The organism is Calothrix sp. UHCC 0171 (genome assembly GCF_034931845.1).
Taxonomy (GTDB): domain Bacteria; phylum Cyanobacteriota; class Cyanobacteriia; order Cyanobacteriales; family Nostocaceae; genus Brunnivagina.
The window spans coordinates 132,090-188,810 of the sequence record NZ_JAYGHN010000008.1; the positions used below are offsets into that span (position 1 = coordinate 132,090).

Annotated in this window: 43 protein-coding genes and 1 pseudogene; 23 read left to right on the forward strand and 21 right to left on the reverse strand. The window is 38.8% G+C overall.

Annotated elements, in window-relative coordinates; genetic code table 11:
* Nucleotides 1-40: 40 nt before the first annotated feature.
* On the reverse strand, nt 41-796 hold the full coding sequence (locus VB733_RS08945; RefSeq protein ID WP_323339727.1) for a PEP-CTERM sorting domain-containing protein: 756 nt from the start codon (nt 794-796) through the stop codon (nt 41-43).
* A 472-nt stretch (nt 797-1,268) separates the two neighbouring features.
* Here VB733_RS08945 and VB733_RS08950 point away from each other — a divergent pair, with 472 nt between their 5' ends.
* The gene (locus VB733_RS08950; RefSeq protein ID WP_416336305.1) at nt 1,269-1,961 is read left to right on the forward strand and encodes a glycoside hydrolase; all 693 of its coding nucleotides are present in this window, start codon (nt 1,269-1,271) and stop codon (nt 1,959-1,961) included.
* A 251-nt stretch (nt 1,962-2,212) separates the two neighbouring features.
* On the opposite strand, the gene menH is transcribed toward VB733_RS08950, so the two are convergent.
* From menH to VB733_RS08970, 4 genes are all read right to left on the reverse strand, one after another.
* The gene (gene menH, locus VB733_RS08955) at nt 2,213-3,106 is read right to left on the reverse strand and encodes a 2-succinyl-6-hydroxy-2,4-cyclohexadiene-1-carboxylate synthase (RefSeq protein ID WP_416336304.1); all 894 of its coding nucleotides are present in this window, start codon (nt 3,104-3,106) and stop codon (nt 2,213-2,215) included.
* A gap of 68 nt (nt 3,107-3,174) precedes the next feature.
* Nucleotides 3,175-4,662 (reverse strand): serine hydrolase, encoded by a 1,488-nt coding sequence (locus tag VB733_RS08960; protein WP_323339729.1) that lies wholly within the window; start codon nt 4,660-4,662, stop codon nt 3,175-3,177.
* 80 nt (nt 4,663-4,742) lie between these two features.
* Complete coding sequence (locus VB733_RS08965) at nt 4,743-6,428, reverse strand: protein kinase domain-containing protein (RefSeq protein ID WP_323339730.1); 1,686 nt, start codon at nt 6,426-6,428, stop codon at nt 4,743-4,745.
* Between the two features lie 146 nt (nt 6,429-6,574).
* The gene (locus tag VB733_RS08970) at nt 6,575-6,970 is read right to left on the reverse strand and encodes a metal-sensitive transcriptional regulator (RefSeq protein WP_323339731.1); all 396 of its coding nucleotides are present in this window, start codon (nt 6,968-6,970) and stop codon (nt 6,575-6,577) included.
* Between the two features lie 482 nt (nt 6,971-7,452).
* On the opposite strand from VB733_RS08970, the gene VB733_RS08975 reads away from it, so the two are divergent.
* The 6 genes from VB733_RS08975 (at nt 7,453) to VB733_RS09000 (ending at nt 15,693) form a co-directional block, all read left to right on the forward strand.
* Nucleotides 7,453-8,691 carry an HhoA/HhoB/HtrA family serine endopeptidase gene (locus VB733_RS08975; RefSeq protein WP_323339732.1) on the forward strand — a complete coding sequence of 413 codons (1,239 nt, stop codon included), beginning with the start codon at nt 7,453-7,455 and terminating at the stop codon, nt 8,689-8,691.
* Nucleotides 8,692-9,092: 401 nt separating this feature from the next.
* On the forward strand, nt 9,093-10,343 hold the full coding sequence (locus tag VB733_RS08980) for a hypothetical protein (protein ID WP_323339733.1): 1,251 nt from the start codon (nt 9,093-9,095) through the stop codon (nt 10,341-10,343).
* 344 nt (nt 10,344-10,687) lie between these two features.
* A complete protein-coding gene (locus VB733_RS08985; protein WP_323339772.1) occupies nt 10,688-11,194 on the forward strand; it encodes a pentapeptide repeat-containing protein in 507 nt (168 codons plus the stop codon).
* 211 nt (nt 11,195-11,405) lie between these two features.
* On the forward strand, nt 11,406-13,163 hold the full coding sequence (locus VB733_RS08990; RefSeq protein WP_323339734.1) for a HEAT repeat domain-containing protein: 1,758 nt from the start codon (nt 11,406-11,408) through the stop codon (nt 13,161-13,163).
* A gap of 196 nt (nt 13,164-13,359) precedes the next feature.
* Nucleotides 13,360-14,982: a murein biosynthesis integral membrane protein MurJ gene (murJ, locus tag VB733_RS08995; RefSeq protein WP_323339735.1), complete on the forward strand. Its 1,623-nt coding sequence runs from the start codon at nt 13,360-13,362 to the stop codon at nt 14,980-14,982.
* A gap of 186 nt (nt 14,983-15,168) precedes the next feature.
* The gene (locus VB733_RS09000) at nt 15,169-15,693 is read left to right on the forward strand and encodes an outer membrane beta-barrel protein (protein ID WP_323339736.1); all 525 of its coding nucleotides are present in this window, start codon (nt 15,169-15,171) and stop codon (nt 15,691-15,693) included.
* A gap of 92 nt (nt 15,694-15,785) precedes the next feature.
* On the opposite strand, the gene VB733_RS09005 is transcribed toward VB733_RS09000, so the two are convergent.
* The gene (locus tag VB733_RS09005) at nt 15,786-16,562 is read right to left on the reverse strand and encodes an ABC transporter ATP-binding protein (protein WP_323339773.1); all 777 of its coding nucleotides are present in this window, start codon (nt 16,560-16,562) and stop codon (nt 15,786-15,788) included.
* Between the two features lie 286 nt (nt 16,563-16,848).
* Between VB733_RS09005 and VB733_RS09010 the strand changes: the two genes are divergently transcribed.
* Both VB733_RS09010 and VB733_RS09015 read left to right on the forward strand, forming a co-directional pair.
* Complete coding sequence (locus tag VB733_RS09010; protein WP_323339737.1) at nt 16,849-22,314, forward strand: AAA family ATPase; 5,466 nt, start codon at nt 16,849-16,851, stop codon at nt 22,312-22,314.
* A 389-nt stretch (nt 22,315-22,703) separates the two neighbouring features.
* Nucleotides 22,704-24,458 (forward strand): thiamine pyrophosphate-dependent enzyme, encoded by a 1,755-nt coding sequence (locus VB733_RS09015; protein WP_323339738.1) that lies wholly within the window; start codon nt 22,704-22,706, stop codon nt 24,456-24,458.
* A gap of 136 nt (nt 24,459-24,594) precedes the next feature.
* Here VB733_RS09015 and VB733_RS09020 read toward each other — a convergent pair whose 3' ends face one another.
* From VB733_RS09020 to VB733_RS09035, 4 genes are all read right to left on the reverse strand, one after another.
* Nucleotides 24,595-25,680 carry a 3-oxoacyl-ACP synthase III family protein gene (locus VB733_RS09020; protein ID WP_323339739.1) on the reverse strand — a complete coding sequence of 362 codons (1,086 nt, stop codon included), beginning with the start codon at nt 25,678-25,680 and terminating at the stop codon, nt 24,595-24,597.
* Between the two features lie 581 nt (nt 25,681-26,261).
* The gene (locus VB733_RS09025; RefSeq protein WP_323339740.1) at nt 26,262-26,723 is read right to left on the reverse strand and encodes an ABA4-like family protein; all 462 of its coding nucleotides are present in this window, start codon (nt 26,721-26,723) and stop codon (nt 26,262-26,264) included.
* Between the two features lie 83 nt (nt 26,724-26,806).
* A complete protein-coding gene (gene cobW / locus VB733_RS09030; protein ID WP_323339741.1) occupies nt 26,807-27,862 on the reverse strand; it encodes a cobalamin biosynthesis protein CobW in 1,056 nt (351 codons plus the stop codon).
* Nucleotides 27,863-28,070: 208 nt separating this feature from the next.
* Nucleotides 28,071-28,784, reverse strand: a complete 714-nt coding sequence (locus VB733_RS09035; RefSeq protein ID WP_323339742.1) for a heme oxygenase (biliverdin-producing) — start codon at nt 28,782-28,784, stop codon at nt 28,071-28,073.
* 578 nt (nt 28,785-29,362) lie between these two features.
* Between VB733_RS09035 and VB733_RS09040 the strand changes: the two genes are divergently transcribed.
* On the forward strand, nt 29,363-29,518 hold the full coding sequence (locus VB733_RS09040; RefSeq protein WP_323339743.1) for a hypothetical protein: 156 nt from the start codon (nt 29,363-29,365) through the stop codon (nt 29,516-29,518).
* A gap of 79 nt (nt 29,519-29,597) precedes the next feature.
* Here VB733_RS09040 and VB733_RS09045 read toward each other — a convergent pair whose 3' ends face one another.
* On the reverse strand, nt 29,598-30,728 hold the full coding sequence (locus tag VB733_RS09045; protein WP_323339744.1) for a hypothetical protein: 1,131 nt from the start codon (nt 30,726-30,728) through the stop codon (nt 29,598-29,600).
* A gap of 805 nt (nt 30,729-31,533) precedes the next feature.
* Here VB733_RS09045 and VB733_RS09050 point away from each other — a divergent pair.
* The 4 genes from VB733_RS09050 to VB733_RS09065 all read left to right on the forward strand — a co-directional run bounded on the left by VB733_RS09050 (nt 31,534) and on the right by VB733_RS09065 (nt 35,955).
* A complete protein-coding gene (locus VB733_RS09050) occupies nt 31,534-31,746 on the forward strand; it encodes a hypothetical protein (RefSeq protein ID WP_323339745.1) in 213 nt (70 codons plus the stop codon).
* Between the two features lie 62 nt (nt 31,747-31,808).
* Entirely contained in the window at nt 31,809-34,175 is a 2,367-nt protein-coding gene (locus tag VB733_RS09055; protein WP_323339746.1) for a ribonuclease R family protein, read from the forward strand.
* 162 nt (nt 34,176-34,337) lie between these two features.
* Nucleotides 34,338-34,961 (forward strand): flavin prenyltransferase UbiX, encoded by a 624-nt coding sequence (locus VB733_RS09060; protein ID WP_416336306.1) that lies wholly within the window; start codon nt 34,338-34,340, stop codon nt 34,959-34,961.
* Nucleotides 34,962-35,178: 217 nt separating this feature from the next.
* Nucleotides 35,179-35,955 (forward strand): LapA family protein, encoded by a 777-nt coding sequence (locus tag VB733_RS09065; RefSeq protein WP_323339748.1) that lies wholly within the window; start codon nt 35,179-35,181, stop codon nt 35,953-35,955.
* A 41-nt stretch (nt 35,956-35,996) separates the two neighbouring features.
* Here the strand turns inward: VB733_RS09065 and VB733_RS09070 are convergent, their stop codons facing one another.
* Nucleotides 35,997-36,191, reverse strand: a complete 195-nt coding sequence (locus tag VB733_RS09070) for a hypothetical protein (RefSeq protein WP_096613434.1) — start codon at nt 36,189-36,191, stop codon at nt 35,997-35,999.
* A gap of 474 nt (nt 36,192-36,665) precedes the next feature.
* On the opposite strand from VB733_RS09070, the gene VB733_RS09075 reads away from it, so the two are divergent.
* The 3 genes from VB733_RS09075 to VB733_RS09085 all read left to right on the forward strand — a co-directional run bounded on the left by VB733_RS09075 (nt 36,666) and on the right by VB733_RS09085 (nt 40,218).
* Nucleotides 36,666-38,240, forward strand: a complete 1,575-nt coding sequence (locus VB733_RS09075; RefSeq protein WP_323339749.1) for an NB-ARC domain-containing protein — start codon at nt 36,666-36,668, stop codon at nt 38,238-38,240.
* A 47-nt stretch (nt 38,241-38,287) separates the two neighbouring features.
* A complete protein-coding gene (locus VB733_RS09080) occupies nt 38,288-38,836 on the forward strand; it encodes a shikimate kinase (protein ID WP_323339750.1) in 549 nt (182 codons plus the stop codon).
* Nucleotides 38,837-39,192: 356 nt separating this feature from the next.
* Nucleotides 39,193-40,218 carry a site-specific DNA-methyltransferase gene (locus VB733_RS09085; protein WP_323339751.1) on the forward strand — a complete coding sequence of 342 codons (1,026 nt, stop codon included), beginning with the start codon at nt 39,193-39,195 and terminating at the stop codon, nt 40,216-40,218.
* 62 nt (nt 40,219-40,280) lie between these two features.
* On the opposite strand, the gene VB733_RS09090 is transcribed toward VB733_RS09085, so the two are convergent.
* The 4 genes and pseudogenes from VB733_RS09090 to VB733_RS09105 form a co-directional block, all read right to left on the reverse strand.
* A complete protein-coding gene (locus VB733_RS09090; protein WP_323339752.1) occupies nt 40,281-41,027 on the reverse strand; it encodes a ScaI family restriction endonuclease in 747 nt (248 codons plus the stop codon).
* A complete protein-coding gene (locus tag VB733_RS09095; protein WP_323339753.1) occupies nt 41,028-41,249 on the reverse strand; it encodes a helix-turn-helix transcriptional regulator in 222 nt (73 codons plus the stop codon).
* A 388-nt stretch (nt 41,250-41,637) separates the two neighbouring features.
* Nucleotides 41,638-42,975, reverse strand: a pseudogene (locus VB733_RS09100) (serine/threonine protein kinase).
* 46 nt (nt 42,976-43,021) lie between these two features.
* The gene (locus VB733_RS09105) at nt 43,022-44,344 is read right to left on the reverse strand and encodes a serine/threonine-protein kinase (protein ID WP_323339754.1); all 1,323 of its coding nucleotides are present in this window, start codon (nt 44,342-44,344) and stop codon (nt 43,022-43,024) included.
* Nucleotides 44,345-44,515: 171 nt separating this feature from the next.
* Between VB733_RS09105 and argB the strand changes: the two genes are divergently transcribed.
* Nucleotides 44,516-45,412 (forward strand): acetylglutamate kinase, encoded by an 897-nt coding sequence (gene argB / locus VB733_RS09110; protein WP_323339774.1) that lies wholly within the window; start codon nt 44,516-44,518, stop codon nt 45,410-45,412.
* A gap of 302 nt (nt 45,413-45,714) precedes the next feature.
* On the opposite strand, the gene VB733_RS09115 is transcribed toward argB, so the two are convergent.
* Both VB733_RS09115 and eno read right to left on the reverse strand, forming a co-directional pair.
* On the reverse strand, nt 45,715-46,227 hold the full coding sequence (locus VB733_RS09115; RefSeq protein ID WP_323339755.1) for a hypothetical protein: 513 nt from the start codon (nt 46,225-46,227) through the stop codon (nt 45,715-45,717).
* 285 nt (nt 46,228-46,512) lie between these two features.
* On the reverse strand, nt 46,513-47,799 hold the full coding sequence (gene eno / locus VB733_RS09120) for a phosphopyruvate hydratase (protein ID WP_323339775.1): 1,287 nt from the start codon (nt 47,797-47,799) through the stop codon (nt 46,513-46,515).
* Between the two features lie 275 nt (nt 47,800-48,074).
* Here eno and VB733_RS09125 point away from each other — a divergent pair, with 275 nt between their 5' ends.
* Entirely contained in the window at nt 48,075-48,707 is a 633-nt protein-coding gene (locus VB733_RS09125; protein WP_323339756.1) for a 4Fe-4S single cluster domain-containing protein, read from the forward strand.
* Nucleotides 48,708-48,822: 115 nt separating this feature from the next.
* On the opposite strand, the gene VB733_RS09130 is transcribed toward VB733_RS09125, so the two are convergent.
* The 3 genes from VB733_RS09130 to VB733_RS09140 all read right to left on the reverse strand — a co-directional run bounded on the left by VB733_RS09130 (nt 48,823) and on the right by VB733_RS09140 (nt 52,537).
* Nucleotides 48,823-49,581, reverse strand: a complete 759-nt coding sequence (locus tag VB733_RS09130; protein WP_323339757.1) for an ABC transporter ATP-binding protein — start codon at nt 49,579-49,581, stop codon at nt 48,823-48,825.
* Nucleotides 49,582-49,722: 141 nt separating this feature from the next.
* A complete protein-coding gene (locus tag VB733_RS09135; protein WP_323339758.1) occupies nt 49,723-50,940 on the reverse strand; it encodes an ABC transporter permease in 1,218 nt (405 codons plus the stop codon).
* A 124-nt stretch (nt 50,941-51,064) separates the two neighbouring features.
* Nucleotides 51,065-52,537, reverse strand: coding sequence for an efflux RND transporter periplasmic adaptor subunit (locus tag VB733_RS09140; RefSeq protein WP_323339759.1), 1,473 nt, complete (start codon nt 52,535-52,537; stop codon nt 51,065-51,067).
* A gap of 300 nt (nt 52,538-52,837) precedes the next feature.
* Here VB733_RS09140 and VB733_RS09145 point away from each other — a divergent pair, with 300 nt between their 5' ends.
* From VB733_RS09145 to VB733_RS09160, 4 genes are all read left to right on the forward strand, one after another.
* Nucleotides 52,838-53,701, forward strand: coding sequence for a Tab2/Atab2 family RNA-binding protein (locus VB733_RS09145; protein WP_323339760.1), 864 nt, complete (start codon nt 52,838-52,840; stop codon nt 53,699-53,701).
* Between the two features lie 226 nt (nt 53,702-53,927).
* On the forward strand, nt 53,928-55,238 hold the full coding sequence (locus VB733_RS09150; protein ID WP_323339761.1) for a TldD/PmbA family protein: 1,311 nt from the start codon (nt 53,928-53,930) through the stop codon (nt 55,236-55,238).
* A 130-nt stretch (nt 55,239-55,368) separates the two neighbouring features.
* Nucleotides 55,369-55,503: a hypothetical protein gene (locus VB733_RS09155; RefSeq protein ID WP_323339762.1), complete on the forward strand. Its 135-nt coding sequence runs from the start codon at nt 55,369-55,371 to the stop codon at nt 55,501-55,503.
* Nucleotides 55,504-55,764: 261 nt separating this feature from the next.
* On the forward strand, nt 55,765-56,721 hold a 957-nt coding region (locus VB733_RS09160), incomplete at its 3' end, for a chloride channel protein (RefSeq protein WP_323339763.1).

Below are 56,721 nucleotides of genomic sequence, written 5' to 3' on the forward strand. Positions count from 1 at the left end.
TTTGCATAAATAATAATCAAAATTAAACACCACTTAGATATTAATCGCTATCTTTTTCATGTTTTTTCATCTGACGACGGAGTATTGTACCCGCAACAATTACAGTGCCCAAAATCATTGATGGTTCGGGAATTGAGCGACTATCACCATGGGATTTCGTCATTAATACAAATGCACGTTCCACTGGTTCACTATATTCTCTCGACCAATTATGAGTATCTCCTTCATAAGCGCTGATGCCAGGAAGCCCAAAACCGCCGCTTGTAGTCTCCCAATAAATCCCATCTAGCTCAAAATTTGAGGATAAATGTAAACCTAACCAATATTTATTATTTGCAAGTAAATTAACCGGAGTTGCTAAATCAAAAGTATAAGCAAACTCATTGTAATAACCATATAAAGCCCGACCTGTAGATTTTTTGAAAATATCAACACCATAACCAGAAATAAAAGGTTGAGTATCTGGTGTGCCATCGCGATCGTAAAATAATGAATATTCAATAGTTCCATCCCAAATAGATTCGGGTGATTCTACTGTCCAAAATTTAATACTATTTAAAATAGTATTTTCCTTAATGACAAAATCTTCCGCTTGTATCCATACAGTGGCTTCTCTCCCAGAGATTAAATCAGGAGAACCATTATTAAAAATTTCTTTGTCTTGAACTGGTTGTGAAGAACTTACAGAAGTAGCTTGCATTGCATTTACCACTCTGGGATAAACAACTTCCACCACAGTAAATAATATTCCCAAGCTAATTGGGAGTAAAAAACGTAAGCTAGTAAACAAAGTCATAAACTTTCTCAATAAATAGTAAATTTTGTAACTATTACTTTCTTGCACTCTGACGAGAATGCCCTTTAATACATACGTTAATTACTCAAACTGACAGTAAAATTACGCAATATAATAGTTACATATAAGTAATTCATAATTCTGTTTTTCCTCTAATAAACTTCTTTTAATTATGTAAAATCACTTATCTTAATGTCAGAAAAATAGAACTAGTGAAGTTACTGTAATTGTCGCAGCAAGAAGCATTTAATACCGTGCCCAATACTGGTATAGATTGTTAATGCGTAAATTAAATGAGTATATAATCACACTCCAATTTATTAAAAACACTGATATTCATTTAATGGAATTTGAGTAGTAGAAATTGTTGCTATTAGTTAGGATGAAACTTGAGCAAGAATCTCTTGGTATCTCTTAGTTGTCGCTTTGCGAAAACTGAAGAGTATCAAGTTTTTGATGGTTAGAGTGTTAGATATTAAGGAGCCGGACTCTGAAAAAGCTTGAAACAAAAGGGGTTGAAAAACTCATTGCGCCGCTAATCGCTCTACTTGGGTTTGTGTGCTTAATCCAGTGGCTAATAACAGGTGATTTGCGATGGTCTCAAACTAGGGAACCCATATATAGTCAAAAACAACCACCTTTGGTGATGAAAGGGGGAGACCCTTATGTACGTGCATTGATGCGAACTATTTCCGCCAGCGAAGCCAATACTAACCGTCCCTATTCGGTTTTATATGGTGGAAAACATGTCAATGATTTGAGTCGCCATCCTGAAGTTTGCGTCACTATTGTTAATGGTCCAAATAAAGGAAATTGTTCAACGGCAGCTGGAAGATATCAAGTTATTAATACGACTTGGAAGCAGATTGCGTCTCGCTATCACCCCAAACCCTCACAATTTATGCTGTGGTCTTCTTATAGCTTTGAGGCTGAGTATCAAGATGTCGTAGTTTATCGGTGGTTGAGTGACTCGCAAGTTTGGGGAACTGATATTACTCAATTACTGCGTCAAGGTAAGTTAAATAATGTTTTAAAGTTACTTTCTCCGACTTGGACAAGTTTGGGATACGGAATTGAAACTAATTCGATGAGTCGTTATCTACCAAGTATTTATCAGAAAATGTTGCAAGATGAGTTGAAAGCGACAAATAAGGTTAATAGTTAATGAGAAAGTCGATGGGGAGACGCGGAGATGACGAGAAGAATTGATGATAACTGATTAGTTGCAGTTAATATGAGACCATTTATAACATAAATATTAAAGATAGCCACGCAAGGGGAAACCCGGTTTCTCATCGAAAAGTCAGATGATGCTCGATACTTAAATCCAAGAAACCGGGTTTCTTTGGTCTTAAGCTTTGCTTTATATATAACCTCGATCAGGGATATAAATTAGGTTTAATAAAGTCAATGAATTTAAACGAAGGAAATAATAGCTTGCATAAATTCGTCTGTATTTTCTAAATGAGTATTATGGGCTGCCTTGGGAATGATTGTGAGTTGGCAAAATCTACAAATATTCTGCATCTTTTGGTTAATACCTATAAATTTTGGATCGTCTTCACCAGCTAATAAAAGTGTAGGTATTTGATTTTGTCTCAGCTTTTCCCAAAGTGAAGGCTGACATCCGGTTCCCATGAAGCGTAAAGATTTTGCTAATTCTTGAGGATTGTTTCGTAGACGGTTACTGATTAATTGCTCAAATCCAGGATGGTTTTTGATGTTTCCAAAAATTGCTTGACTGTACCAGGTGACTAAAAAATTGGTAAAATCTTCCTGTGTATTGATTCGTTCTAATTTTCTGGCAATTCCAGTATCTTTTTTGATTCTTTCGTTTCTTTCCATTTGACTTTCTAATCCAGGAGAAGCTGATTCCAAAATAAGTTTAGAAAATCTTTCAGGATAATATATGGCAAGATATAAAGCTAATCTTCCACCCATTGAATAGCCGAATAAGCCACATTTATTTATGTGTAATTCATCCAATAAATTGATGATTCCTGCTGCTATATTCGACATATTATAATATTCTTCACCACCTAAAACTTGAGTCTTACCATGTCCCGGTATATCTATTGTCAGGTAGGAATAATCTTGATTTAGCGACGCAATAATAGGGTTGAATTCGTGGCGATCGCCCAAAAACCCATGTAAAAATAAAATTAATTTTTGGTCTTTTTTTTTATTTAAATGGTAACTAAATGCATGTTTATTTAATCGCATCTGAGAATAATCAAGATAAAATCGAGACGATATCTGAAATTTAGATTTATATGCGATCGCAAATGTGATGATTTCATTACGCTTCATGATTTATTATAGCGATCGCACACTCTACAAATCTACAACTTAAGAATTAAGTTAGGCTTAGGCTCAATTTATTGTTTAGTCATTTTTTGAAACACTGCATATGACAACTTAGGGAAAATATCCCGACTTTTTGCATAACCTGAATCATCTCCAAATACTGCAATTACATATTTAGCCTTACCATCATGTGTCTCTATATAAGCAACTTCTCCTCTTGAATTTGTCGTCCAACCTGCCTTAGAAATAAACCTAACTTTATTTGCAGGTAAATACTCACCAAGAAAATTCTTAACTGGGTGAAACTCTTCAGGATTTAATGGCTGCTTTTGCCAAAGTTGTAAATCTCTGGCTAACAAAGTCTTCATTACCTTACTAGATTCGGGTGAAACTGCTTGTTCGCTAGCTATTTCATACATCAATCTACTAGCAGCAAATGATGTTAGTTTATTACGTATCGGTTTCTTAGGATTATCGCCACGAATTTGTAAATCACTTCCTTGAGGTTCGGAAATATTTTTACTGTAATGATGTGGTATGGGAAAAGTTTTTTGGTTGATATTAATATTTTTATATCCTGCTTTAGTGAAAAAAGTATTTAATGAATCTCGTTTGGCTTTCCAATCTTGATATTCTATTTTTGCTAATTTTTCTCGTGTTGGTGCATTTGTAATGCGGTCAATAATTTTACTTGTAGCATCATTATCTGATTGAGTAATCATTTGATCGATCTCTGAATTTATGGCTGAATCTGGAACAATAGAACCGCTTTGAATTTTAGCTTGTAAAATAACTAACCAAAATAATTTAGCGACACTAGCAGGAAAGCGAGGAGTTTCTTGTTGATAACCAGCAATTGTATTTTGATTTAAATCGATGAGTGTAATTGATAAATTTTCAGTTGAAAGATTATAAGATTTTACTAGTTGAACTAAATCATCAACAATTACTTGTAATTTTGAATTTTTTTGAAGTGGAGGTTCAACAAGATTATAGATAAAGTCTGAATTAATAGTTGGTAATACAGCTATAGGTTGGGAAAATAGGGGGGGATGTGCTGAAATTTCTACCGGAGTATTTGTAACTTTTAATCCTGAATTGGGAGATACTTGTGGTGGAGGTGGTGATATTTTAATTGATCTAGTTTGGGCAAAAATATTATTTATTTTTGATGATTTAGAAGATTTTTTATATGTCATTAAATGACTAACAGTAAATATACCAACTATCAGAATGACAACTAAAGTAACTAATCCATAAAAGTGTAGATGTTGTAGTTTATTTTTCTGTTTAGGAATTTTCTTTTGGTTAGTTATAATTCTGGGTTCTAAATAATTTGTTCGAGATTTTTTTTGTTTTGTTGGACTAACACCTACAGATAACTGTGAATTTTGAATTATCTCTTGTTCTGATTCCTGATTTTGAAATTGTTTTTTCAAAGCTAAGTTCTGTTGTTGTAAATTAGCTATAACTTGATTTGCTTGTGTTAATCTACGTTCAAGCTCTGCAAGCTTTTGGTCACGACTATCTGATGATTGTTGTTGCGATCGCTGGTCCACTGTTTTATCCTTGCTAGCAGTAAGTAAAATATTAAAAAGCAAAACTTAAATTGGTGTGCAATATCTACTTAAAACCGAATTTAATTCAGAGTTTTGTAGTCAGATATTTTCACCAATCCATTTTCATATACCAAAGAATAACGTACTCTTGAAGTTTTAAATGCTGTATTATCTCGGTCAATTTTGCCATTTTTATATAGTGTTCTCTCTTCAGTTACATCAACTTCAATGGTGGCATTATCACCACTAGCAGAGAAATTTCTAATTTGTTCTATTTTCTGCACTCCATAGCTGTAATAAGCATTATTCCTAATCAACCAATCAACTGAACTCAGGCAGTTATCTTCGTGAATTCCCTGCGCTATACAAGCGTCAGGATTATCTGTTTTTCGGATATTATCTCGGAACGCTTTTCCTGTTAGTAATTGCACTCCTAATTCTGCATGATGTTCAGAACCAAATATATCTCTTTTTGCTGTTAACCAATTTCTGATTGTTTGTTCTGCGGAATTTTGAGAAATACTAGCCGGGTTAGAGGTAGTAGGGGTAATAGGATTGGCTGCTCTTTGAGGGGGAATACTTGTAACGGGGGGAACAGGTGGCGGTGGTGAAGTAATTATCGGAGTAGTGGGGGTTTGCGATGCAGTTGGTGTGAGATTGGGGTTGGGAGGATTAGGATTTATCTCAAGAGAATTACGAGCAAGTAATTGCATTACCCATAATCCTGAAACAACGAAAATTCCAATGACACCACCAATAATAATTGCTTGTTGCCAAGTACCTAAACCTCTGGGCTGTAATCCTTGATGTGCTTCTGCGGTTGGTGCATATTGGGGGGTTGGTGGAGAAATTAGAGTTGGAGTCTGAACCTGCGGTGGTGGTGAAGATGGAACAGTCGGCGCTGCGACTGGATATATTGGCGCAGTAGGTGGTGGAGGTGTTTGCGGTGCTTGTAATGCCGATAGCATTTCCCGTGCATTCCAATAGCGATCGCGTCCAATTGGCTGTATACTTTTATCTAAAATTCCGGCAAATGTGGGTGTCACTCCCAAGGCGAAATTCCGCCATACGATTTCACCTGTTACCGGATTTGTTGTAAATTCCTGGGGGATTTTACCTGTTAGCAAATAAATTGCAGTTAGCCCCAAACTATATATATCACTAGCAAATACTGGTCTACCTACCGACTGTTCCATCGGCATAAAACCAGGTGTTCCAATCACAATTGATTGTGCAGAATTGCCAGAAGCTGTAACCGTTGTTCCCATCGTCTCTTTGACAGCACCAAAATCAATTAGAACTGGTTTCCGGTCACTATTACGAATTAAAATATTATCTGGCTTAATATCCCGATGTACTATGCCCTTACTGTGGACATAATCTAGCACTGGCAAAATATTGATTAAAATTTCTTTTACACTACTTTCACTCAACAAACCCTGTTGCAATATTTGCGTGAGAGTTTGCCCCTCAATATATTCTTGTACTAAATAAAATTCCCCATTTTCAACAAAATAAGCATATAAAGTCGGGATTTGATTGCAGCCATTCCCCAACTCTTCTAAAATTGCAGCTTCTCGCCGAAAGCGTTCTTGTACCAACTGGTAAACTTGAGGATTGTTCGCCACTGGTTTAAGTTGCTTGATGACACACCTTCTACCCGATGGCATTTGCGTATCTTCAGCCAAAAAAGTTTCCCCAAATCCACCATCACCAAGTACACGCAAAACGCGATAGCGATTGTTCAACAGTGTTGGCGTTAGCATACTTAATTACCCGGAGATTCTATTTTTTACTAATACAATGCTCCCCAGGGTAATTCATGATACTTAGTAAATTATTTACATTTTTGTATTGAAACATCATGAATATTTGTAAATAATACTGACTTTATTGTTTTTGATTTTATTTTCTAAGGCAAAAATCTATCTAAAGCTGCCTTCAGTTGTTCAATTTCCGCTTCAATATTTCCTTCTTTTGATGCTCTAGCAATACACTCGGTTAAATGTTCATCCAGGACAATTCGCGCCACTCGATCTAAAGCCCCACGTACCGCAGCAATCTGTAATAGCACATCAGGACAAGGACTATTTTGCTGTACCATCGTTTTGATTCCCCGTACATGTCCTTCAATCCGGGATAGTCGATTCACAATCCGCCGCAAAGACTCTTCACTATGAATGTGACCATGAGCCGAATTATGATTCTGATGTGTGTGGTCTGCATGGTCATTGATTATACCATCATTTAGTTCATTTTCCTCAGATTGAGGTGATGCTTGCTTTTTTAATTGGTTTGTTCCATTCATAAATGATGATTCACACTTCTAACTACCTTAAATCGTAGCCTAGAGTCGCAGATCTAGTTGGCGCGATCGCATCTACATTCTCATTTTCTAGTCATGTCGCTAGGGCTAATCAGCAGAATTCAGGTCATTAAACCAGTAAAGTTATAAAAAAATATAAAAATTCTGTATCTTAAGCAACAAATTAGTTAAGATAAATAAAAATTTTGCAAAAAATTAACATTGTGCAGCTACATTTGTCATGGAATCATGACAAAATGGGATTTTGAGGATTCTCTAGGAAAGAATTAGTCCCAGGCACTAAATACCTGGGGCTTTATTTTTGATTGGAGTGGTTCTTGGGCGAAACATAAAGTAAAGTTTAAGCGTCTATATTTTTGAGAATTTTTAGCAATTTCTGAGGTTTTCTTGCAAACCTGTAAAAATAAAAGTAGAAATACATATCGATTTCACTAACAATCAACTAAAAATTAATGGTTGCCGTTATGCGATTTTCCAAACTACCTCGGTCAATGCGACAATTTGGTACGCATGTGTTAGCTATTATTCTGGGCGTTGTTTTCACAGTCGGTACATTGCAAGTATCGCCATCCCAGGCAGAACCAGCACCCAGCCCTATTGTCAATTCTGTCACCAATCAGGATTCCAGACAATTAGTGGCTCAACGGCAGTCTCCCGCAACTACAGCAATTGGGAACAGCAGCTTTGTGACTGCGGCAGTCAATCGTGTTGGGAATGCAGTTGTCAGAATAGATACAGAAAGAACAGTAGTGTCCCGTCGCATACCTGATCCATTTTTCGATGATCCATTTTTCCGGAGATTTTTTGGCGATAGTTTGCCGCAACAGATGCCATCTCAGCAACAACAACGCGGTTTAGGTTCCGGATTTATTATTGATAAAAGTGGGCTGATTTTAACGAATGCTCACGTTGTTGACAAAGCCGACAGAGTAACGGTTCGTCTCAAAGATGGACGCACAATTGAAGGCAAAGTCCAAGGAGTTGATGAAGTAACCGATTTAGCTGTAGTTAAAATCAATGCAGGTGGTGATTTACCTGTAGCAACTTTAGGTTCCTCATCAAATGTACAAGTTGGAGATTGGGCGATCGCTGTTGGTAATCCTTTAGGATTGGATAATACAGTTACTTTGGGTATTGTTAGCACTTTGCGCCGCACCAGTCGAGATGTGGGTATTGGTAACAAGCGCTTGGAGTTTATTCAAACCGACGCAGCGATAAACCCTGGCAACTCTGGAGGACCACTTTTAAATGCCCAAGGTGAAGTGATTGGTATCAATACAGCCATTCGTGGTGATGCAATGGGCATTGGCTTTGCAATTCCCATCGATAGGGCAAAATCAATTGCATCTCAACTTCAAAGAGGTGAAAAAGTTGCCCACCCTTTCATTGGTATTGGGATGGAAGATTTAACACCCGAACTGGCTAAACAAATTAATGCCAACCCCAATAATCCCATTCGCATACCTGAAATCAATGGTATTTTGGTAGCGCGAGTTGTCCCGAATTCTCCTGCTGCAAATGCAGGTATCCGTGTTGGTGATGTGGTTGTACAAGTCGATGGGCAACGTATCAATAATGGCGAACAATTGTTGAATATCGTCGAACAAAGCCGCATTGGTCAAACTTTACAACTAAAAGTCCAGCGTGGGAATCAAACACAGCAATTATCGATTCGCACTGCCCAGCTACAAGATGCTTCGTAACTAGCAAAAACTTCACCTATCCAGTATTGGATTTTCCTTGGTTTCGAGTAATGGCGAAAATAGTGTAGTTAATATCCCTGGCTTTTGGAAAAGTCGGGGATATTAATTTTTCACCGCATCCCCCTGTCTTTGTATAGTATGTATTAAGTACAAATAGTATTATATATTGCAATTAAGAATGGAGATATCTATGTAAATATGCCAATAAAGATACTCAACTTAAAGTTGAGATTATTATTTTTTACTACCTAATGACTGATAACTATGTCTAAGGCTAGGATAAGCTTAGAACCCAAAAACTTGAAAATTTGTAATCACGCAGGAAAATAGCGAAATATTGAATTATTCCATTTCATTAATTATTTATTTAAATTAATTTCCTCTCTACCCTACCCAAACCTATGAAAAATCGTCGTTATGCATCTCCATACTTTCGCTATCTCAAAGCCAGACTGTGGAATTTAACGCGCCCAGGTTTTTGGGGTACTGCTATTTTTCTATCTGTGGTTGGCTTGGTAATCAGAGAATTCTGGGCACGCCCAGATATGCTAACTCGGCAAAATTCTAATTCAACAGGACAACAGTCAGAATCAAGTTCAACACTTTCTGATGAAGAAAGGGCAGTTGCTGCTGATATAGATAATTTACCTGTCTTGGCTTATGACTTTGAGCGAGGCTTAGAGTCAATACCTAGCCCAGAAGTCATTGCCACGCCCAAAAAAGCTAATAAGAACCCTTTGGAAGAAGCATTTAGCAAGCAAAATACTGTAAAAGAAACGAAATTAAATTCCTCGGCAACAAATTCTAATTCCTTACCAAAATTCAATAATCCTTTTTTAAGTGAAGCCAATAGTTTATTACAATTTACAAATACTCAAAGTAATAGTAGATTTGCCAGCTTAAATCCCCTCAATAAGTCATCTAGTCGAGAGGATGAGACAGAATATGCAGCAAATCAAAGACTCGGATATACGAGAAGAAATAGTTTATTGCCAAGCAATAATGAAAGAAACTCTGAAAGTAATATTGGTCTATATTCTCTTCAACCTGTAATTAACCAATCCTTCAATAGTCAAAATTCTGTAGTTTTAAATAATAGCAACCAAAACTTAAATTCATTGCCAATATCTGGGAATCAATCATTTAATGCGTATAGCTCCTATAATTCTTCCCAAAGTAACTTGACAAATTCGAGTTATAACAATGGCAACTATAATTATGGTAATAATTATCTGAATAATTCTGTTAATACTTTTGGACAACAAATAACAAATACTTTACCAAGTAGCTTGCAAAATGTACCAAATGCTCTGCCAAATCCAGTGTATACACAGCCTTCGGCATTAACTAATAATTTCAGCAACAACAGCATTAGCACAGGTATTGGACAACCAATAGTTACAACTCAACCATTACAAACATATACTGATTACACAAACTATAACAGTAATAACTTTAACAATAATACTGCCCCATTAACTAATACCAATCAATCAATACAGGTAATACCACCAGTGGCGACACCGACACAAAGCTACACTACACCTTATTCAAATTTACCTAGCAATTCAAATATTAATAATGATGCAGTGAAGCGAGGTTTGCAAAAGTTTGATCCTTCTCTCTTTCCCAATCAAGTCCCAAATCAATAATTTGATTTTTATCCGTCATGCGATCGCGCTTTTTGCACACTTTTATTAGACATTTTCAAATATTTCTATGATTTTTTTAGTGACACTAATTTCTCTTAACATCTCCAAATAAGCAGACTTAAGAATGAGAATTTAATAACCTGGATTTTGGATTTAATTGGGGATGGTGCGTTACGCGACTCTAGCTCAACCTACTTTTGCGCCTTATTCAATCCATAATCCTTACAGCATAAAAGTTTTACTCTAACTTTATGTAAAACTTAAACTAGAGGAGAAAAGTTAACTATTCGCGAGAATACTTGACTTCCATTCTCTGGAAACATCTGCATTGAGATTAAGAGATGATGATAATCTTTTCGCGTCGAATTCTCCGCCTAATTGTAGTTTTAAGTATATTTTTCTTGTTCTCAGCATTTAATACTACATCTGCTTTAGCTCAAATTAATACAATCAATTACAACAACGCCAGTTTAGAAGGTCGAGATTTTTCTAACACTGATTTGAAAGGGGTTAATTTTGTTGCCGCCGAAATGCGCGGTACTAACTTCAAAAACGCAAATTTAACAAACGCGATGTTTACTAAAGGCGTAATGTTAAAAGCCAACTTAGAAGGAGCAAACCTAACAGGTGCTTTAGTCGATCGCGTAACATTAGATGAAGCCAACCTGAGAAATACCAATTTTACCGGTGCGACATTAACCCGGAGTCGTTTCTTTAATGCCGATATTAGCGGAGCCGATTTTACCGATGCAATTATTGATAGATATCAGGTATCCTTAATGTGCGATCGCGCGGATGGTGTGAATCCAGTGACAGGAGTATCAACTCGCGATAGTTTGGGGTGTAGGTAGGCATCTAAAACTAATATCATAACCGTCCCGCGCTTCGGAGAGGGTTAGGGTTTTATGGGCATGTAGAGACGCGATATATCGTGTCTCTGGGGGATAAACGGGAAGAAGATATCTAGAGATTTTTTACGGAAAAATCCTTAAGTGAAATGTATCCTTTCTCTGAATCTTTACAAATCACCTTAGTATAATTTTGTAGCATTCCTTCCCCGCTATGCCCCAAAAACACCGCAAATACCACCGCTTTGTAGTTTTCGCATTGACTTTTATCCTGGTTATTTCCTTTTCCCTACCTTGGGCAAGTGCGAAGGAATCAGAAAAACCCAAACCGCAAGATTGGCAGATAAATGGGATTATTGCAGCGCTGGGCGATGGTTATCCGGAGGTTCAAATTCTGGGATTTAAGGAAATTGCAGAATACGAACTCAAAGATTTAGATCAGCAGAAACCTGATAATCTCGCCAAGAAAGCAATTAATCTCCTTCAAGACAAAAATATTGATTTCGACAACTTTAACACTGGCTATAATATTTTGACCGCATTGAATAATTTAGGCGATGCTGTCAAACCATACGTCAAAGATATTGTCGATATTCTTAAAGATAAAAGTTTTCACCCTAGTGTTCGTGCTAATGCTGCGTCTGCGTTGGGTTATTTAGGGGATGCAGCTAAACCATACGCCAAAGATATTGTTGATATCCTCAAGGATAAAAATGCTGATTCTAATCTTCGTGCTAATGCTGTGTATACATTGAGTAAATTAGGAGATGTAGCTAAACCATACATCAAAGATATTGCTGATATCCTCAAAGATAAAAATGTTGATCCTAGTGTTCGTTCTAGTGCTGCGTCTGCGTTGGGAAATTTAGGGGATGCAGCTAAACCTTATATTAGGGATATCGTTGATATCCTCAAGGATAAAACTGTTAATAACGAAATTCGCATTAGTGCTGCTAGTGCGTTGGGAAATTTAGGGGATGCAGCTAAACCATACATCAAAGATATTGCTGATATCCTGAATGAGAAAAATGTTGATAGTAATCTGCGTATTAATGCTGTGTATGCATTGAGTAAATTAGGGGATGCAGCTAAACCTTATATTAGGGATATTCCTGATTTCATAAAAGAGGATAACATTGATAGTAATACTCGCACTAGCGTTGCTGAAATCATAGCAATTATTAAAGATCGAAATATTGATTATCAAATCCGCATTAGTGCTGCGTATGAATTGGGAAAATTAGGTGATGCAGTTAAACCCTACGTCAAAGATATTGTCGATATTATTAAAGATAAAAATATTGACCTTGATATTCGCCGTAGTGCTGCTGATACATTTGGACAATTTGGGGATGTAACCAAACCCTACATTAAAGATATTCTCGATATTAGCAAGGATAAAACTGAAGACATTAATCTTAACTCTAGTGCTGCCCAAGCATTAGCAAATTTAGGCAAGTTAGCCAAACCATACGTTAAAGATATCCTCAATGTAATTAAGGACAGAAGTTTTCATTCTCATGTTCGCAATAGTTTTGCTTATGCATTAGGGAAAATCGAACAATTACAAGTTAATAATCTTGGTATAGTCCTCGACAATATCTACTATGCCGGAGAATCAGAATTTCATCAATGGCGTTTTCTTAGCTACTTACTTGGTGGTGGTAGTGATGACAGCAAAACCCTGTTGAAATGGGTTGGTTTACCCGAACTAAAATCTATCCCTAGCAAACTTAACCGTGATGAAGCCATCAAAACCCTAGATGTATTTACCAAAGCTTGGCAACCCAGCCAAGATTTAGAGCGATTGCGAGAAGATTTAGCCGAGAAAATTTCCCTCGTGGTTTCCCAAAAACAAGTAACTTGGCAACCCCAGGATATATTACTCCTAGAAAAGCTGAAAAATAACCTGAATAAAGCTGGTTACGGGAATAAAGCCTGTGCCATTGAATCGACAATTAGTAGCCTCTAATTTTGGAGAGAAATTTACCGTCGTGCTAGGGATTCTGAAAAAATATCGGGATAAATTATTCGTCATACAACCTTGACAAAACCAAGAGGCAAAAAATCTGCGAATTATTTGTCACAATTAGCCTGACAGCGAGCCATTTTTCAGGTTAAATGTTCAGAAGATACTCCCTGTCAGTAATTGTCGGATTACATACATTGTGACCAAAGAAGAATCAAAAGTAACTCGTTCCCTGGTAGGTATTGCCGGGATTGTCGCAGCAGCGACTTTAATTAGTAAAGTGATGGGATTAGTGCGGCAATCAGCGATGGGGGCTGCATTTAGTACCGGTGCTGTTGCCGAAGCTTATAATTTTGCCTACGTCATTCCGGGATTTTTGCTGATTTTACTTGGCGGAGTTAACGGTCCATTTTATAGTGCGATCGTTAGTGTTTTGTCGAAGCGGAAGAAGGAAGAAGCTGCACCTTTGGTGGAGACAATGACAACCCTTGTTGGGGGAGTGTTGTTAATTGTTTCCATATTGCTCATATTTTTTGCGCCAACACTATTGGATTTAACCACACCAGGCTTAAACCAACGTGCTGATGGTGCAGTAATTCGCCAAATTGCAGTGCAACAGTTGCAAATCATGGCTCCAATGGCTCTGTTTTCGGGGCTGATTGGGATTGGATTTGGGACTCTCAACGTCGCTAATCAATTTTGGCTACCTTCCATTAGTCCATTACTTTCGAGTATTACTGTTGTTATTGCTTTGGGAGTCCTTTGGGTACAACTTGGTAGCAATATTTTTGCAGCTAATAACGCCATGTATTGTGGCGCTGTGTTGGCAGCAGGTACGCTGGCTGGTGCATTACTGCAATGGATTGTGCAGGTAATTGCCCAATCTCGCATTGGTATGGGTTCGTTTCGCTTACGCTTCAATTTTAACGACCCTGGAGTGCGGGAAATTATGAATATAATGCTGCCAGCGACTTTCTCTTCGGGAATGCTTTATATCAATTGGCAAGTGAACTCGATATTTGCTTCCTATATTGAAGGTGCAGCTCCAGCATTAAATTATGCGAATTTGCTTGTCCAAACTCCCTTGGGAGTAATTTCCAATATTGTTTTAGTTCCCCTGCTACCAATATTTTCCCAGCTTACCGAACCTGATAATTGGGGACAATTAAAGCAACGTATCCGCCAAGGGTTAATTCTTTCCGCCTTTACGATGTTGCCACTAGGTGCATTTATGAGTGCTTTATCCCAACCTGTTGTGCAGATGGTGTATAAGCGGGGAGCATTCGATCAAAAAGCCTCTGATTTAGTCGCCTCACTGCTAGTTGCCTACGGTGTGGGGATGTTCGTTTACCTCGCCCGCGATGTTCTGGTTCGGGTATTTTATGCTTTGGGTGATGGGGATACACCTTTCCGTGTCAGCTTGTTTAATATTTTCTTAAATATTCTTCTCGATTGGATTTTTATCAAGTCTTTTGGCGCTCCCGGTTTAGTGTTAGCAACTGTGGGAGTTAATTTAAGTTCGACATTAATGTTAGTCTTTATACTCAACAAACGGTTGAATGGGCTACCAATGCTGGAGTGGAGTGTTCCGATTATGGGATTAACTGCGGCAAGTATTGCTGGGGGAATTTCTAGCTTTGCAGCCTTGCAAGTAGTCCAGGGATTTTTAGGAGAAGCAAAAAATCTCTTAACTTTGTTGTTACAATTTTCAGTCGCGGCATTCGTTGGCTTAGTCGTGTTTGGAGCGATCGCATCTGTAATGAAGTTGCCGGAAGTTAATAGTTTTGTGATCAAAATGCGGCAGAAGTTTTTGAAGAAGTAGTTATTTGTTATGAATAATTATAAGTTTTGTCAAATAATAGTAACTAAAACAAGAATAAATTCCTTCCTCCAACTGGGTGAAGTAATTTTCACCTGTTTGCATGACCTCAATGTGTGAGGTGGAATATGGGGAAAAAAGCGATTCTAGAAATATACAAATGAATCGCAATAATCCTTTGAGGGTGCTATGAAAATCTTTAAATTAATTGCTTCTGCGGCACTTGCTATTACTCCTATTTTTCTTGCTCCTAGCATTGCATCAGCCCAAACATTAGAAGAACGAGGGATGACTAGTAGTTATGTAGGTGCTGGTGTTGCTGCTGGTGTTACTAATGGTGGTCAACAAAATGATGCAGCAACATTTGGAGGAAACGTCCAAGGACGTTATGCAATTCCGAATTCCCAGGTATCAGTTCGTGGTGCAGCATTATTTGGTGGTGATTCAACAGCATTAATCCCAACTGTCACCTTCGATGCCCCAATTGCCAAGAATACTAATGTTTATGTTGGTGGTGGTTATGCTTTCCAAACAAATGAAGGATATGCAAGCCAATTAGGCAACAAAAATTCTCCAGTTGTCACCTTAGGTGCAGAATCTCAAGTCACTCAAAATGTAGTGGTTTACGGTGATGCTAAGTGGGGTATTAATGCCTATAAAAATAGCTCTGCTGATGCGATCAGCTTGCAAACTGGTGTCGGTTACAGCTTCTAATTTCCTCACTCAATAATCTCCTCACCCAATAGTGTCAGCCAGAGACGCAATATATCAGAGACGTGATATGTCGCGTCTCTATATTTGTATTTTCAGACTGAAGAAATGGCACAAACTTGTAAACCCACAGGTGTTTCAATAATAACTGATTCCACACCAAAAACTTGTGCGATCGCCTCATTTGTTAAAACTTGTTTGGGTGTACCAACATCCCATAATTGACCTTGTTTTAATAGTGCTATTCGCGAACTATATCTTGCTGCTAAATTTAATTCATGTAATACAGTGACAATCGTTAAATTTTGTTGTTGATTCAATTCTCGCAGTAATTCTAACAATTGTAATTGATAATTTATATCTAGATAAGTTGTTGGTTCATCCAACAATAAAACCTTTGGTTCCTGTGCCAATGCTAGTGCTAAAAATGCACGCTGGCGCTCTCCTCCAGACAGATTTTCCACATTGCGATCGCCTAATTTCTCTAATCTAGTTTGCCTAATTGCTGCTTCTACTTTTTCCCGATCTTGACTATTCAATTCCCATTGCCACCAAGGTTGATGGGGTGTACGTCCTAAACTGACTAATTGACGTACTGTTAAGCCTGATGGAATAGTTTGTTGTTGGGGTAGTAGTGCCAATTTTTGCGCGATTAGTTGTGCTGGTTGTGTGTGGATAGCTTTACCATCAAGTAGCACAGTTCCCTGTTGGGGTGTTAGAATGCGACTGAGCAATTTCAGTAATGTTGATTTACCAGAACCATTTGCCCCAACTAAACTTAACCATTCCCCCGTTTCCAGCGAAAGGTTAATATTTTCAATAATGGGTGTAATGCTGTATCCACCCGTAAGGTTTTGTAAATCTAAGGGCATATAGGAATACTTGTTGATGGTAGCTAAATTTAAATTTTTCTGGGATAAAAATCTTTCAGATATAGATTGATAGATATACATCTATACTCATAGTTAGTAAAGCTCGCCAGTGAATTTAATTATGTTCTCATAATTAATCCTGGAGAACAGATTTAATCTGATTTAATCGCCCTCATCTTCATAAGTTGTGCGAATTTTCCCATATTTTTGTCCAATATCTAAATGTTGAGGCTTGTATTGGGAATAATACCTCTAGGTGCAAAACTAATCACTGGGAGTGAACATAATGGAGCTAATCGGTTATCAATTCCTCGAAGAAATTTACGCTGGCGCAAAAACACTTGTATATCGAGGAATTCAGGAAAAAAGTAACAAGCCAGTAATAATTAAATTGCTGCGAAGTGAATATCCCACTTTCCAAGAATTACTTTTATTCCGTAACCAATATACCATTGCCAAAAATCTCAATTTTCCTGGTGTCATCAAAACCTATAGCTTGGAACCCTACCAAAATGGCTATGCATTAGTGATGGAAGATTTTGGGGGAATTTCATTACAGGAATATACCCACAGAGAAAATTTCAATTTCCTCAGTGATTTTTTCCCCATAGCGTTACAAATCGTAACAACTCTAGATGGATTATATCGCGATCGCGTCATTCACAAAGATATTAAACCTGCCAATATTCTCATTAACCCCACTACAAAAGAGATTAAACTAATTGACTTTAGTATTGCTTCTTTACTACCAAGAGAAACGCAAACACCCAAGTCGCTGAATATATTAGAAGGTACTTTAGCTTATATTTCCCCTGAACAAACCGGACGAATGAACCGATTGGTTGATTGGCGAAGTGATTTTTATTGTTTGGGTGTGACATTCTTTGAATTACTTACCGGAGAATTACCTTTTACAAGTAATGATCCGATGGAATTAGTGTATTGTCACTTGGCAAAACAACCTCCTTCGGCTAGAAGTATTAATCCAGCAATTCCAGAAGTTCTTGCCAATATAGTTACCAAACTAATGGCAAAAAATGCCGAAGAGCGCTATCAGAGTGCTTTAGGATTAAAATACGACCTCAAAAAAGCTTGGCAAAGTTATCAAGAGACTGGAGAAATTGTCAAATTTAATTTAGGACAAAGAGATATTTGCGATCGCTTTGCCATCCCGGAAAAACTCTACGGTCGCGAAACTGAAGTAAAATCACTTTTATCGGCTTTTGAACGCATTGCTAACCCCAATAACAAGACAAATAAAGGGGTGGAAATGATGTTAGTGGCTGGTTTTTCTGGTATTGGTAAAACAGCCGTTGTTAACGAAATCCATAAACCAATAGTGCGACAACGGGGTTACTTTATTAAAGGGAAATACGACCAATTCCAGCGTAACATTCCTTTCTCAGCATTTTTAGAAGCTTTCCGTGACTTAATTGAGCAAATACTCTGCGAAAGTGGCAACCAACTCCAGCAATGGAAAAGCAAGATATTGGCAGCATTGGGGGAACAGGGGAGAGTCATTACCGAGGTAATACCCGAACTGGAAAAAATTATTGGTGTACAACCAGCAGTTGCAGAACTTACAGGTAGTGCAGCCACAAATCGCTTCAACTTGCTATTCCAAAAATTCATCCAAGTTTTCACAGCTAAAGAACATCCCTTAGTCATTTTTATTGATGATTTACAATGGGCAGATTCTGCATCTTTGAATTTGATGCAAATGCTAGTTTGCGAAAAAGAAAGCCAACATTTGCTGATCATTGGAGCTTATCGAGATAATGAAGTCTCAGCAGTACATCCATTAATGCTGACATTAGATGCGATTTCTAAAGAAAATGTTGAAGTCAATACTATTACACTCAAACCTTTATCCGAACATCAACTCACAAATTTAGTCGCAGATACATTGAAATGTTCCCCAGAAATTGCCCAACCAGTTACAAAATCTATTTACCGGAAAACACAGGGAAATCCTTTCTTTAGCGCCCAATTTCTCAAATCATTATACCAAGAAGAACTAATTTACTATAACTTTGATGAAGGATATTGGCAGTGCAATTTATCTCAAATTCAAGAGTTATCACTTTCAGATAACGTTGTCGATTTTATTGCAATTCAGATGCAAAAGCTAAAAGCAGTAACTCAGAAAACACTTAAATTAGCTGCTTGTATAGGTCATCAATTTGACTTAGGTACGCTAGCAGTTGTTAATAATAAGTCACAAGAAGAAACAGCAATTGATTTATGGGAGGCATTACAGGAAGGACTCATTATTCCCACTAACGAAGTCTATAAGTTTTTTAAAGGAGATGCTGATGATTTATTATTCGCAAAAGAGCAAGAAAGTATTGCGAAAATAGCAATTAATCATCATCAGCTACCAACTTATAAATTTATTCACGATCGCATTCAACAAGCTGCATATTCTTTAATTCCCGAAGCCGAAAAGAAAGCTACACATTTCAACATTGGTCAACTGCTATTGAATAATATTCAGGAAGCAGAAAGGGAAGAAAAAATATTCAATATTGTTAATCAGTTAAATTATGGTGCGGAGTTAATTAACAGCCAAGAAGAACTAAATAAACTAGCAGGATTAAATTTAATTGCTGGACGTAAAGCAAAAACTGCGACAGCTTATACAGCAGCAATGAACTATTTGAATATAGGGTTGAAAATAATCAGCGCAGATAGCTGGCAAAATAACTATTCATTCTGTTTAGAATTACATGAAGAAGCTTGTGAAGCAGCTTATCTCAGTGGTGATTTTGAAAGGATGGAGGAATTAGCAACAATAGTTATTGATTCTGCTAAAAGTCTTTTAGAAAAAGTTAGAGTATATGAAATTAAAATTCAAGCAGATATCGTACAAAATAGACTTACAGAAGCCTTAAAAATAGCTTTAGATATTCTCAAACTTCTGAATATTGAATTTCCAGAAACTCCATCACCAGCAGACATTCAACAAGCATTCCAAACAACAGCAGAAAAATTAGGCGATCGGGAAATTGCAGATTTAATTAATCTGCCAGAAATGACTAATCTGAAAATATTAGCAGCAATGCCTATTCTATCTACTATTTTCGCTGCTGTCTATCTTGGATGTCCCGAATTTGTGCCTTTAGTCAGTTTAAAAATGGTTGACTTATCCATTACATATGGTAATACAGGAATCTCTGCATTTGGTTATTGTACTTACGGTTTACTTTTGTGTGGTGTCATAGGTGACATTGAATCAGGCTATAAATTTGGACAATTATCTTTAAATGTATTATTAAAAACCAACGCTAATTCACTACAACCAAAGATTTTAATGCCATATAATAGCTTTATTGGACTATGGAAAAATCATGCTCGTCAGTTTTTAAAACCATTACAGAAAACCTATCTAATTGCTTTAGATGCAGGAGATTTAGAATTTGCAGCATATAGTTTATATAACTATTCTTCTATTGCTTATTTAACAGGTCAGGAGTTAACAGGAATAGAACTTAGTATGGCTGCTTATTGTGATAACCTTGCACGGCTTCAACGAACAACAAGTCTTTATTCTATTCAAATTTGGCGACAGACTGTTTTAAATTTAATGAATAAAAGTAAGGATACTTGTTCTTTAGTTGGTGAAAGCTACGATGAAACAGTGATGATGCCAATACACAAAGAAACAAACTTTATTATGGCAATAGCTATAGTAAATTTTAATAAGCTAGTTCTCAATTATTTATTTGATAATCTAACATCAGCTTTAGAATATTCAGTAGAGACAGAACAATATCTACCTAGCGTTACTGGTTCTCTCACTGTACCAGCTTTTTATCTCTATGATTCACTTACTAGATTAGCTATATATTCTGATATAACATCGCTAGAAAAAAATCAATTTTTAGAAAAGGTAAATGCGAATCAAGAGAAAATGCAACATTGGGCAAATCATGCTCCCATGAATTTCTTACATAAGTATTACCTTGTAGAAGCAGAACGATATCGAGTTCTAGATGAGAAAATAACAGCAATGGACTATTATGATAAAGCTGTTTATTTTGCCAAAGAGAATGAATATATTCAAGAAGAGGCGCTCGCAAACGAACTTGCTGCAAAATTCTACTTGGCTTGGGGAAAACAAACGATCGCCCAAACATATTTAATCAATGCTTATTATTGCTATGCACGTTGGGGAGCATTAGCCAAAGTAAGACATCTCGAAAAAAACTATCCTGATTTATTAAGTACAACAAAACAAAAAGAAATTAGCATTTTAAATGTTAAAGAAACTATTTCGATTAATAATAGTTATGGAAAAACAATTACTGGGAATAGTACAAAAATTATTGAAGCATTAGATTTTGTGAGTTTAATCAAAGCTTCTCATGCAATTAGTGGTGAAATTGAACTAGATAAATTGCTAGTTAATCTCATGCAAGTCTTGATTGAAAATGCGGCTGCGTCGAAAGCTGTACTGATTTTACCCAACTCTGACAAATTGCTTATTGAGGCGATCGCATTATCAAATAACAAAGTTATTAATGTTTTACAATCAATTCCTATTGAAGACAGTCAAGATGTTCCTCTAAATTTAATAAACTATGTATTACGCAAGCGAGAACATGTGATTTTCAATGGTTCTAAACTCAAAATTGATGATTCCAAATCTCAAAATCAAAACCTCACTGATCCTTATATTATTCTCAATCAACCTCAGAGTCTGTTGTGTAATCCAATTCTCAAACAAGGTAGATTAATTGCTATTTTGTATCTAGAAAATAATCTTACTACTGGAGCATTTACAAACGATAGATTACAGGTGATTAATCTACTTTGTTCCCAAGCTGCAATTTCCTTAGAAAATGCTCGTTTATATCAGCAATCTCAAGATAATGCTCAACAGCTAAAAATTTCGCTTGAAGAACTCAAACAAGCACAATTACAACTAGTACAAAGTGAGAAAATGTCTACCTTGGGTAATTTGGTATCAGGAATAGGACATGAAATCAACAATCCAATTAACTTCCTTTCTGGTAATTTACAACCTGCACGCGACTACGTACAAGATTTATTAACCTTTATTGAGCTTTATCAAAAACATTATCCTCATCCAGTTGCTGAAATTACGCAGGAAATAGAAGCTAGAGACTTCAATTATGTAAAAGAAGACTTACCTAAAGTAATTTCTTCCATGCAACAAGCTGTTGAGCGTATTTACGATATTAGTATTAGTTTGCGGACTTTTTCGAGAGCAGATACACAGAAGCAAATTCCTTTTAATATTCATGAGGGTATCAACAGCACTCTCATGATTCTCCAGCACCGTTTAAAAGCATCTGAATCTCGTCCCCAGATTAAAATCATCAAAAACTATGGTGCTTTGCCCGAAATTAAGTGTTTCCCCGGACAATTAAATCAAGTATTTATGAATCTCCTGGCAAATGCTATTGATGCCTTGGAAGAATCTAATATAGGAAGTAGTTTTCAGGAAATTGAACTAAATCCTAATTGCATTACTATTACCACCAGCTTGAGTGATAATAAAAAAATGGTTACGATTAGAATTCAAGATAATGGTCCAGGCATGACGGAGGAGATAAAAACTAGAATATTCGACCATTTATTTACTACCAAACCTGTAGGTAAAGGAACAGGTTTAGGACTGGCGATCGCACATCAAATTATAGTAGAAAAACATGGTGGAATTTTAGATGTTGATTCCACACCAGGAGAAGGAGCCGCTTTTATAATATCTATTCCAATTGAATAATCAGCTTCCAGCAAAAACATTTTAGCTTTATTTTCTTTATTCTCTTATCCCTCCCTTCATAGGGGAGGGACGGTTTTTGCTTTGCAAAAACCAGGGAGAGGTTCCGTCAAACTCACGTTAAAATAGACAAAAATTTAAAATATCTGTATTTACTCTGATATATGATGTAAATGACGATCTGTTATATTTATAGTTAAAAATTAAGTTAAAACACGTAGAAAAAATAAATTATCTTTGTAAATATTTAGATTACTTTTATTGTATACGCTTAATTATTTAAAGTTAATTCACAAACTTGATATTAATTTTTAATATGATGTAAAGAGTTTAGATTTGTTGTACAAAAAAACTAATTTTTTCAAAAAACAAAAATATAAGAAGGTATCCTGATGCTACTTACCGATAAAAATCTTTTAAATAAAACATCTAATCAAAAAAAATCTCTAACAAAAACTACAAATAAACAATTAATAGAAACGACAGTAGCCGATAGTATTGTTCAAATGCTGACAGAATTAGGGGTGCGTCATGCTTTTGGAGTGGGAGGAGGCGCGATCGCACCAATGTGGGAAGCCTTAGAAAAAAGCTCAATAGACGTGCTGCACTTTCGCCACGAAGCGGGAGCAGCTTTTGCCGCAATAGAAGCATATTTCGCTAATAACTCTCCCGTGGCAGTATTCACGACAACAGGACCAGGTATTATCAATGCATTAACAGGAATGGCTGCTGCACGGTATGATGGGGCTAAAGTAATTTTGATATCGGCTTGTACCTCAGAAACAAATGAGGGGAAGTGGGCATTCCAGGAAACAAGTCTCAACACTATGCCAGAAGAGCTTTTTAGCAATGGTAAATTGTTCCACTATGCACATTGCATTAAGTCAAGCAATGAATTACCAGAAATTGCTGAACAGCTTGCCGTTGGATTTTCTCAACCAGGCGGATTTGTCGCTCATCTCAGTATTCCTACTGATGTTCAAACCCGTAATGCTTATAATATTTTTCCAGATAAATCAAAATTGCCATTGTTCATCCCAGATAACAAAGTCATTAATCAAGTTAGCGAATTATTATCTGCTGAATCCTTTGCTATATGGGTTGGTTTTGGTGCCCGCAAGGCTACCAAAGAAATACTCCAATTAGCAGAAAGAACAGGAGCGGCAGTCATGAGTTCTCCTCGCGGTAAGGGGATATTTCCCGAAAAGCATCCTCAATATCTTGGTGTAACTGGATTTGCGGGGCATGAATCAGTTCTGGAATATATGGAATCAACACCGCCTCAACGTATTCTAGTCTTAGGTACTCGTTTGGGAGAATTTACCTCATTCTGGAATCCTGCGATGATACCCCCAAAGGGATTTATTCATGTAGACATTGACTCACAAGTTCCAGGGGCATCTTATCCCAATGCAAACACATTTCCAGTAATTGCAGATGTCAAAAGATTCCTAAGTCTATTGCTGGGAAAATTATCAATTAAACAAACTAACTCCCTAGTGCAATTACCACCCAAGTTTAATACTTTTACACTTCAAGAAGAGAATGGTAATTCTGAAACAGATTTAATCAGACCTCAAGTATTAATGAGCGCAATTCAAAAAGTAATAGTTGAAGGCAGCAATGCCATAGTTATTGCTGAAGCTGGTAATTCTTTTGCTTGGACAACACACCATTTAAAATTTCACACATCAAAATGCTGGCGGGTAAGTACTGGTTTTGCTGCAATGGGACATGCCACCACAGGAGTTATTGGTGCTGCGATCGCAAATGGGGGTAAAGCAGTAGCAGTAGTTGGGGATGGTGCAATGCTGATGAATAACGAAATTAATACTGCTGTCCAATACAATATTCCTGCTGTTTGGATTGTCTTGAATGATTCTAGCTATAACATGTGTTCTCAAGGAATGAAAAAACTAGGTTATGGTAGTGCAAATACACAAATCTCACCAACAGATTTTGTCATGCTTGCCCGTAGTATGGGTGCAGATGGTATTTGCGTAGAGAGTGAATCTCAGATCGAAACAGCATTGCGAACAGCAATTAATTCTAAAGTTCCATTTGTCGTTGACGTTAAAATTGATATTAGCAAATTTGCACCAATTGGTAGAAGACTTAATAATCTCATCAAGGAAACAGCTAATTAATATAATTCAAAAGTTTTCTTGCTCTTAGCACCAATAATAAAGACGTTATGTACTCAAAGATAACGTCTCTACAAAAATTTTGAAGTTGATAAATGAAGATAGTGATTGTAAATAATAACTACCTTCTTTTTTTCATTTAAATATAACTTTTTGCTCCTATTGCAACATCTCCCCAGCGCATCACAGTTGCAGAGGCACTACTAGCAGCGCCAAAGCCGTACATTAAAATCAGATCATTCTCACGAATTTTACCCATCTCTTGAGCATAGTAGAGGTTACTGAGAGTCAGTGCGGGACCAATATTAGCGTAGCTAGGATAACAGTCGATTGTACGTTCTGGGTTGATACCCAATACTCGTATACAAAAATTGGAAAACCAGGCAGTTGGTGTATTAAAAATGAAAAAGTTAATATCACTTAAGGTTACACCAGCTGATGCGACAGCACCTTCGCAACATGTGCGAAGCATCTCTGCCCCTGCGTTCCCAACTACTCTGTTCATATTTCTGGACATTTGCATTCTCAGGCGTTGATTACCATGCTCATCTTCATTACCTTTTACACGGAGTTGGTCACATAAAATACTAGTATTTATTGTCTTTGAGCCTAATATTCCTTGATTTAATTCTAATGAACTAACAACAAAAGCTCCTGCCCCGTCACCAAAAAACCATGAAAGAGGATCACTTTCCTCAACAAGACGAGAGTATGTACAAGAAGTAGTTACGAGTATATTCCGGTATCTTCCTGATTGGATCAGAGAACAAGCAGTTTCCAGAGCAACAGGTGGACTACCACAAGCAGCATCAAGATTCCAAGCACCGCATTCCAAGCCTAATTCGCGGGCAACAAAGGCAGCATTACCAGAAGCTATATACTCAGATGGAAATGAACTAGATATTACTAGGTCAAGCTGACTTGGAGAAATATTTGCTGCTGCTAAAGCATCCTTGGCTGCGCGATATTCCAAGGTTAGGGATGACTCATCTGGGGCAAGCGCTCTTCTTTCTACTGTTCCGCGAAATGGGTCTGACAGAAATGGTATCATTTCTAATTCATACTCATTAGTTGGCTGGGATTGAGATAATGAAATCATTCTTCCTAAACTATTTTCTTCCGATTTTGCGACTAAATCGGGGTATTTTTCTTTGAAATAATCGTTTGTACGAATAACGCTAGGAAAACTAACAGCAAGTGATTTAATACCTACGGGAATATGCATCTCAAAAAATCTCCATAAATTTTGTATAGCTTTACAGGTACTATTCCCCTATATAGATATCGATATCTCTAAGCCTTATCCAGAAATAGAAATGTTTGAAAAGATGCATTTTATAATTATTGTTTTAATAACCGAAAACCCTGAATAGAAGAAATTTCCAGACACAAACTCAAAGAGGATATCTGAGGAATAAATATGCGATTCAAAACAAAGAAAACTAAGCTAGCTAATGCAGACAATAGCAAACAGAGCAGTTGATATGTGGTGGGTAGGCTGCACTTTAGTTGACGCGATCGCTTATTGTTTGATGTACCTGATTTTGATTTCGCTCTTGCAATTATTGCCTAATCGAATATAACTCTAGTCTAATTACTAAAGCCTTACGGTATTTGCGGTAAATTGCAAATTGACTGTTAAAAGATTTAAGTATAAATATCTAAATACAAATTCAATATTGAGCAGAAAAAGTCAGTAATATATACTACATATAGTTGTTGATAATTTTTACATAAAATAGCCCCCGCAGGCATCTCATTTTGATGCAGAACGACTACAGGGAGGTTGCTAATTTTCAGCAAAGCCTATTGAGGATTAGTAATAATCGATTCTTCAGTATTTCCAATTCCCAAAATTTTCTTACTAATCCAGTAAGTAAAAATATGAGAAAGTAAACCCATTGGACCAGCAAATAAACATAAAGCGAGAGAATGGAAAGTCCAAATTCCTGTTTTCACTCCTTCTAAATAAATATATCTACCGACAAATAAATCCATTACCAAGAAATGAATCCATCCAGTGGCAGCAGCTTTTTCATCAGCAAAAAACTTAGCGATATCTGTTAATTGGGGATTTGATAAAGCTTGAGCATTTTCTGGTGTAATGCTAATCACAAATAAATATATATAAGTTAAAGTAAGTGGGACAAAAGGCAAGTATGATTCCATTACTTTTTGTGTAATTTTCCATTTAGGCAGAAAAATCATTAACAGCCAAAAGGGAATCACAACAATATTGGCAAGATTAAATATTTGGGAAATAGTCATTGTTTGATTAATGATTAATGGTTAATGGTTAATTGGGTGTCTGAGAATAAAGAAAGACAGAATTTATCAGTCTCTACTCTCTATTATCTACTCAGTGCTAATTCTATTTTCGATGCATCTAAATCGCGACCAATAAAAACTAGTTTAGTCTGTCTTTCTTCTTGGGTATTCCAGGGGCGATCGTAAAATTTTTCAAAGCGGTTTCCCACTCCTTGCATCACTAAACGCATCGCTTTATTGGGCACAGACACAAATCCTTTAATCCGATAAATATCTTGCTGCTGTACCAACTCTTGCAATTGATTTTGTAGCCTTTCTGGGTCAAAACTACGGTCAAAAATTAAGTGTGTGGAAGTAATTTCTTCATCATGTTCATGTTCTTCCTCACTATCATGATGACTAGGACGGCTATCTAAATTATCTTCCACCGCCGCTTCAAATCCTAATAATATTGATGGGTCAAGTTTACCCTGATTCGATTCGACAATTTTCACAATTCTAGGTAATTCTTGTTTAACTAATTCCTCAACTTTAGCTTTTGAAAAATTATCCACTAAATCAGTTTTATTCAAAATCACCAAATCCGCACATGCAAGTTGATCTTCAAATAATTCTTGCAAGGGTGTTTCGTGTTCTAAACTATCATCAGCTTGGCGTTGTGCTTCCACTGCTTCGGGATTACTGGCAAATGTCCCTGCTGCAACTGCCGCACAATCAACTACTGTAATCACAGCATCAACTGTGGCGGCGTTACGAATTTCTTGCCAGCGAAATGCTTTTACTAACGGTTTTGGTAACGCTAAACCAGAGGTTTCAATCAAGATATAGTCTATTTTGTCACGTCTCTTTAATAATTGCTGCATTGTCGGCAAAAATTCTTCCTGAACAGTGCAGCATAAACAACCATTCGTTAATTCATAGATATTATTCTCATTATTCTCATTTTCGCTGCTTTCTTCATCTTCTGGACAAACCTGACAAGATTTGAGTAACTCTCCATCAATACCAAGTTCGCCAAATTCGTTGACTAATACAGCGATACGTCGCCCTTGATTATTTTGCAACAGATGACGGATGAGGGTAGTTTTGCCACTACCAAGGAAACCTGTGATGACTGTGACGGGTATTTTTGCTGCCATTTTTGCTGGATGTGTGGAGGTGCAAAGTCAAAATTAACTTCCTTTGCATTTTCCCATGCGATCGCCTACTTACTAGCAAATTAGCAATTTAATTTTTACAGATGACAGGGGGCACGCTCTTTGTGATTTTCCGCTTGCTGACGATTAACCCCAAAAAGAATGCCCCAATTAATTTTTTGTCAGTTTCGGCGAGAATCCTAACTGATAATTATTCAGCAGTTGCTAGTTCCGTATTTCCACGGTTACGACGACGAGTCAAGGTATTATAAAGCATTACGCCAATCGCCTTAATCAAATTACCTTCTAACTCTTGGAACATTTTCATGTTGGCACCAAAAGCATCATTTGCTTCATGTACAATGCGATCGCATGTAGCTTCATCAAGTGGCATTTCATCTAAAGCTGTACGATATTTGACTTTGAAAGCTTTCTCGTCAGGAATATCCGCAAACTCGTAAAATGCTGTGCCACCATCAGTCAGATTCATGGCAGTTTCGGCAATTCCTTTAAGAATTTGTCCGCCAGATAAATCCCCTAAGTAACGAGTGTAAGAATGGGCAATTAATAATTCTGGTTCCTGTTCGGAAATCTCGCGAATGCGCTTGACGTAAGCTTCTCCCGCAGAGGAAAGCTGAACCTGTTCCCGCCAGTTTGCTCCGTAGTAGAAGGCTAAGTCTTGTTCTAAACTTTGCTTGCGATAAAGCTCGGTGAAGTTAATTTTAGAAACAATGGGGTGGTTGTGGTGCTTTGCTAGTTCCTCTTCCATCGCTGAGTAAATGAAGTAAAAATTCCCAACTAGTTTGCGGTAGGAATTTTTTTCCACTACACCTTTTAAAAAGCACTTGACAAAGCCTACGTTTTCCGCCATCGTGTGAGCTTTTTTTGTGCCTACACGCAATTTGGACGCTAAATTGCTGCTCATGCTAAATTTCTCTACATTAAAAGGTCAATTAAATTGAGATTTTGATTCTGAAAACTTCCAGACCCAAAATTCAGTGATACTCCCATAGGGGCGACTGTGCCGCCAGCACAAATCAACAGTCAAAAATTGAGCTACTAAAAGGCTAGATTAAGATAATTTGATAAGTATTTCTCTGAAAATGAATCAAATCGCAACAATTTGTAATTTTTGACACTTTTCTGCGAAGTCCCAAAGTGACTAATGTTATCTGATTAGATTTGGGATTGAACCTACAGATAAATCATTCGATGATAAATTTATCGATATCTTAAAGATATCGATTGCAGTTCGTAGGACTATAGCTTTCAAGGTGAATAACGACTAACGTTAGAAACCAGATTTCTTTGATTGAAAAATGAGAATTTTCTGAATTAGTTTGGAGAGAAAGCCGGTTTCTCAGTTTCTCGAACAGTTGGTACGTCAAATCAAGGTTTTTCATCAGCACCTTGAAAGAGCTAGTTCTAATTCGATATGTTTTAAATTTAATTTTCTTGTTTAGGGAAATCCAAAAAATAAATTACTCAATTCTATTTTTGGAGATGACGGCGAGTTCAGGCTTACGCCTAACACCATTTCACGAAAAATCTGATACAGATGTAAATCCTGAAAGCTTTGCTGCATCTAAGTTTTTTAATTGCGTTAGCGAAGCTCTTCCGAAGGAAGCATTGCGACTTGCGAATTGTGAATTGGTATAACACACCCTCGAAAAATAGGATGTTAATTACTTGGAAGTCCCTGATTTATTGCCCCAATAGCCATTAACAAATAACAAAATTAAAATCCAGCGATGGGATCGATCGCTAATGGGTCTTCTGGTGTAGGCTGAGATTCTAGATATTTGCGGAAACTGCGTAACTCATCGGGAGTCAGTGAGTGGCGAGATTTTTTGCGATAAGTTTGAAAGAGGTAATCTCTGCCCTGTTCGGTTGTCCAGTGTAAGCGTTGCATTTCGACACCAATTTTGGCGATGTCGTCGGAATTATCTTCGGGTTCGGTTTTCTTTTTGCGTTTACTGGTAGTGACAGAGGTTGCTTCTGGTACGGGTGGATTTTCGATTTTTTCAGGTTCGACTTGTTCAGGTTCAATTTCTGTAGGGGGAATGTAGTTACGAGGAGTAAATTGCATCACATTACTTGTTGTGGCATTTGCTCCTGTTAACCCTGCTAATGGTAATTGTTCGGGTGCAGGTTCAGTTGCAGCTAAAGATTCGAGAGGTATGTCTAATAATGTTTCTGGAAATTCTTCGGGGAAAGGCTCTGGTTGAGTTGCTGGAAAAGTTTGATTTGTCTGTTGGTTTAAATCTTGACTTAAATCTTGGTTTAAATCTTGATTTGAGTTTTTGCGATTTAAATCTTTACTCGCCGCAGTCGTTTTAGTTTTGCTTGAGGAATTTGATTTTGCTGGTGCGGCAACTTCCTCAAGTTCGGATACAGAACTTAATTGTGGCACTAAGCTAGGCTGTAAATCGGATTGTGAATCAGGTTTAGTTACGTGTATTTTCTGATTTTCATCGTCTTTGAAAATACTTGATTCTGTTTCTGTGGCAATAATTGGATTTGATTTTTCTAGATTTGGTTTTTCTAGAGTTGCTTCCACAGGTGCGGAAATAGTGGAAATATTCAGGGTAATATCTGTGTTCGGAGTGCTATTTTTTGAAGGAGCGATCGCATTTGATTTTACTGTTGGTTCTGGTGTCACAGTATCAACAGTTCCAAAAATAGCTAATGCTCTTTCCCTCGCACGATCTTCGGCTTCTTCAAGAACTTCTGCTGCTGCCATCCCAGTAGTGCGAATCACACCTTCAATTTGCAAGCTAGCTTTGACAACATACTTGCCGTTATAAATTTGAACTAACTCGCTGACTAGGCAGCCTGTGGGATATAACTTTTGAAACGAACCCAACATAAACTTTGTCACCAAAATCAAAATAACTGCTGTAGAAACACTGCTTCAGCTTGCCGTTGTCTTCGCTTCCCGCAGATAGGCACTAACCTTCACTCTACCCTGTGGGAATAACCGCATAAAACGTGTCGCTTGCAACTTAACGTTACCATCGCTAGTAGCGAAGCACAGTGTGTTGAGTGTTGTATCTAATTCCCTGTTGCTTGACTTTTTTTGAACATCTAGCGTCCCGATTGTAGCACGGTGTTGGAAACGATAATTTTTGGTTACAGTGGATTGGTTTAGGTTACATGTAGCGCAATGCTATACTAATTACCTGATTTGATATCCAGAAGTATTTTCTGGAAGTACGCTCTAAATCTACAATAATGAAGGTAAGATTCGCCCTCACTCTTAGTCCATCTGTTATCCTCATTGTTACCGATTCTACATATAGGAAAGTTGGGTTTACTGATAGTTTCTCCTAGTTAAAATTTGGAGATAAATGGCGTAAAACTACCTTCAATGCTTGACAATCTGACACCTGTGATTCCCGCCTTTCTTGGTGTATGAGTTGTTTTTAGAGAGTTCTCTAAATCAATCCTCTCTGAAAGAAAGTTACGTAATTACCGATTAAGGGGTATTCACTATCGTCCGTGGATTGTGAGATTGGCTCATCAATTTAGGGGACATTGACGAACCGAACTCTCTCGCTTGTCGTGCAGTAGAAAGGAACGCGGATGCAAATCGACTTATTCGTTTGAGTGTAGTCGTTTTCGCTTCTTATCAAATTTTAATTGCTCTGAAATTTGGAGTCAGTTGAAATCTAGTGCGCCAGTTGTTAGGTGGTGAGTCCACTCGGCAATGTCGGCGAGATAACCCTGTTGGGCAAAGCTGTTCCCCTTTACTGTTGCGGAACGCTTTCCGGAGGGTAGGGTTTCCCTCCGCAGGGATTCTCGAAGAGTACCTTGAGGGTTTCCGTCTTGTCGTAGCTTGCGGCTTGGCAAGAGTAGTGGCAACCCTGAAGGCTGAGGGTATATAGCAAAGAACCCGTTTCAACAACACAACAACAAATGATGTTTTGACCAAAGGTCGGTTCACTGCATGGAATTTTCAATCGCTACACTCCTTGCCAATTTCACCGATGATAAATTGGTAGCTCGTAAATTGCTGGAAAAGAAACTTGGCTGCGAAGACGAACTGAGCTTGCACAAGCTTCACATTGCTTTGGAGGTTCTAGAAAAAATCGGGATTTTGGCGAAAGAGCGGGGCAAATATCGCCGTGTAACCGAAGAAGGAATAATTGAAGCGAAACTGCGTTGTTCGAGTAAGGGCTTTTGTTTTGCCATCCAAGATGTCGAAGGGGCTGAAGACATCTACATTCGCGAAAGTCATTTAAGTAATGCCTGGAATGGCGATCGCGTTTTGGTTAGGGTACTCAAAGAAGGCAGTCGCCGTCGTTCTCCGGAAGGCGAGGTCAAATTAATTTTAGAGCGTTCTAACCATACTTTGTTGGCAAGGATTAAACAGGTGGAAAGTGGTTTTCGCGCTGTTCCTCTGGATGACCGTTTACTATTTGAGTTAAAGCTGCAAAACAATCTGACGGCTTTGGAGGAAGCTATTGACCATTTGGCACATGTGGAGGTGTTGCGATATCCTCTGGCGCAATATCCACCCTTAGGGCGAGTTGTGCAAATCCTCGGTAGTGATGCAGAAGCCGCAGCTGATATCGATTTGGTGACTTGTAAGCATGACTTGGCGCGGACTTTTTCCGATGCTGTATTGGATGCCGCATCGAAGTTACCCAAAAAATTACTCAAAGCAGATTTAAAAAATCGCCTCGATTTACGCGATCGCTTTACCATTACGATTGGGGCTGGTGGTATAAATGGCGATTCCAAGTTTGTGGAAAATGCTTTTTCCCTGGAAACTACTGCCGATGGTAATTATTTGGTGGGTTTCCATATTAGCGATGCCACTCACTATATCCTCCCTGATGAAATCCTCGATCGCGAAGCCCTCAAACGCGGACGCTCGATTTATTTGGGCGAATTATTTCTACCCATGTTACCCGATGGGATCATGGATAAATGTGCTTTGGTTGCTGGTAGCGATCGCTTGGCGCTGTCGTTTTTAATCACCCTAGAAGCAAAAACAGGTCAAGTCTTGGAGTGGGAAATTAATCCTAGTGTTGTCAAAGTTGACAAACACATGACCCAAGAGCAAGCCACAACTATCCTGGAAGGAAAAGGCAGAAAAACCAAAGATTCTGCCGAAACCGTGGAAATGCTGCAAGTCCTGCAACGTTTAACCAATGCCCTGAAAAAAATTCGCCTGGGACGCGGAAGTTTGCAGTTAAATCTGCCACCGAACCAAAATCCCTACTATGACGAAGGCATTTTGGGATGTGTCATCGCAACCAATTCCAGCATTAGGTCGATATTCACCGAGTTGGTATTACTTTGCAACCAACTAATGGCAAGTCACTTAAATGCCATGGGTGTTCCCGCAATTTGGCGCGTTCAAGGGGCACCCGATGCCGAAGACGTGCAGGAAATGCTCAAATTGGCGATTAATTTGGGTGTGGAACTTTCGCTTCCCGAAGATGTCGATGTCCAACCCCTCGACTACCAACACCTTACCCAAGTCTTCGCCGAATCTGCATCGGAGCAGGTTTTAACCTATCTCCTCCAAGATACCCTGAAACCTTCTTTGTACACGACGAATAAAGCACCGCATTTTGGCTTATCCCTACCCGAATATACCCACTTTACGGCTCCATTGCGGCGTTATCCCGATTTACTCATGCAACGGGTATATCATAGCCTCCTGGAACATGGACGCGATCGCCGTAATACTCGTGTGAAAGAACGAGTTAACCTCCGATCTTCAACTTCCCACGCTGAAATCAACTGGAATGTCCTTCCTCCCGAATTACAAAGCGAGTTACAAAGCGATTTAACACGGGTAATTACCCAACTTAACGATCGCGAGAAGGAAGTTCAAGAAGCCGAAGCGGATTTGGCTGGTTTGCAACGCGCTTCCCTGATGAAACAACGCATCGGTGAAGTCTTTAGTGGTGTGATTACTGGTGTGCAATCATACGGATTTTTTGTAGAAATCGAAGTCTCTGCAACAGATGAAAATAGCCCTACGCCTTTACGGGTAGAAGGTTTAGTACATGTCAGTTCTCTCAAAGATGACTGGTACGAGTATCGAGCGAGACAGCAAGCCTTATTCGGGCGGAAAAATAGAGCCTCCTATAGATTAGGCGATCGTGTGGCTGTCCAAGTCAAGAGCGTTGATTACTACCGTCAACAAATCGATTTAGTCACCGTCAGCAGCGATGGTACACCCATCGTTAGCAAAGATTACAACGTTAACGGTGAAATGCCATTGTACATGGCAAACGACATCGACAACGACGATGACGACGACGAACTTGATGACTTTGAAGACGACGACGAATAAACAAGGAAAGGGTGAAGGATAAAGGTAAAGAAGAACCAAATCAAAATAGATTGAAATAGTTTTTCTGCCTTCTTCTTTTTCCCTTCCCTAGCTTGAAAGAGTCATTAGTCATTCGTCATTTTTTATTCCCCGCGTCCCCTTCTCTTTCCCCCTTTCCCTTGTATTGCTGTGTCAAAACCGATAATTATTGGCGTATCTGGAGCTTCTGGATTAATTTACGCCGTTCGTACTCTCAAATATTTACTTGCTGCTGACTATACAATTGAGTTAGTGGCATCAAAATCAACTTACATGGTTTGGCAAGCCGAGCAAGAGATCAAAATGCCTGCGGAACCTTTCCAACAAGAACTTTTTTGGCGACAACAAGCCTTAGTGGCAACTGGAGGCAAGCTTACTTGTCATCCTTGGGGTAATGTGGGAGCAAATATTGCTAGCGGCTCGTTTCGGGCTTTAGGAATGCTCATAATTCCTTGTAGTATGAGTACAGTTGCTAAGTTAGCTGGTGGTTTAAGTTCCGATTTATTAGAACGTGCAGCCGATGTACAACTTAAGGAAGGACGTAAATTAGTCTTAGTCCCCCGCGAAACCCCCTTTAGTTTAATTCACCTGCGAAATTTGACTTCCCTGGCGGAAGCTGGTGCCAGGATAGTTCCGGCGATTCCGGCTTGGTATCACAATCCACAAACAATTGAAGATTTAGTTGATTTTGTGGTTGCTCGTGCTTTAGATCAATTTGATATTGATTGTATTCCCTTAAAAAGGTGGGAGGGGAGAGGAAAAGAGTAAAATTTTGTATCGCTGAAAATTGGAGATGGCAGTGAAATTTGTCACCGATATTTATACCGCTTCTCCAAAATTCTCCAAAATATTATGACACATCAATTCCCACATTTACGTGTCATCTGGAGCGTTATTTGCGGAAATTGATATTAGCTTGTCTGCACAGTTAATGATATATATTTTATTCTTTAATATTTTTATCCTTTATTTTATTTAAATTGATATGGCTGTAATTCGCTTAATTTTATTATTCACAGTTATGGGAGGACTAACGTTACTGTTAGTGCAAAATTTTTCTCCTGCTTTATCGTTAACATTTTTGGGAATGCGATCGCAACCCCTACCCTTAGCAATATGGATTTTGTTAAGTGTTGTTGCGGGGAGTATCACATCACTATTGGTGAGCAGTTTGTACGAACTAGCAGATTCCTTGGGAAAATCCTCCCAGCAAGCCCGTGCAAAAGCAACAGTTGCTTCCTCTTCGTCTCGCAACACTTCTTCATATCGCGCCGCAACGAACCCCTCATCAACATCAAAAAGCGAATCTAGCAGCAATGTTGAAGATGATTGGAACCTCGAAGCTAGCGAAGATTGGGACTTTGAGCAACAACCAAAGGCAAATACCCGTTTTCAAGAAGAAGTGAGAGATAGGAAAGTTAGCGATTCTCGCAGAAATTCTCAAAACGACTATGCAGAAAGTGATGATGAAAGGGGCTACCGCCGACAACAAGGAGAAAATGCCAGGAAATCATCGGCTTCTTCTTACTCCTACAGCTACCGCGAACCAAAAAACTCTGGAGTTGGGAAAACTGAATCGATTTACGATGCTGACTATCGAGTAATTGTTCCACCATATAACCCCCCATCTCCTGAAGCCTCGCAACCAACAGCACCCGCAGATTCCACATCAAAAATTAACGATATTAGCGGTGACGATGACTGGAGTTTCTTTGATGAGGATGATAGCGATTTGAGGGATGAACCGCGTGATTCGCGTTAATCAGGCTCCAAGCATCCCATTTTCCCCATCTTCCTCCCAACCTATTTAATCCCGCAACGCTCGCGGGCTTCCTGTTTTACTTCACCCATCATTGCCGCTTCTTGTAACTTCATAAATGCATTCAAGTCTTCTACATCGTAGCGAGTGGTTAACAGTTGTCGAAGTTTATTTTCTGCTTCAAGTGTTAGATAGCCAGTCGTTAATGCTTCTTGAACAACATCACGAATCCGAGTCATAGCAGGAACCTCTTTCATACCACACTTATTTATTCGGACTACACAGATAAAATATGCAATGATTTGGTGTCTCAACCGTAAAGAAGACTAAAGCTTTTTTTGCTTAACTTCGTCACATTTGTTATGTTTAATACCCACAAATTTAAAGACTTATTGATTTTTATTGTCTAAGTCTTGTTTTGTGGTGATTATTGCGGTATCAGTAATGTTCTGATAGCAACGTTGGCTGTGGAAAGTTATAATTATTAGCCATATAAATAATTGTTTTTCCTCTTTTTGCTAACAGACAAAATGTCAATAAAGTTTTGAACAAACTATTTGAAATTTCCATTAATTCTTAAGATAGCGAAGTCAGAATTACCAAGTCACCTAACGAATGTTATTAAATTCGTTAGAAGTTTAATTCTAATTTATGCTCACTTCATACAAAAATCGCTAACATATTGCCTAATTCAAGGGGAAAATAGCAAAAGAATGACTGCCAGCGAACCGCATATAGTTGAAGAAGAATTTGTAGAAGCCAAGAATAATTGGGAGTTAGAAAAGTTATATATTGATTTAGCTTCTGCAAAAGGTAAAGCACTAACACCTGTTGAAAAAAAGTTTTTACGTGGGTTACTGTGTGGTTTGAGTCCTGCGGAAATAGCCAGCACTGTTTATAAAAGTAAAAGCAGTAGTACGGTTAGGGTTTACTTATCAAACGGTTTATATAAATATATAGAAGAGATGTTAAGTATCCAAGCCAGTACCAACATCAAAGTCAAAAACTGGAGTCGTGTCACACAATTATTAGAGAAAGCTGGTTATAAAAAAACTTGGCTACAACTCGAAGCAGTGAGCAATCTAGTCACAACAAACTATCCAAAAAAAGAAGCTGCGGAATTCGTCAATATGCAGACAACTCAACAAGATTGGGGAGAAGCGACAGATGTCTCTGTTTTTTACGGTAGACAAAATGAAATCGCCCAAGCTCAAGATTGGATTATTCAAGAACGTTGTCGGTTAGTTGTTTTGTTGGGGATGGGGGGAATTGGGAAAACAACTCTTTCGATTAAGTTAGCGCAAAAACTACATTCAGAGTTTGATTTTATTATTTGGCGTTCTTTACAATTAGCACCACCATTAGAAGTTCTTCTCAATCAATTAATTCAGTTTTTATCAGTAAATCCTGATATGGAAATTGCAGATTCCCTAGAGGGAAGTATTTCTCAATTGATTGAGTATCTGCGTTCTGCGCGCTGTTTAATAGTTTTAGATGCTATTGATGCTGTATTATCGGGTGATGTGGCAGAAAGTCAAGAAACTGGTTATACTCTTGCTCAAATCAAATATCTGCCCGGTTATGAGGGCTATGGCGAGTTAATTCGCCGCTTAGGAGAGTCATCACATCAAAGTTGCGTCTTACTCACAAGTCGAGAGCAACCGCAAGCTATCGCTGCACTTTCTGGTAACTCTTTACCAGTTCGAGTTCTCAAGTTGACAGGATTGGGTTATGGTGATGGTTTAGAAGTCCTCAAAGCCAAAGGCTTTAGCAATATTAAGCAGGAAGAATACCAGTTTTTGATTGATTGGTATGCAGGAAATCCTTTATTTTTAAAGTTGGTTGGGACGGCAATTCAAGATTTATTTGGGGGCAGTATATACGAATTTATTGAGCAGGGTACAGTAGTTTTTGGTGAAATTCGTGCTGTTTTAGACGAGCAGTTTCAGCGTTTATCGCAATTAGAAAAGCAGGTAATGTATTGGCTAGCGCTAAATCAAGATTTTTTATCTCTGCGGAAATTACAGAGAGATATTGTGCCGAGAGTTTCCCAAAGATTGATTTTAGAAGCAATTGAATTACTACAAAGAAAATCACTTATTGAACGACAAACAGCAAGTTTTTCTCAAACTCCTGTTTTAATGGAATATATAGCAGAATGTTTGATAGAAGAGAATATGCGTTTGAGTAGCACAAAAGCATCTTCACTGTTAATGAACCAAACTATTTTTGAAACGCAGTTGAAGAATTATATTCGCGAACTCAGGTTTAATGCTGATAATATTTAGTTGGAACAGAGCAATTTACTTCGCTAATAATCAATAATATATGACTAATGACTGATTCATTAAAAGGTATAAACGTTTACTTAATTGGCATGATGGGTGCTGGGAAGACAACCGTGGGACGTTTGCTAGCACAGCACTTGCATTATGGTTTTTTAGATACTGACAATGTAATTACTCAAGCAGCAGGTAGAAGTATTAATGAAATATTTGCGACTGTTGGTGAAGCGGGATTTCGACAATTTGAAAGCGATATTTTAGGACAAGTTTGCGCTTATACTAAACTTGCGATCGCCACAGGTGGAGGTATTGTAATCCGTCGTGAAAATTGGGGGTATCTGCGTCACGGGTTAGTGGTTTGGTTGGATGTGCCCGTAGATTTGCTCTACAGTCGTTTAGCAGAGGATACCACCAGACCATTATTACAAGATACTGATCCCCAAGGAAAGTTAAAGTCACTTCTCGAACAACGTACACCACTCTATTCCCAAGCTGATTTGCACATAACTATTAGCGAGTGTGACACTCCTGAAGATGTTGCCCAGAGAATTATGGATGCAATTCCCAGCGTCTTGAAAAAAGATAATTCCCAAAATTAATTGTTTGTATTTATTGAAAAGCGATCACAATTGAATCACGAACTTGTGCGATCGCTTTTAGTATTCATGATAGCTAGAAAACTTCCTGATATCTACCCCAAATTTGGGTAGTGAACCGAAAATATTCTGTGTAATAAGTGGATATTGACGATATCCAGGAAAGTTCTTGATATTATGATTAAAGTATCTTTAAACCTTTATTTACTTGGATCGATTGGTGAGATATGCGGAAAGTTTCTGCATAATAATTATAGTTAAGTGCCCATGTAACTCTCTGAACCTCCAACGCTCATAGGCTTTTAAAAGTGGACATTTCCTGGTAATCTTGTATTGATCAAGCGCTGAAGCTATATTAAATGCCAAAGGTTTCAATCCCTGAAGACAACTCTAGAAAGATTGCTAGCAAGAGCCACAATTCTTATGTGTTGGAAGGTATAGACTCGCATCAATCTACGCAAGTTGCTCCTTCAGGATTACTCCAACCCTTCTCCGAGGAATTAGAGGAACAACTTTTTTCTCAATTTAAGTTAGTCAAAGAGCAACTAAAATCTTATTTAGGGGAGCCATTTTATGCAGATGCAGGATTTATTCTTTATGAAGGTGATTTAACCAAGTTTTTAGATAGGCTATATCACTCAAATCTTAAAATAGGTCTAACAATCACATCGCCACCTTACAATATTGGCAAAGAATATGAACAGCCAATGTCAGTGAATGAATATATTGACTGGTGTGCTAGTTGGATGAATCAGATACATAAAGTAACTGAACCAAATGGTGCATTTTGGTTAAACATTGGTTACTTAGAAGTACCTGACAAAGGACTTTGTATCCCAATTCCATATCTTTTATGGGATAAATCACCTTTTTATTTATTGCAAGAAGTTGTCTGGAAATATGGAGCGGGTGTTTCAACAAAGTATCGTTTGAGTCCACGTAATGAAAAATGGCTGTTCTATGTGAAGAACTCTCAAGAATATACCTTTAATTTGGATGATATCCGAGATCCAAATGTCAAGTATCCAAACCAGAAGAAGAATGGAAAGTATCGTTGCAACCCTTTAGGAAAAAATCCCTCAGATGTTTGGGATTTTCCAAAAGTCACTACAGGAAAGAAACGTAGCTCTAAGGAAAGAACAGATCATCCCGCACAATTTCCTTTAGGGGTTGTTGAGAGAGTAGTCAAAGTATCTTCCAATGCTACTGATGTTGTTTTAGACCCATTTGCCGGTTCTTGTTCAACTGGAATAGCATCTGTTGGCTTAGGACGTATTTTTTTGGGATTTGAGATAAGAAGAGATTATTGTGAGATTGCTGTTGAGAGATTTAAGAGATTTATGAAGCAAAAGCAGGAATTCTTTGAGCAAAAAGAGTTGTTTTGAAAATTTAAGTGATTTAGAAACACTATAGTTTGATAGTCAAAATCCAATCCTTATCCAATCATTTAAGTCTCGTACTCTCCAAATTTGTCCTTGAATTTCAATATCTTGGAGTTCCTGCCTTGATAGTTTTGCAAATCCCTAATTGTTTGAACGCCTTCTGCCGAAAAATCTTTTGATGTTTTAGACCCAATGCCCTTCACTATTCCTATGGGGGCATCTAATCTATAATCACCATCGATTTCTAGTAATTTGTATTTATACACCGAATTACCTAAACCAGCAGCTTGACCTGTTGCTGCTTTCTGAGCCTTCCAGTCCTCATGGTCAATCCAACCAAACCTTAAAAGGCTTAAAGTTCTTTCATAGAAGTTGACTGTAATGTAATATCCCGACTTTTCCTTCTTTTCTAATTCGGAATTCTCTACATTTTGTCCATAGCTTCTATTTCCAAATACTTTCACTCCTAGTTGTCCTGAGCTTTTAATTTCAATCGAATAGAAATTATTAGGTATATAAACAATATCCTTGTCATCCTTACTTTTGCCGCCCCGCCAAATACAGGGATGCTCTGTTTCAAGCTCTTTAGCAAAAAGTTTCTCAAAAAAGTAGCCTATCACAATAGCAGGGACATCCAATTCCCAGAGACTGATAGAAAGTTCGCCTTCCCCAATCTTAGTAGACCAGAGGGTATCCCAACACTTCAAAGCGACTCGTCTAATAGTTTCAAAATCTAATGGATGTTGGTCAACCAAATCTTGAGTTTTAGCAAGCCACTCTTCTTCCCCTAAGCTGTTGTAAGGTGAAGACATTTAGTCAACTCCTTTCATCAAATCACTTAATGAAATTTCCAGAGCTTTTGCCAAACGAACAATGTTCAAAAAGGCAACGTTTCTTTCACCTCTTTCAATCCCACCTATATAAGTTCTGTGAAGACCCGCTAGATCAGCCAGATATTCTTGGGAGAGTCCTTTAAGCAACCTTAGCTCCCGAATTCTTAATCCAAATTTGATAAGTTCATGGTTTTTAGCCATGAATTAAAATATTGCTGGATTGATGCCTATGAGTCTACAGACTATAAGTAGCATATCTTGTCTGTCCGTCAGTTATCTGGGAAATAACTAATACATTGTTTTATTCAGCAGAGTTAGTATAACGTAGAGAAAAACTTTTCGATATTTTCAAAACACTTGTATGACAAAGATTTTCGGGAATTAAACTTTATAGCGATCGCTAATTAGTATTCGAGCAGCAATCGCCAAATCTTGGTTCTCAACAAATTGATTGACTAATAACCTTAACTGAACCGTATTGCCTTATAACCATGACACAATGTTGTCTATCTTCTCTTATCAGGTTTAACGTTAATTTGAGAAGCTATTTGCTATGCGGATTCAGATTAAATTAGTGTAATTTACACATTTATTTATCCAATTCAAATTTCAACCAATCTGCTATTTCATCAATCAACCAATTTCTTTCTATAGTTGCTAGAGGAGTAGTAGTAAATTTTTGACCTTTCATTAGCTCAATAGTGATGCCCATTGGTGCTAAAGCAGTTTTGGGATTTTCTTTATAAATCTGTTCAATCGCTATAGTGTCACCACGCTTTCGTTTGTAACAAAGTCCAAATATTTTCCATTTGATTTCAAAATTTTTACGGTCAAAATATAAATCTGTATGTCCAAAAATAGGTAGTAAAATAACCCGATTTGATGCTAACAAAATAAAGAGTATAATTAATAGATAAAACCAAGATGTATAAATATTTCTAGTAATATTGAAAATTTGAGGAATTTGCCACAAAAATGGAGTGAGCAAGCCAAATAAGTAAAAAATACGTAATGATTTAAATCCACGTCTAGGAAGTTTAATTTCCAGATGACTAGCTGATTTTTTTAATTGAATTTTACTACCTGTGGGTTTGCGAGTAGTGATGGGAGGACTAAGAATTTGTTTATTTTCAAGCGCCGAAATAGCTTATCTGGCTGTACTAATTCTATCAATAACATTTGGCTCAGTAAGTTTTCCCAACCAATTAACTAGTCCTAAATCAACGCTAACAAGATTGGCAAATTCAATCCGAGAATTGCAATAGGGTAAATCCGCAGGACTTCTTCCCGTAAGTAAATGAATTAATGTCGCCCCTAGTGCATATAAATCGGATGCAGGTTCCGCACGTCCTGCAAATTGTTCCATAGGTACATAACCGTAAGTTCCGACTACTGTAAAAGTAACACCTTCGGCAACTGCTTTATCTTGCACAGCACCAAAATCAACTAGATAAACTCGTTCATCGTCTCCCAAAATTAAATTACTTGGTTTAATATCACGATGTAAAACTGGTGGTTTGAGTTCGTGTAAATAAACTAAAATGCTTAATATTTCAGTTGCGATTTTTTCAACTTGCACTTCGGAAAATCTCTTTCCTTGATTGAGTAATTCTTGTAGTGATTTACCAGGGATATAACTTTGTACTAATACAAACCAAGGGAATTTTGAACCTGGTAAATTTTCAATAATAAAATAATCTCGATATTTGGGGATACGAGGGTGGTTAATATTTTTTAAAACTTGAGCTTCGCGCTCAAATAATTTATGTTCATCCCACTGCATTTGGGGATTTAAAGTTAATAGTTTGAGAACAACTATTTCTGAAGAAGTTAATAATACTGCTAACCAAGTTTGACGACTTGTATCTTGTCCTATTTTTGTTTGTAATTGATAGCGACTTTCTAATATTTGTCCTGACTCTAACATTTTGCCACCAGATTAAGATTTTAAATTAATTTAATTAACGAGCAATCTAAAGACCGAGCCAATTTCTAATTTCCGCAGCAATGTAACGACTTTCTTCTTGACTAAGACTCCCTTTAAATTTACCAAAATAATATTCATTTACCCCGACAGATAAAGTAATTTCATGTACTTGTTTATCTTGATTACCTGTTTTACAACTATAGATATTATCGATTTCTAAGACATTTCCGCGTTGTTTTCTCAAAGTATAATCAAATAATTTCCATCTAATTTCAAAATTTTGATTATCAAAACAAATAGTCGTTTCAACTCTGCTAGATAATGTCCACCAAGCTGTTAATAAAATACCCAATATCAACCACAAAAAACCCGTCCAGAAATAAATCCCACCACTGGCGATAATAAACCATATCCACAAAAATAATCCGATTCCCCCTAATATTAATCCGATCGCACTTTTTTTCTGCACAGGAATATGTATCTCTAATTGTTTGGATGATTTAGATACTGCAATATTTGTGTCGGGAATATCTTGACTGACAGTAGTTATTGCTTGCTGGTTGATGTTTAGTGCTTCGAGTGCTGCTGATGCACTTTGAAAGCGATATTCTAAATTCGGTTCAGTCATTTTCTGTAACCACCTGACAAACCCTGGATTGAGTTTGACAAGATGGGAAAATTGCATTTTTGAATCTAATTGCGGCAAATCTGCGGGCGCGATGCCTGTAACTAAATTAACTAAATTTGCTCCCAGTGCGTAGAGGTCAGATGCTGGTGTTGCGCGTCCACCAAACTGTTCTAGGGGAGCGTATCCATAGGTGCCGACGACTGTAAATGTTGCGCCTTCCGATGCTGCACGGTCTTGAACAGCACCAAAATCAACTAAATATATTTTCTTTTTTTGTCCTTTTGATTGACTCAGTAATACATTGCTCGGTTTAATATCGCGATGTAAAACTGGGGGACTGAGTTTATGAAGATAAATCAAAATTTTCAGAAGCGCGATCGCAATTTTTCTCGCTTCAGTTTCGCTAAAAATTTTCCCCTCTAACAACAGGTCTTTCAAAGATTTTGCAGGGATGTATTCCTGAACTAAGGCAAAAGAGATAATTTCTTGATTCTTTTTAACCACAAAATCATCTCGATATTCAGGAATACAAGGATGGTTTAATTGTCTCAGTACCTTTGCTTCCCGTTCAAAAAGTCGTAAATTATCCCATTGCAATTTGTCACTAGCTATCAGCAGTTTCACAACTACTTGCTCTCGATTTACCAAATCCCAGGCTAACCAAGTTTGACGACTCGCACTTTCACCTAGTACCCTTTGAAGTTGATACCGTTCTACCAAGATTTCTTGTGGTTGTAACATTGAACTGCGACTAAAAAATAATCACTTTTTATGGTAGTTGCTCGCTACTGAATAAGTGGAGAAATATTTTTTACAAATTGTATACAATGTTGCGGTTTTTATGTGAGACATTGTTTTAGGTACAAAACTCCTTTAAATTGTCAAGAATAGTTTTACAATCTCACACACCTCATAATGGTTAACGATACAGAGTACATCAAACAAGCAGAAGCAACCCGCGTTCGAGTTCTCAGCGAAGCATTACCTTATATTCAACAGTTCGCAGGTCGGACTGTGGTGGTTAAATATGGTGGTGCGGCAATGAAAGATAGCGAACTCAAGGACACCGTGATTCGCGATATTGTCTTCCTTTCCTGTGTTGGCTTACGTCCAATTGTCGTCCACGGTGGGGGACCAGAAATTAATAGCTGGTTGGATAAACTAGGTATCGAAGCGCAGTTTAAAAATGGTTTACGGGTTACTGATGCACCAACAATGGATGTTGTCGAGATGGTGTTAGTTGGTCGCGTCAATAAGGAAATTGTCTCTTTAATTAGTCAAGCTGGGGGTAAGGCGGTTGGATTGTGCGGCAAAGATGGTAACTTGATTACAGCCCGACCCCAAGGACAGGAAGGAATCGGTTTTGTGGGGGATGTTAGCGGTATTGATGTGAATATTCTGAATACGTTGGCGGAAAATGGCTACATTCCTGTTGTTTCTAGTGTTGCTGCTGATGAAACTGGACAAGCCTACAATATCAATGCCGATACTGTCGCTGGGGAAATTGCTGCTGCTTTGGGTGCGGAAAAATTAATTTTACTCACCGATACAAGAGGGATTTTAAAAGATTATAAAAATCCAGGCACACTGATCCCCAAACTTGATATTCAAGAAGCACGAGATTTAATTGCTACGGGTGTTGTGGCGGGAGGAATGATACCCAAGGTCAATTGTTGTGTGCGATCGCTTGCTCAAGGTGTCAAAGCTGCCCATATTCTTGATGGTCGCATACCTCACTCGCTTTTGCTAGAAATTTTTACTGATGTTGGGATTGGGACAATGCTTGTTGGTTCTAATTTTATGCCGTGAGTGAGTGCTATTCTCTCTAAGAGGTTATGTATAAAGTAAATCTTAAGACCAAAGAAACCCGGTTTCTTGGATTTAAGTATCGAGCATCATCTGACTTTTTGATGAGAAACCGGGTTTCTCCCTGCGCGACTATCCTTAATATTTACTTTAGAAATGCTCTCTAATCATGCGCTTAATAAAATCTCAACTTTCTATATCTCAATATCTCAGACTGAGTTTGAAGGGATTACCTATTAAGCGCAACTTCATCGAGAAACTGTATCAACTGAGCATTAGGTATTTATTGAATACCAGGATTGCTTCTAATATTGGAAAAAGATAGTACCAGAATTGCGCTGAACGGGATTGCCATAGTAATGGCGATAGGGATTCAAGTTTCTGGGATTAATAATATTAGAGTTGCGAATGTTAGGAGTAAGGAAAATTGGATTTATCCCAGTGGAATTGTTGATGTATTGTCTAACACGAGGTTGGACGATTACCCTCTGTTGATAGTATGAACGAGGATAGAAATTATTGTTGTTTTTAATCACCTGCCTTTTGTAAGGATTAACTGGGAAAGGTGTATAAACAGGACTACGGTAAATAAAGTTAGTGACTTGGGGCTGGCGATAATTTCGGTGGGTTTGATGACGTTTATAGATGATACGGGGTTGACGGTAATTATCGTAAGTTGTGGTTCGCTGATAGATAATAGTAGAACTTTGAGCCGATGCGGGAGGTGACATTGTCAATGTGGCGCTGACTCCCAGTGCTAGCAGAATTATGTAGGAGGTACGCGAACTCAGTTTGCTGGAAAACAGACTTGGAAGCATACTTTTATTTTTCAACCCAGTGATTTTGGGATTTTTTATAGTTTTACTTTACTTATACCTGTTATTTTCCCGCAGAAAAACAGTACAGAGTAGGTTGTATAAAATACAAAGATATCAAGATATAAATATTGGTTTGAGCAAAAAACCGAATTTTGAAGAATTGGTATTAGGTTCTATCGAATTTATCGAATTATTGTTGATCTGAATTTGTCTGACTCATGAAAAAAACCCGGTTTTGTGAGCAAACCGGGTGTCCTGCTAATATTTGAGATGTCGATTCAAAATCTAAATTCCTTTTGGTCCCATCCCAACTTTACCTGCATAAATTGCCTGTTCACCTAATTCATCTTCAATCCTTAACAGGCGATTATATTTAGCAACTCGTTCACTACGACATAAGGAACCAGTTTTAATTTGTCCCGCACGAGTTGCAACTGCCAAATCGGCAATTGTTGTGTCTTCAGTTTCTCCCGAACGGTGACTAATAATTGAGCGGAAACCATTACGAGTTGCTAAATCAATTGTTTCCAAAGTTTCCGTCAGCGAACCAATTTGGTTTAACTTAATTAAAATCGAATTGCCCGCTTTTTGTTCAATCCCTTTTGCCAAACGAGTTGCGTTTGTCACAAATAAATCATCGCCAACTAATTGCACTGTCGAGCCAATTTTTGCTGTCAAAGCCTGCCAATTTTGCCAATCTTCTTCATGCAAACCATCTTCGATAGAAACGATTGGATACTGACTTGTCAACTGTGCCAAATAATCAATAAATTCAGCAGGTGCATGGGGCTTGCCATCATATACATACTGCCCATCTTTGTAAAATTCGCTAGCAGCAACATCTAAAGCCAAAGCCACCTCTTGTCCGGGTTTATAACCAGCTTTTTCAATTGCCGCCACCAGCAATTCCAAAGCAACTTGGTTAGATTCTAAATTGGGAGCAAAACCACCTTCATCACCGACACCAGTCAGCAAACCTTTATCATCAAGGACTTTTGCTAGAGTTGCAAACACTTCCGCACCCCAGCGCAAAGCCTCGCGGAACGAGGAAGCACCCACAGGAACAATCATAAATTCCTGAAAATCAATATTATTCGCAGCATGAGCGCCACCATTAATGACATTCATGAGTGGGACGGGTAACAAATTTGCCAAAGGTCCACCCAAATAGCGATATAGAGGAATCCCTAAAGACTCCGCACCTGCCTTTGCCCCAGCCAGGGAAACCGCTAAAATGGCATTCGCACCCAAATTTGCTTTATTCGCCGAACCATCCAAGCTAATCATGGTTTTATCGAGGAGTTCTTGGTTGAGAACATCCATATCGATTAACTTCGGCGCGATCGCATCTCTAACATTTTGCACTGCTTTGAGTACACCCTTACCGCCATAACGATTTTTTTCACCATCGCGAAGTTCGTGGGCTTCAAAAGTACCCGTCGAAGCACCGCTAGGAACCTGCGCTAATCCAATTGCACCATTATATAAATGTACTTCCGCCTCAATGGTTGGTTTTCCCCGCGAGTCTAGAATTTCCCGTGCAATAATATTTGCGATCGCAGTATCAATCATCTGTTTTGTGTCCTTTGTCTTTAGTAAACAGTCCAAAGCAGCCCGACAATCTAGCATAGGATTTTGCGGGACTCTGTAAAAGCAAATTAAGGAATATTTCCGGCAAATTAATCAAAATGGGGATTGGAGTCATGGTTATTTGTAATTTGGTAATGAGCAAAGAAAAATTACCTTTGGCTTTTTCCTGACTCCACCCTTCACAACATCCTCAAATTTTGCGTTTAATCTACAAATAGTAAAGTCACCACCTCACCACAGGTTAAAGAGAGATAAAAATGACTCAACAAAAATTTAACCCATATCTTTCGCTGGTAGAAATTCCACCTGGTTATCTGAATATTATGGGTTATGTAGATGCATCGGAAGTAAATGGTCCTGGTTCCCGTGCTGTTGTTTGGGTACAGGGTTGTATGCGCGAATGCCCAGGTTGTTTTAATGAAGAATCCTGGAGTTTTGAAATTAACCAACTTATCTCCATTGACAACCTAGCTGAAAAAATCCTTGCTGACAGCCGTAATCAAGGAGTAACATTTTCCGGTGGAGAACCCTTCTGGCAAGCACCAGCACTGGCACAACTTGCTCGTCAAGTTAAAGCCGCAGGATTAAATGTCATGTCATTTAGTGGCTTTACTTTAGAACAACTACAATCCGATTATGCCCCAGCTGGCGCAAAAGACTTGTTAGCAGAACTTGATATTCTCATTGATGGTGCTTATGTCGAGTCTCTAGCTATAAATACCCCTGATTCTCCGGTTTCTTCTAGCAACCAACGAGTACATATTTTTAATCCCGCCTTAAAAGACCAAATTAACTGGGCTAGTGACCAAATCGAAGTTCATATATTCAAAGATGGTAGCCGCTTGATTACAGGCTATCGTGGGGGCTTGGAGTTGACTGTTGGGGAATAATAGGGACGGAGTGTGGAGAGGCAAGGGCGCGGGGACGCGGGGATAAAGAGATGAAATATAGAAAATCCATCTCCCCATCTCCCCATCTCCCCTTTTCAAATTTCCCAATTCCGACTTACGATGCTGCGACTTGATTTAAATCTGCTGGTGTCAGATTTGAATGTACAACTTGTCCATCTCTAAACCAAACAATGCGTCGAGTTTGACGGGCGACTTCGGGTTCGTGTGTCACCATGATTACAGTGATGCCACTGGTGTTAAGTTCTGTAAAAATCTCTAAGACTTCTTGGGTGGTACGGGAGTCTAATGCGCCTGTGGGTTCATCTGCGAGAATGAGTACGGGACGGTTGACAATAGATCGCGCGATCGCTACTCTTTGTTGTTGTCCTCCTGATAGTTGGTTAGGTTTGTTATTGAGGCGATTTTCTAAGCCAACTTTGATTAATGCTTCGGTTGCTCTTTCTCGACGTTCACTGTTAGGAATACCTGCGTAAACCATTGGTAACATGACGTTTTCGAGGGCTGTTAGTTGTTGTAATAAATGAAATTGTTGGAAGACAAATCCGATTTTTTTGTTGCGAATATGTGCTAGTTCGTTATCTTCCATTTGCGCGACATTGAGGTTATCTAAATAGTAATGTCCCGAACTCGGTCGATCTAAACAGCCAATAATATTCATTGCTGTCGATTTACCGGAACCTGATGGTCCCATAATTGAGCAATATTCACCTTCTTCAATAATTAAATTAACATCATTAAGGGCACGTACTTCGGTTTCTCCAATTCCGTAGATTTTGAAGATATTTTCCAGACGAATAATTGTTTTTTGGGAGATTGGGGACTGGGAATCACGCAGAGAGGAAGATGCAATCATTGATTTTTCCATTATTGATTTAAATTATTGATTTAAATTATTGATTTAAATGATTAAATTCAAATCTCATCAGCTATAAGTTATTTTTTTTGGTTTTGGGCTACGGCTATTACTAATATAACAATCTTTGAAATGTAAAACTTAGATACTTCTCAATGCGACAATTGGGTCAAGTTTTGCGGCACGACGGGCAGGAAAGACACCAAAAAATAAACCGATGCCACCAGAAACACCAACAGCAGATGCGATCGCAATTGGTGAAATTGCCGCTTCTAAAGGTGTTAATGCTCCCACTAATAAAATTCCCGAAACACCAATGGCAGCACCCACTAAACCACCCGCAGCAGAAACAATTACCGCCTCAATTGTAAATTGCCAGAGAATATCTTGTTGAGTTGCCCCAATCGCTTTTCTTAAACCGATTTCATGGGTACGTTCGGTGACGGAAACTAGCATAATATTCATAATGCCAATGCCACCCACAAATAGAGAAATTGCCGCGATCGCTGCTAACATGATTGTCAATGCACCGGTGATTTGTCCGACGGTACTTAATGCATCTTTTTGAGTGCGGAGAGTAAAGTCATCTTCGTTGGTAATTTTGTGGCGCAAACGCAATAAATTAGTAATTTGGAATACTGCGGCATCAACACTTTTGCCATCACGAGCCGAAGCCGAAATGTAATCTAAAGCTATGCCATAGGGTGAGTTTTTCCCAACTAGACGATTGGCAGAAGTCGTCAGAGGAATTAAGACAGCACTATCATAATCAGCGCCGACACTGGAGCCTTTTTCGGTGAGGACACCAATTACTTCAAATTTAGAATCTTTAATGCGGATTTGTTGTCCGATCGCATTATTTGTACCAAAAAATTTGCTAGCGAATTTACTACCCAAGACCACAACTTGGTTATTCCGCTTCATATCAATATCGCTAAAAAAGCGTCCTTTTGCTGTGGCAAAATCGCGCACTTTCAAAAAGCCTGGAGTTGTCCCAATCACGTTGACATCAGTGTTGCGACTTTTGAACGCAACTCTTTGCCTGCGGTTTAATTCCGGTGCCACTCCGGCTACTGTTGGGACTTGAGATGCGATCGCCTCTGCATCTGCTAAAACTAAATTCCTGGGAACTTCAAAAGAAATTCGCTGGGTTTCTTCGTTTCCTGGCAATACAAATAACACATTGGGTCCCAAGGATTCTAATTGCTTGGAAACATATTTTTGCCCAGCTTCACCAATCCCAATCATGGCAATTACTGACGCATTCCCAATCACAATTCCTAACATTGTCAGGGCACTACGTAAGCGATTTGAGAGCAGGGTTGTCCCTGCCATTTTCATACTTTCAATTATGTTCATAGTTTGCCACTCTCCCCATCTCTCAATCTTTTCCTGATTTATCCCGTTTCTCTCCGTGTCCCCGCGTCTCCGCGTCTCCGCGTCTCCACATCCGCATCTGTCGCTTGCTTGTGGAGAATTGGTATTATTTATCTTTCTTCTCTTGTGCTTTCTGTTTTTGATATTCAGGAGGAGGATTTAAGAAAATGCGATCGCCTTGTTTAAGTCCTTCAACAATTTGAGTTTGATCTTTGATTTGCGAACCAATAGTAATAGAGCGGAATTGCGGTTGATTTTGAGCATTTGGGACTAATACCCCAGTATTTCCTTTCTCGGTGACAATGGCGACTGTAGGTACTAATAACGCATTGGGGACATCATCCCCTAAAAATGTCAAATCAACATTTAAACCCGATCGCAATTTATCCTCGCCAGTAACAATTTTGACTCTGACTTGAAATAAAGTTACCCCTTCTTCCTTGACTGCCTCCGGGGCAACTAACCGCACTTGCCCTTTAAAAACTTGCTCAGGGTAGGCATCACTAACAATCTCCACCTCCTGCCCTGTCTTAATTCTGCCGATATCTGCTTCCGGAACACTCGCTAATACTTCTAAACCCTGCACCAAAGCAACTAGTGAACTTGAAGTTGCCGAAGCAGAAGCACTGGCGGAAGTTGTTGGTGTCACAAAAGCTCCAACATTGGCATATTTCTGAGTAATAATCCCAGAAAAGGGAGCGCGAATAATTGAATCTTCCAAAGTAACTAATTCTGCTTGAAGTTGAGCTTGGGCAGCAGCAACAGCAGCTTGACGCTGGGCAATTTCTTCAGGGCGGGAACCGCTTTCCATGAGTTGTAAAGAAGCTCTCGCCTCCGCCACAGCCGCTTGACGCTGGGCTATATCCTCCGCACGACTACCACTTTGTTGCAAGGATAATCGCTTTTGAGTCTCCCGCAAACTGGCTTTTGCGGCATTATCTTCACTCAAAGCTTGATCAAGTAATTGTTTCCTTTCCGCGCCTTGCTCAACTAAATAACGATAGCGCTTCACTTGTTCACTGGTGTAATTTGCCTTCGCGGCGGCAGCATCTACCTGTGCTTGAGCTTGGGCAATTTCCTGAGGACGATTTCCCGCACGGGCTGCTGCTAATTGTGCCTCAGTTTGTGCTAATCGCGATCGCGTTTGGGCAATTTCCTGGGGACGATTCCCCGCACGGGCTTGATTTAACTGGGCTTGTGCCTGGGCGAGATTGGCACGTGCTTGTTGCACACGCGCTTGAATATCATCGCTATTCATCCGGGCAATAATTTGTCCCTTTTCTACTTTGTCTCCCTGTTCGACATATAGCTGGGAAACAATACCAGAATTTTTGGGGCTAATATTTACACTCTGAATTGGTGATACTTTACCGCTAGCTGTAATGCGTAAAGTGACATTTTGGGCTGCCACTGGAACCGTTTGTTGGGCGATATCCTCTTGACGCATCCCTTTGTTTGTCAGAGTTTGGGTTGCGATCGCACCACCTATAAATACACTAGCCGCAATTAACCCCAAAATCCAACGGGATGGGGGTTTTATCTTTTTACTAATAACTGGAATGTCAATATATGTTGCCATAGACGCATCTGGATTCTGTATATTATTACTAGTTAACTAGTTAATGTTCCTCGATTAGTAGTTGTATAGTTATTTGAGCAACAACTAACCATCATCTAAAAATTTATAAATGTTTGCTTAATCTTTTTTAATACTACCCACTCAGCCAGCTACTGACTTCACCTAAGCGGGTGAGTTTTGTCATCCCATAACAACCAGCCCCGTATTCCCACTTTCCCCATCCTGCGATTCCCTATTCCTCGTATCATAGGAAATATAAGAAAAGTCGCAAAAACTTAACGGCATAATTCCAAGCATAATATGGGCAGTATTTGGGAACTCGATTTTTACTCGCGTCCGATTTTGGACGAAAATCAGAAAAAGGTTTGGGAAGTGGTGATTTGCGAAAGCCCCTTGGATGTACGCGCAAATCCCGATTCTTTGTTTCGCTTTACCAAGTACTGTCCCAGTACAGAGGTAAATTCGGTGTGGTTGCGAACAGCCATCGAAGAAGCGATCGCTTCTTCGGGGGAATCTCCCAGTCGTGTCCGCTTCTTTCGCCGGCAAATGAATAATATGATTACCAAAGCCTGCCAGGATGCAGGTATTGCCGCACAACCAAGTCGCCGAATTTTGGTACTGCATAATTGGCTCGCAGAACGGATGGAGCAAGTGTATCCAAAGGAACCTGGTTATCAAGGTGGGACAAATCCATCTGTACGCCTGGATGCACCGATACCGCAGCGTTTACCTGATGCCTTAGAAAGTGAAAAATGGGGATTTGTCACTTTAAGCGCTAGTGATTTTACTGATATGCCGGAGTGGGATATTAGCTTTGGTGAAGGATTCCCGTTAGAGATGATGGGAATTACTGAAGACATGCCAATACCTGGTGTATTGCTGTTTTCATCTAGGGCATTACCTTTGGCAGCTTGGATATCGGGCTTGGAGTTAGCGAGTTTGAGATTTGATGAAAGTCAAGGTGGCAGACTGGTATTAGAGACTGGTGCAACAGAAAGCTGGATTTTGGCAAATATTCGTAATCCCAGCATGAAAAATGAAGCTATGGAGTTCAACGAGGCAAAGCAAAAAGTGAAAGGAGTGCATTTTATTGGCATCCAGTCAAGTCCAGAATCAGAATCTTTTGCGGGATTTTGGCTTTTGCAAGATGTCATTCTGCCGTAAAGTTGTTTGGGGGAATAGGAAAAGGAGACGCGGGGATGCGGGGACGCGGTTGACGCGGGGACTAGGGGACGCGGGGATGCGGTGACGCGGTGACGCGGGGATAAAGAGATGAAATATAGAAAATCCATCTCCCCATCTCCCCATCTCCCCATCTCCCCATCTCCCCATCTCCCCCTCTCCCCCTCTCCCCCTCTCCCCCAGTTTAAGTCCACAGCCAGCTACTATCATGGGGTTTTATCAATCACCACTTTCATCGTTTGCCGAACAACTCTTAGAACTTGCCATCAAGTTTGGAGCGGAGGCGGCGGAAGTGTATCAGTCGCGATCGCATTCGCAACCTGTTTTTTTTGAGGCGAACCGACTCAAGCAAATCGAAACCAGTCAAGCAGAAGGTACAGTTTTACGATTGTGGCGCAATGGCTGTCCGGGACTTTCGGTGGCGTATGGTTCAGTCGAACCACAGGCGATGGTGGAACGAGCATTGGCTTTAAGTCAACTCAATCCACCGGAAGCAATTGAACTCACCAATTCTCAAATCTCTGTTTATCCCGATGTCGGTAAACATGTCCCCTTGGAACAATTAGTGCTTTGGGGAAAAGAAGCGATCGCTCAAATTCGCAATGTTTATCCGGAAGCAATGTGTAATGGTGATTGGGAATGCGATGTGGAAACGACTCGCCTGATCAATACTAAGGGTTTGGATTGTCACTACACAGATACAACACTTAGTTGTTATCTAGCTGCGGAATGGGTACGTGGTGACGATTTTTTAAGCGTTGCTGACGGACAAACCCAACGTAATTACTTAAAACCGGAAAAAGTCGCACAGCAAATTATACAGCGTTTAAATTGGGCACAGGAAAATGTGACTCCTCCTGGGGGACGTGTTCCAGTTTTGTTTACTTCCAAAGCGGCGGATATGCTTTGGGGAACTGTACAAGCTGCGTTGAATGGTAAGCGGATTCTGGAAAAAGCTTCACCTTGGGCGGAAAGAATGAATACAGCCGTAATTTCACCTAGTTTGACTTTATATCAAGACCCGATTCAGGGTCCATTTAGTTGTCCATTTGATGATGAGGGGACACCAACTCGGCAATTAGTTTTTATTCGAGATGGAATACTGGAGAATTTTTACTGCGATCGCGCAACTGGGCGTAGTTTAGGTATTTGTACTACAGGTAATGGTTTTCGCCCCGGTTTAAGTAGTTACCCGACCCCTGGATTATTTAATTTTCTGATTCAGCCGGGAAAAACACCGCTCAAATCTTTAATCTCCCAACTCGACGATGGTTTAATAGTTGACCAAATGTTAGGTGGTGGTAGCAGTATTTCGGGCGATTTTTCGATCAATATTGATTTGGGTTATCGGGTTAAAAATGGTGAGGTGCAAGGGCGAGTTAAAGATACGATGGTTGCTGGTAATGTTTATGCTGTTTTAAAACAATTAGTCGGTTTGGGGGATGATGCAGACTGGAATGGTTCCTGTTACACACCTTCCCTAATAGTTGAAGGACTTTCTATTACTAGCAAACATTAACTCATGCTCTAACTGACGCACTGAAAAACTAATGAACAATAATTATCCGGACTTGATATGAGTTCATTTTAGGGGCGTAAAACTTTGCGTCCTCAATTTTGCGTCCTCAATGAATACCTCCAGAGTGGGCATGTCAATTATTACTTTTTTGACGCAACTAACTATTGACTTAAATAACGCAAAAATAGTTCCAACATTTACATCAGTTTCTTCCTCCTTTCCAGCAGATGGTCATCAAATATTACGATTGACTGGCAAACCATAGTCCAGTCACGCATTTTATTCCTTATGATTTGTAAGAAAGTAGGATTTAGAGGCTGGTAGAGGCGTAGCTTCTCCATAGCAGTAAAGATGTTTGTCAAGATTCAAAAGTCAAGATTCAAGATAAGGGTTGAAGAACACATTTGCCCTAATTTTGAGTTGCAATTTTTGTGAAATTAACATTCTCAATTCTGACTGTTGCTTTCTGATTCCTAACTGAAATAACTGCAATTTTTATTTTTCATTCATTCAATATTCAATATATATGCCTTCCCCTGTTCTTGCTTCTAGGTTCCGCAATTTGTGGCAACCAAGAAGAGGTTTAGCCATAGCAGAGGCTTCGGTAATTGGATTAGTCGCTGCTTTGTCGGCGGTGCTGTTGAAGTTTGGTTCGGGTGCATTGGGAACTTGGCGAGTGCATTCATCGCATCTATTTCCAGCGTGGATTGTACTTCCCTTAGTTGGTGTGGTGTTTGGGTTTTTGGCTGGTTGGCTGGTGGAAAGATTAGCACCAGAAGCTTCAGGTAGCGGTATTCCTCAAGTTAAGGCAACCCTGGCAAATATGCCAATGAACTTGTCTTGGCGAGTGGCATTTGTCAAGCTACTGAGTGCCATTATTACAATTGGCTCTGGTTTAACTTTAGGTCGTCAAGGACCGACTGTACAGGTAGGTGCAGGACTTGCGGCGGGGATGAGTCGTTGGGTTCCCACCTCTCCGGATCATCGTCGGCAAATGATTGCGGCAGGGGCAGGTGCGGGTTTAGCTGCTGCGTTTAATGCACCAATTGCCGGAGTTTTGTTCATTGTTGAGGAATTGCTGCAAGATTTATCGGGGTTAACTCTAGGAACAGCTATTATTGCTTCATTTATTGGTGGTGTTGTTTCTCGGCTTTTGGGTGGTGGGAGTTTGTTACTCAACCTGCAACCAAACCAAATTTCCAGCAGTTTCGCAATTACAGAAATTCCCTTTTACCTATTACTGGGTGTATGTGCAGGTTTTTTAGCTGCTTTATTCAATCGCGGTTTAATTTATAGCATTAAGTTATACCGAAGACTACATGTGAGTTTACCTTTACGTGTAGCTTTAGCAGGATTAGTTTCCGGAATAATTGTATCTTTATTACCAAATTTATTCGGTGATAATACGAATTTATTCCGTGATAATACAGGACTACGGGAATTTGTCATCGCCACTTCCGCAAATACTTCCTTAGCCGCGATC

Bases quoted from the DNA above. Each gene is read 5' to 3' on its own strand.
- VB733_RS09025 (WP_323339740.1), bottom strand. From the start codon at position 26,723: ATGACTATTTCCCAAATATTTAATCTTGCCAATATTGTTGTGATTCCC.
- VB733_RS09115 (WP_323339755.1), bottom strand. From the start codon at position 46,227: ATGCTTCCAAGTCTGTTTTCCAGCAAACTGAGTTCGCGTACCTCCTAC.
- VB733_RS09150 (WP_323339761.1), top strand. From the start codon at position 53,928: ATGGGGTTTTATCAATCACCACTTTCATCGTTTGCCGAACAACTCTTA.
- VB733_RS09155 (WP_323339762.1), top strand. From the start codon at position 55,369: ATGTCAATTATTACTTTTTTGACGCAACTAACTATTGACTTAAATAAC.
- VB733_RS09105 (WP_323339754.1), bottom strand. From the start codon at position 44,344: ATGTTACAACCACAAGAAATCTTGGTAGAACGGTATCAACTTCAAAGG.
- cobW (WP_323339741.1), bottom strand. From the start codon at position 27,862: ATGGCAGCAAAAATACCCGTCACAGTCATCACAGGTTTCCTTGGTAGT.
- VB733_RS09000 (WP_323339736.1), top strand. From the start codon at position 15,169: ATGAAAATCTTTAAATTAATTGCTTCTGCGGCACTTGCTATTACTCCT.
- VB733_RS09010 (WP_323339737.1), top strand. From the start codon at position 16,849: ATGGAGCTAATCGGTTATCAATTCCTCGAAGAAATTTACGCTGGCGCA.
- VB733_RS09085 (WP_323339751.1), top strand. From the start codon at position 39,193: ATGCCAAAGGTTTCAATCCCTGAAGACAACTCTAGAAAGATTGCTAGC.
- eno (WP_323339775.1), bottom strand. From the start codon at position 47,799: ATGATTGATACTGCGATCGCAAATATTATTGCACGGGAAATTCTAGAC.
- VB733_RS09015 (WP_323339738.1), top strand. From the start codon at position 22,704: ATGCTACTTACCGATAAAAATCTTTTAAATAAAACATCTAATCAAAAA.
- VB733_RS09065 (WP_323339748.1), top strand. From the start codon at position 35,179: ATGGCTGTAATTCGCTTAATTTTATTATTCACAGTTATGGGAGGACTA.
- VB733_RS09075 (WP_323339749.1), top strand. From the start codon at position 36,666: ATGACTGCCAGCGAACCGCATATAGTTGAAGAAGAATTTGTAGAAGCC.
- VB733_RS08990 (WP_323339734.1), top strand. From the start codon at position 11,406: ATGCCCCAAAAACACCGCAAATACCACCGCTTTGTAGTTTTCGCATTG.
- menH (WP_416336304.1), bottom strand. From the start codon at position 3,106: ATGAAGCGTAATGAAATCATCACATTTGCGATCGCATATAAATCTAAA.
- VB733_RS09070 (WP_096613434.1), bottom strand. From the start codon at position 36,191: ATGACTCGGATTCGTGATGTTGTTCAAGAAGCATTAACGACTGGCTAT.
- VB733_RS09135 (WP_323339758.1), bottom strand. From the start codon at position 50,940: ATGAACATAATTGAAAGTATGAAAATGGCAGGGACAACCCTGCTCTCA.
- VB733_RS09055 (WP_323339746.1), top strand. From the start codon at position 31,809: ATGGAATTTTCAATCGCTACACTCCTTGCCAATTTCACCGATGATAAA.
- VB733_RS09040 (WP_323339743.1), top strand. From the start codon at position 29,363: ATGACGGCGAGTTCAGGCTTACGCCTAACACCATTTCACGAAAAATCT.
- VB733_RS09045 (WP_323339744.1), bottom strand. From the start codon at position 30,728: ATGTTGGGTTCGTTTCAAAAGTTATATCCCACAGGCTGCCTAGTCAGC.
- VB733_RS08985 (WP_323339772.1), top strand. From the start codon at position 10,688: ATGATAATCTTTTCGCGTCGAATTCTCCGCCTAATTGTAGTTTTAAGT.
- VB733_RS08970 (WP_323339731.1), bottom strand. From the start codon at position 6,970: ATGAATGGAACAAACCAATTAAAAAAGCAAGCATCACCTCAATCTGAG.
- VB733_RS09035 (WP_323339742.1), bottom strand. From the start codon at position 28,784: ATGAGCAGCAATTTAGCGTCCAAATTGCGTGTAGGCACAAAAAAAGCT.
- VB733_RS09125 (WP_323339756.1), top strand. From the start codon at position 48,075: ATGACTCAACAAAAATTTAACCCATATCTTTCGCTGGTAGAAATTCCA.
- VB733_RS09090 (WP_323339752.1), bottom strand. From the start codon at position 41,027: ATGTCTTCACCTTACAACAGCTTAGGGGAAGAAGAGTGGCTTGCTAAA.
- VB733_RS09140 (WP_323339759.1), bottom strand. From the start codon at position 52,537: ATGGCAACATATATTGACATTCCAGTTATTAGTAAAAAGATAAAACCC.
- VB733_RS08980 (WP_323339733.1), top strand. From the start codon at position 9,093: ATGAAAAATCGTCGTTATGCATCTCCATACTTTCGCTATCTCAAAGCC.
- VB733_RS08975 (WP_323339732.1), top strand. From the start codon at position 7,453: ATGCGATTTTCCAAACTACCTCGGTCAATGCGACAATTTGGTACGCAT.
- VB733_RS09145 (WP_323339760.1), top strand. From the start codon at position 52,838: ATGGGCAGTATTTGGGAACTCGATTTTTACTCGCGTCCGATTTTGGAC.
- VB733_RS09095 (WP_323339753.1), bottom strand. From the start codon at position 41,249: ATGGCTAAAAACCATGAACTTATCAAATTTGGATTAAGAATTCGGGAG.
- VB733_RS08965 (WP_323339730.1), bottom strand. From the start codon at position 6,428: ATGCTAACGCCAACACTGTTGAACAATCGCTATCGCGTTTTGCGTGTA.
- VB733_RS09005 (WP_323339773.1), bottom strand. From the start codon at position 16,562: ATGCCCTTAGATTTACAAAACCTTACGGGTGGATACAGCATTACACCC.
- VB733_RS09080 (WP_323339750.1), top strand. From the start codon at position 38,288: ATGACTGATTCATTAAAAGGTATAAACGTTTACTTAATTGGCATGATG.
- VB733_RS09020 (WP_323339739.1), bottom strand. From the start codon at position 25,680: ATGCATATTCCCGTAGGTATTAAATCACTTGCTGTTAGTTTTCCTAGC.
- VB733_RS08945 (WP_323339727.1), bottom strand. From the start codon at position 796: ATGACTTTGTTTACTAGCTTACGTTTTTTACTCCCAATTAGCTTGGGA.
- VB733_RS09130 (WP_323339757.1), bottom strand. From the start codon at position 49,581: ATGATTGCATCTTCCTCTCTGCGTGATTCCCAGTCCCCAATCTCCCAA.